This is a genomic window from Bradyrhizobium sp. Kon69 (genome assembly GCF_055807515.1).
Genome location: NZ_JBVVOS010000003.1, coordinates 56,565 through 111,059 on the forward strand (window position 1 = coordinate 56,565; position 54,495 = coordinate 111,059).

The window sequence follows — 54,495 nt, forward strand, 5'->3', positions numbered from 1 at the left end:
CGCGCATGCGCTGATCTGCGCGCTGCCGCAAGCCGCGCCCGTTGCGCCCGTCATCGCCGAGACCGTCGTCACCGAGACTATTGTCCCGGAGACCATTGTCCCCGAGACCTTCCCCACCGCGCCCGAGCCCGACGCCGGCGAGGCGGCGGCGGAAGATCTCGCCGCGATCCTCGACACCACGGCCGAGGGCATCGTCATGTTCGACGCCGAAGGCAACATCCACGCCTGCAACCGCAGCGCCGAGGCGCTGTTCGGCTATGACGGCGAGGCGCTGATGCAGCAGAATCTGGTGACGCTGTTCGCGCCGGAGAGCCAGCATGTGGTCATCGACTATCTCGAAAGCCTCAAGAGCCAGGACATCGCGAGCCTGCTCGACCACGGCCGCGAGGTGCTCGGTCGCGAGAAGAAGGGCGGCGTCATTCCGCTCGCGATGATCATGGGCCGCACCAGGCCCGACGGCCCGAACTTCTTCGCCGTGTTCCGCGACCTCTCGCACAGCAAGCAGGGCGAGAGCGAGCTGACGCAGGCGCGACGCCTGGTCGACGGCGCGGCGAACGCCAAGGCCGACATGCTGGCGCGGATCAGCCACGAGATCCGCACGCCGCTCAACGCCATCATCGGCTTCTCGGAGGTGATGATCTCGGAGCGCTTCGGCACGCTCGGCAATGAGCGCTACGGCGAGTACATGAAGGACATCCGCGCCTCCGGCGAGCGCGTCATCGCCATCATCGACGACCTGCTCGAGCTGTCGCGGATCGAGACCGGCAAGCTCGACCTCAACTTCGCCAACCTCAACCTCAACGACCTCGTCGAGGCCTGCGTGGTGGTGATGCAGCCGCAGGCCAATCGCGAGCGTATCATCATCCGCACCTCGCTCGGCCATGCGCTGCCGCAGGTGAGCGCGGATGCGCGCGCGATGCGCCAAATCACCATGAACCTGATCTCGAACTCGATCCGGCTCGCCAGCGCCGGCGGCCAGGTGATCGTCTCGACCGCGCTTACCGATCGCGGCGAGGTCGCACTTCGGATCCGCGACACCGGCCACGGCCTCAGCGAGCGCGAAGTCGCCGCCGCGATGGAGCCGTTCCGGACCCCGCCGCCCGGCGATGCCGAGGACAATTCCGCGCTGAGCCTGTCGCTGACCAAGGCCCTGGTCGAAGCCAACCGCGCCCGGTTCAACATCAAGAGCGCGGCGAACTCCGGCTCGCTGATCGAGGTGGTGTTCGCACCGGCCCTGGCGCAGGCGTAAATCGCGAACGCGATTTCCAGCCGGCGGTGCACGGTGGCGCCCGATGCAGGGCGCTACCTCATTGCAACTTATTCCCGAGCGGAACCGAAGCCCCTCGTTGCGGCTTGAAGCCTGGACCCGGCGTTTCTCCTGCTGACAGTTCGACACTGCAGCTCCCGCACCCAGTGACTTCAAATGGCCGAACGAGCGAAATCCGTGGCATCGAAGCAGCGTCCGCCCAGGCGGAGCGACGCAGTGCGGAGCGAGGGCGGCCCGAACACGACTGAGCGAAAGCCGCTGCCCACGGGCGCGGGCGCGCGCATGAACGCACGGGTCGTGCTTGCCCTCGCGCTCGTCGCACTGGCGTTGTGGACGGCGGCGGGATTTCTCCCCGCCTTGATCTGGGCCGCGATTCTCGCAACCAGCCTGTGGCCGCTCTACACCAAGTTTGCGGCACGCGTGAGCTCCGGCCGCTCCAGCCTGGCCCCGCTGGTCTTCACGCTCGTCGTCGCCCTCATCCTGTTTACGCCGATGTCGCTTGCCGTCTATCAGATCGCGCAACAAGGCGATCTGCTCGTGGGCTGGATGAAACAGGCCGGAGAGAGCGGGATCGAAGTGCCCGATTGGCTCGCCCGCCTTCCGATCGCCGCAGAGAGCATGCAGCAGTGGTGGCGCAGCAATCTTTCCGATCCCAAAGCCGCGACCGCCTGGCTGAAAAGCGTCAATGCAGACAACGCATCGGAACTGTTTCGAACGTTCGGCGGACAGCTGCTTCATCGCCTGTTTCTTCTGTTCTTTTCGCTAGTGGCCTTGTTCGTCCTGCTGCGCAACGGCCGGTCGATCTCGGGCCGCGTGCTGGAAACCTGCGATCGGCTTTTCGGTGAGGCGGGAGAGGGTCTCGCCGAGCAAATGGTCGATGCGATCCGCGGCACCGTGAACGGTACGGTGCTGGTCGCCGCGGGCGAGGGATTATTGATCGGCGTGGCCTATTTCGTCGCGGGCGTGCCGCATGCCATCGTATTCACGATATTGACCACGGCCTTCGCCATGCTTCCCTTCGGCGCCTGGCTGGCTTTCACCGCCGCGGCGGTGGTCCTGGTTTCCGGCGGAGGCAGCGGCTTCGCAGCCGCGGGCGTCTTCTTCTGGGGCGCGGTCGTCATGTTGGTCGGCGATCATTTCGTATGGCCGACCTTGGTCGGTGACTCGGCACGGCTGCCGTTTCTGTTCGCGTTCGTCGGAATCTTCGGCGGCCTGGCTGCCTTCGGCCTCTTGGGCTTGTTTTTGGGTCCCGTGATCATGTCGGCGTTGCTGGTGGTCTGGCGCGAGTGGGTGTTTCGACCTGTCGCGATCGAGAAGCACGGCTGAGTCGCCGCGTAAGCACGCACCGAATGCAAAAGGCACAGCGCTTGCGAAGGGGTAAGGCGGGATCAGGCTGGGACTGGACTGGCGCTGCCTTTACGTAGTGGCGCAACCCGCTCGGACATGTAGTATGGCCCTGCCGGAGCAGGGGTACCAAATTGGACGGAATCAATCTTCACGATCCCCTCTTCGCCACCTATGTCGTTGCCGCCAGCTTGATCATCCTCAAGGCCGTGGCGATGTCGTGGCTCACCGTAGTCCGGATGGTGAGGGCCCAAGGCGGCTACCGTTCGCCGGAGGACATCAAGAAGACACCACTGAATCCCGCACCCGATCCGGCGCAGCTTCTTCCCAACGAAGATGTGGAGCGGATCCGCCGGATCCAGATGAACGATCTCGAGAGCCTGCCGTATTTCCTGGTCGCGGGCTTTCTTTATGTTCTCACAAAGCCGTCGCTGCTTCTCGCGCAATGCCTGCTCTACGGCTACGTTGCCTCACGCCTGCTGCATTTTCTCGCCTATCTCACCGGGCAAATTCACGACATTCGCGCAATGCTGTGGACCGTAGGCTCGGTCATCCTGGTCTTCATGACCGTGCGCACGCTGCTCGTTGCACTCGGCGCTTGAGGCTCAGTCGGGCACGCCGGCTATCTGCTGGGCCGAAAGGTAGCGTTCAAGCGCCTCGTGCTGCTTGAAAAAACGCATGGCGCGCAGATCGCGGATCGTCGTTTTTTGTGCCGCATCGCGAACCCGGGTGACCTCGCGGGCTTCCTCCAGCCGGCCGACCCCGACCAGGTTTGCCGCGAGCATGCGATGCCCGGTGCCGTTACTCGGATTGTGCCGAACCGACTTGCGCGCCCAGGCAACGCCCTCCTCGTACTGCCCGAGGGCAAAGTAGGACGCGGTCAATCCCGTCATCCACATATGGAGCATGCTGTCCTCGGGGCTGAGGACGAGAGACCGATGCAGGCATGCGAGTGCGTTGGCATAATCGCCTCCCATGCTGTCGATCATTCCGAGTACACCCCATGCGAAGGCCGAACTCGGATTGAGCCTTGCGGCTTCGCTGGCGTGAATGCGCCCCTGATCGTTGTCGCCGGCGGGCCCAAACAGCGTGAAGCCATAGACAGCGTGGGCGAAAGCGTCCCCACTATCCTGCTCGACGGCGCGGCGCGCCAGAACGACGGCCTCGGACGCGGCATCCGCAGACATGTTGGCGCCGAGCGGCGGAGCCATCACGAGTCCCCAAGCCAGCGCCGCCAGCGTCGCCGTTCGCTCCTGATCGAGGCTCAGAGACCGCCGAAGCAGATCGATGGCCTTGACGATGCCTTCGCGGGTGCCGCCCCATAAGTGGTGAAGGCCGCGCAAATACAGATCATAGGCCGAAAGATCAGTTGGCGGCTTGCGGCGTGCGCGTTCGATCTCGGCGCTACGAACGGCGGGATCGACGACCGCGGCAACACTGCTGCTGACGTCGTCCTGCAGGTCGAAGATGTCGACCAGGGGGCGGTCGTAGCGATTGGACCAGACCTGGGCCTCGCTTCCGGTATGAGTGAGCTCGGCCGAGACGCGAATGCGGTTGCCCGCCTTGCGAATATGACCGCTCAGGACGTATTGCGCACCGAGTTGCTGCGCAATCTGCCGGCTGGTCATTCCCTTGTCCCGAAGGGCAAAGCTCGATCCAGCCGCGATCACCACCAGCTCACGAAAGCGCGATAGAGCGGTGATGATGTCTGCAGTGACGCCATCGGCGAAGTAGTCCTGTTCGGCGTCACCACCCATATTGCGGAACGGAAGCACCGCCACGGAGGGCCTGTCGTTGCCTATCACGTGCTCCGCCTGGTGCGAAAGGTCTGCCGTCGCCTCCGCTGCCGGCAGAACGATCTTCTGCTCCTGGACCTTGCGCAACTCCGCAGCCAGGGCGGTGGTCGCCGCATCGGGCACGGTGCCGAGCTCTTGCTTCAGCAAGGCAACGACGGCCTGATAATATTTGAGTGCCTCGGCGTTGCGGCCGGCCGCGGACAACGCGCGCATGATCAGGCGGTGCGCATCCTCGCGCATGCTGTTGAGTGCATTGGCACGCTGGCCGGCGAGCAGAGCATCGCCGGCACGTCCGTCGGACAGTTCCTGCTCGCCGAGCGCCACCATCGCGCCGACAGCCAGCTCCGATAACCGCTCGCGTTCGCCGGCCAGCCACTCGCTCCAGCCCTCAGCGTTGACCGCGATGTCATCGACGAGGCGCCCGCGATAGAGATCTGCCGCCGCGGTCAGCGCGTCACGGCTGCCCTTTCTGACAAGCCGCTCGAATTGCGGCACATCGCAGGTGATCACAACGGCATTCAACGAAATGAATTCGCCGTCACTCCTGAGAGCACTCTGACCAAGAACTTGACGTAGCTTGAACAGCGCCTGTCGCAGGTTTTGTTTCGCTTGCGCTTCGAAGTGCGATCCCCACAGCAAGGTCGAGAGTTTTTCGCGGTGCTGAGGCTGAGGTGCCGTGCAGGCCAGATAGGCCAGCAATCCCGCGAGCTTCTTGTTCGGCAAGCTGACGGCGCCGTCCGGTCCGATCAGTTCAAAACGTCCAAGAAGTGCGAGAGTAAAATTTGGGCTGGGCGCGGGTACAGTTTCGGTCATTCCGCCTCGAAAATAAGCAGATGCGCTCACGGATATACATCCTACACGAATTGCCGCCTTAGCGAACAATATTAACGCTGCAGTGACGGCCGAGTGACGCCGGCGACGACGACAGTGGGTTCAGATCGCATCGCGACGAGATGCCGGTTGGTTGATCGACGCGGAGCAATTTCATCCGGAAGTCAGCGTGCGCGCGCATCACCTCATCATGATCGTCGTTGGCTTGTTCGTGGTCCTCGCCGGATTCGACGCAGCGTTGACGACCTTTGCACACCCGACACTCAGGGCCGCTTCGCAGTCGGCGCCGCCCGTCGCACCGCTTCTTTTCGGAGGCGACTGATCGCACGCCGGCATCACAACAGCCATCAAACAGGAGGTCGCATTGACCGACATCGCACAGCAGGGAAAACAATCGCAGAGGTTTCTCGCGTCCGACCAAGAACAGCGATTGGTTTCGATGTGGAGACTTGGAGTGGTCGCCTTCTATGGCTCGCTCCTGGCGCTGGTGATTGCCTTCGCGGCAATGAGCAAGGCGCCCCGAGAGCGCCAAGCCAACCTCGCCTCCGACGATTTCGTTACCCTCTACATTTCGAACCCGCCGGCGCCGTAGGCGATCGGGACGAGCAACAGCAAAGCATATGAGGACAATCGTGAACAATCACAACCGTGCTGCGTCTCCAATTCGTGCCAGATCTCCAGCATCGCACGACAGAAAGCGAACAGGCGGCGAGACGCGCCTGATGATCCTCGTTCTGCTGGGATTCGGCCTCGTTCACGTGATCGGCGCGATCCTCATTCAGCGCGCGTCGACCGAGCGAGGTGATCCGCCCCTGATCCTCGCTTCGCACACCGACTGACGGCCGCCACATGCAGCCGGGTCATGGGATCTGAAAACCAGGAGGCAACATGCCAGCAATCATGCGCACGATTTCCCGCACGGTCCTCTCGGTCATCGGTGCCGAATTGGCGAAGCACGCCCTCTTGTTGTGCGCAGCATGCGCCTTTGTGTTCGCGCTCTCACGAACCTACGGCCTGGATTTGAGCGCCGGATTCTTCTGACGTTCGCAATGGCGGCCGACATGACTGAAATCTGAAGACGCATCGTCGTCGATGCGCAAGTCCTGAGGAGCTGATATGTACGTTGGCCGGATATTGTCCACGCTTGGCGGACAAGGACCCATGCTCCTGGTGATCTCGCTTTGCGCTGGGCTGGTGATCACTCCCTTCGCTCGTCTCGGCTACGATCTTTTGCCTTTTTCGGCATTTCTTCTGACGCTGGGCTCGTTTCTTACGGCGGGTCTTGCCCCCTCTGAAGCCAGCATTCGTCCGCTCCTGATGGGCGTGGTGCTTGCCTGGGTTGGCCTGGTGCTGCCATTCGCTGCTGCGATTCTGCTGTCCTTTGCTCCGCTTGATCCTGCGCTGCGGGCCGGCATTCTGCTTTCACTGCTGGCGCCGCCGGTCGGAAGCGCCGCTGCGATCGCCGGAATGCTCGGTTTGCGACCACGTCTCGCACTGCTCGTTTCCATCGCACTGACCTTGCTCACGCCGATCTCGATTCCGAGTTTTGCCACGGTGCTCGGACTTGGAATTGCATTCGACATGGGCGGGCTGGCGATCCGGCTCTTCAGCATTATCGGCGCTGCAGGCCTGGTGGCCTTCTTAGCCATGAGGTTTCGTCGTCATGTGATTCCCGTTCTGCCCGATCAAAGCGCCGCCACCGGGATCGCCCTTGTCGGGCTCATGATCGTGGGGCTTGCCACCTCGCAAGGCATACGGGCGCAATGGACCAGCAACGCCCTGCGTTTCGACGTGATGCTCGCCGCGGCGATCGTGTTCAATTTCGGTCTGTGCGTCCTCGCTGCCATGACGTTCGCGAGACTGGGGTGGCAAACCGCCGGTACCATCGGTCTCGTGAGCGGAAACCGCAACGTCACGCTCGTGTGGGCAGCGGCGAGCTTCGGTCTGCCGTCGCTGGCGGAAGGTTATGTCGCTGCGTGCGTCATCCCGGTCCTCGCGCTTCCCCTCATTATCAAGCTTTGTCTCAGACTACCTTCCTTCAGCCGCTTCATCCCACAAAACCGGTGACCCAAAGAGTGCACGCCTGACCTGCTGCTCAAACAAAAGGGCACGGCGCTTGCGGCGCCGTGCCCTTTGCAGTCCTGTCGTCTGTCTCAGCTATAAATTTCGAACAGTCCCGCGCCGCCCTGGCCGCCGCCGATGCACATCGTCACGACGCCCCATTTGGCTTTGCGGCGCTTGCCTTCCTGGAGGATGTGGCCGGTGAGACGCGCGCCGGTCATGCCGAAGGGATGGCCGATCGCGATCGAGCCGCCGTTGACGTTGTACTTGGCGGGATCGATGCCGAGCTTGTCGCGCGAATAGAGGCACTGGCTGGCGAAGGCTTCGTTGAGCTCCCAGAGATCGATGTCGTCGATCTTCAGGCCATGACGCTTCAACAACTTCGGCACGGCAAAGATCGGGCCGATGCCCATCTCGTCCGGCTCGCAGCCCGCCGCCGCCCAGGCGACGAAGCGGCCCATGGGATTGAGGCCGCGCTTCTCCGCGTCCTTGGCTTCCATCAGCACCACGGCCGCGGCACCGTCCGACAATTGGCTGGCATTGCCGGCGGTGACGAACTTGCCGGGGCCCCTGACGGGCTCGAGCTTGGCGAGACCTTCCAGCGTGGTCTCGGGCCGGTTGCACTCGTCGCGATCGACGACGTAGTCGACGATCGACTCGGCCTTGGTTGCCTTGTCGACCACTTTCATCTTGGTCTTCATCGGGACGATCTCGTCCTTGAACTTGCCCGCCTGCTGCGCGGAGGCCATGCGGCGCTGCGACTCCAGCGAATATTCGTCCTGATATTCACGGCTGAGATTGTAACGCTCGGCGACGATATCGGCGGTGTCGATCATCGCCATGAAGATCGCCGGCGCCGTCTTGAGCAGCTCGGGATCGATCGATTCCTTCGGCGTGGCGCCGCCCGGCATCGAGATGCTCTCGACGCCGCCTGCGACGATGCAGTCGGAACCGTCCGAGCGGATCGAGTTGGCGGCCATCGCAATGGTCTGGAGACCGGACGAGCAGAACCGGTTCACCGAGACGCCCCCGGTCGATTTCGGCATTCCTGCCAGCAGCGCGGCCTGGCGGCCGATGTTCGGCGCGCCATGGGCGCAATTGCCGAGATAGCAATCCTCGACATAGTCCTTCTCGACGCCGGCGCGCTCGACCGCGTGCTTGATGGCGTGGGCCGCGAGCGACATCGGCGGGGTGATGTTGAACCCGCCGCGGCCGGATTTCGCGAGGCCCGTGCGTGCATAGGAAACGATGACGGCTTCACGCATTGTTTTCTCCCTTTTCGAACGATTTTGAACGGAGCGTCGATCGACGACTTCTCGGCGCCATTGGTACACAATGTCCGGCGGTCGCGGGAGAAATAAAAAACGCCGCCCTCGCAAAAGGGCGGCGTTGTTCCGCGGGTCGGAATATGTCGGCGGATCAGAACGTCAGCGCCTTGACCTGCTTGACCTGCGGCAGGGCCTGCACCTTGGCGAGCAGATCGGCCGGCACCGCGCCGTCGACCTCGATCAGCGCGATGGCATCGGAGCCCGGCGCGACGCGGCCGAGATGGAAGGTCGCGATGTTGATCTTGGCATCGCCGAGCAGGCTCGCGAACTTGCCGATGAAACCCGGCTTGTCCTCGTTGGTCACGTAGATCATCGACTTGCCGAATTCGGCGTCGACGCGGATGCCCTTGATGTCAACGAGCCGCGGCTTGCCGTCGGCATAGACCGTGCCCGAGACCGACCGCTCCTGCCGCTCGGTGGTGACGGTGACGGTGATCAGGCTTTCATAGTCGCTCTGGGCGGCGCGGACGATCTCGTCCACCACCATGCCGCGCTCCTTGGCGACGACGGGCGCGGAGACGACGTTGACCTCGCCCAGCATCGGCCGCAGCAGGCCCGACAGCACGGCGGAGGTGATCGCCTTGATCTTCATCTCGGCGACGTGGCCTTCATAGGTGATCTCCACCTTGAGGATGCCGCTCTCGGTGAGCTGTCCCGCGAACGAGCCGAGCTTTTCGGCGAGCGCGATGAACGGCTTCAGCTTCGGCGCCTCTTCCGCCGTGATCGAGGGGAAGTTGACGGCATTCGAGATCGCGCCGGTGAGCAGGTAATCCGACATCTGCTCGGCGACCTGGAGCGCGACGTTCTCCTGCGCTTCGGTGGTGGACGCGCCGAGATGCGGCGTGCAGATCACGTTGGGATGACCGAACAGCACGTTCGCGGTGGCGGGCTCCTCGACGAAGACGTCGAATGCTGCGCCTGCGATGTGCTTGGAATTCAAGGCGTCGACCACGGCCTGCTCGTCGACGAGGCCGCCGCGGGCGCAGTTGATCAGGCGCACGCCCTTCTTCATCTTGGCGATCGCGGCCGCGTCGATGATGTTCTTGGTCTTCTCGGTCAGCGGGGTGTGCAGCGTGATGAAGTCGGCGCGCTTGAAGAGGTCGTCGAGCTCGACCTTCTCGACGCCGATGTCCCTGGCGCGCTCCGGCGACAGGAACGGATCGAACGCGATCACCTTCATGCGCAGGCCGAGCGCGCGGTCGGCGACGATCGAGCCGATGTTGCCGCAGCCGACGACGCCGAGCACCTTGCCGGTGATCTCGACGCCCATGAAGCGGTTCTTCTCCCATTTGCCGGCCTGGGTCGAAGCGTCCGCCTGCGGAATCTCGCGCGCCAGCGCCAGCATCAGGGTGATGGCGTGCTCGGCGGTCGTGATCGAATTGCCGAACGGCGTGTTCATCACGATGATGCCCTTGGCCGTGGCGGCGGGAATCTCGACATTGTCGACGCCGATGCCGGCGCGGCCGATCACCTTGAGATTGGTCGCCTTCTCGAGGATCTTCGCGGTCGCCTTGGTCGCCGAGCGGATCGCGAGGCCGTCGTAATTGCCGATGATCTCGGCGAGCTTGTCCTTGTCCTTGCCGAGGTTGGGCTGGAAGTCGACCTCGACGCCGCGGTCTTTGAATATCTGCACGGCGGCCGGAGAGAGCGCGTCGGAAATGAGAACTTTGGGTTTGGTCATGGGAATGTGTCCTCTGCCTTCCTCAAGGGAAGGGCCTTAGACCGGATTGGGTGAATGTCTCGGAGCACTTCTCCCTCTCCCCGTTCTTACGGGGAGAGGCGAAGAAAGAAACTTACGCCGCCTTGGCGAGCGTGGCCTTGGTCTCGGCGAAGGCCCAATCGATCCACTGGGTCAGCAGCGCGACATCGCTGGCCTCGACGGTGGCGCCGCACCAGATGCGCAGGCCGGCGGGCGCATCGCGGTAGTAGGCGAAGTCGTAGCCCGCGCCTTCCTTCTCAACCAGCGCCACCAGCTTCTTCGAGAAGTCGGCCTGCGCGTCCTCGGAGAGCGAGGTGATCGCGGGATCGGTGAACTTCAGGCACACCGAAGTGTTGGAGCGGATCGCGGCGTCCTTGGCGAGGAAGTCGATCCAGGGCGTCTTCGCCTTCCAGTCGGCGAGCACCTTGGTGTTGGCGTCGGCGCGCGCGATCAGCGCCTTCAGGCCGCCGATCGATTTGGCCCAGTTCAGCGCGTCGAGATAATCCTCGACGCAGAGCATCGACGGCGTGTTGATGGTCTCGCCGACGAAAATGCCTTCGTTGATCTTGCCGCCCTTGGTCATGCGGAAAATCTTCGGCAGCGGCCAGGCCGGCTTGTAGGTTTCGAGCCGCTCCACCGCGCGGGGCGACAGGATCAGCATGCCGTGCGCGGCTTCGCCGCCGAGCGCCTTCTGCCAGGAGAAGGTGACGACGTCGAGCTTGGCCCAGTCGAGCGGTTGCGCGAACGCGGCCGAGGTGGCGTCGCAGATGGTCAGGCCTTCGCGGGTCGCGCTGATCCAGTCGGCGTTCGGCACGCGCACGCCCGAGGTGGTGCCGTTCCAGGTGAAGACGACGTCGGACTTCGGATCGACCTTGGAGAGGTCGGGGATCTCACCGTAAGCCGCGTTGAGCTTGGTGACGTCCTTGAGCTTCAATTCCTTGAGGATGTCGCTGACCCAGCCCTCGCCGAAGGATTCCCAGGCGAGCGTGGTGACGGGCCGCGCCCCCAGCATCGACCACAGCGCCATCTCGACCGCGCCGGTATCGGAGGCCGGCACGATGCCGATGCGATAATCGGCGGGCACTTCGAGCACTTCGCGCGTCAAATCGATCGCGAGCTTGAGCTTGGTCTTGCCGACCTTCGCGCGATGCGAACGGCCGAGCGCTGCGTCCTTGAGATTTTGGGCATTCCATCCGGGGCGCTTGGCGCAGGGGCCGGAGGAAAAATGCGGCACGTTCGGCCGCGAAGCGGGCTTCGCTACAGTCATCGTCTACCCTTCCAGATAGTAAGCCTCCCGTTGGGGGGAGGTGTCCCGCCGCGGCTGATACGGGAATCGGGAAGACCAGTCAAGGAAGTTCCGGGGCCTCACGCGCGAGTGATGGCGCTTCCGGTGCGATTTTGGGGGATTCGACGGCGGCAAGCGCGTTCAACAAGTCCGTGGCTTCGCTGATCAATTGCGCCGCGCGGCGGCGGCTGCCGACTTTCAAAATGCATTTGTCATTGGCCTGCACAACGTAGTCGTTGCCGACCTTGATCATCGAATAGCTTGTCATCGAAATCCCCGAACCGATCGAGCCCGGTTTCGACGTCCCGTAGCACCGTTCGTTCCCTCACCAACGTGAACGCCGTGACGGTGGTTTATCAGCTCTTAATATGAACGTACGCGCGATCCGATTTCGCTGATCGCGCAAGGCTCATAGCGTGCTGCGTCAAAAGCGGACAGTCATGCCGACGTGACTCGCCGTGAACCCAAGCCGCTTGTAGAAGCGCTGCGCATCCGTTCGCGTCTGATGCGTCAGCAGTTCGACCAGATTGCAGCCGCGCGCTTTCGCTTCCGTCACCGCCCATTGCACCAATTGCTCGCCGATGCCGCGGCTGCGGCAATCGGAAGCAACGCGGACGTCTTCGAGCAAACCGCGCAGGCCGCCTTGCGAGCTGAGACCCGGCAGGATCGCGAGCTGCAGGCAGCCGACCACCCTGCCCTCGCTCTCGGCAACCACGAGCTGGAGATTTTGATCGCGCTCGACCCGCACGAATGCCTCGTAATAGGACGCAGGCAACGGGTCTTCCACGCGCTCGCGTGCGCTGCCGAGATGATCGTCGGCGAGCATCGCCACGATCGCAGCAACATCTTCGCGGCGCGCGGGACGAATGGAGACAGATTCGGCGTTCATTAAGTTACTCCTGCCTCAGCGCCCCTAACGCACCTTGGGAAGCCCGAGAGAGGTCTCGGCTTCGCCGATCCAGCGGCGGATGGCGGCATAACGACCGAGATCGAAGCCGCCTTCATGCGCGACGCGCGTATAGGCAAGCAGCGAGACGTCGGCAAGCGAAACGTCATCACCGGCGAAGAAGCGGTTTGCCGCCAGATGCTGCTCCATGCGATCGAGCGCCGCATAGCCGCGTTTGACCTTTTCAGGATCGAGCTCGGAGGCGTCCTTGCCGAGATAGACGAGCTGGAAGCGGCACACCGCGATGTAGGGCTCGTGGCTGTATTGTTCCCAGAACAGCCATTCGTCCATCTTGGCGGCGGTGAAGGCATCGCGCGGAATGAGCGCGCTGTCGCGCGCGAGATAGCGGATGATGGCATTGGATTGCGCCAGCGTGCGGCCGTCGTCGAAAGCGACGGTGGGCACCTGGCCGGCACCGTTCATCTCGAGGAATTGCGGCGTGCGGCTTTCGCCCTTGCGGGTGTCGATCTCGATCCACTGGTAGGGCAGCGCGAGCTTGTCGCAGAGCCACTTCACCTTCAGACAATTGCCGGAATTGCTATCGCCGTAGATCCGCATCGCTGCCCCCCGCTTCTGGAGACAGAGCAGCAGGACTGACCGGGCCTGTCAATTGCCCCGGCGCGCAGGATCAGAACTTGTAGCCGAGGCCAGCACGGACGGTGTTGATGCTGGTGTCAACTGCGGAAGAGAAGCGGATGTATTCGTACTCCGCACGCATGAACAAGCCACCGACCAGATTGACATCGACACCAAGGCCGGCGGTGTAGCCGTAGATTAGGTGATTATGCTGGGCGTTGGTCGAGCTCAACGGCTGTAGCGCCGTGTAAGTCCCCAGCTGGGTCGTGCTCACGCGATCCTGCACATGGGCCGTCTGCACGATGTCGGCATTGCCGAGCGCGGCACCCGCGAACATGTACGGCAGGAAACATCCCCAGGCGTAACCAGCGCGACCGCGAAACGTCCCCATGTCGCTGATGCTGATCGACGATGTGGAGGTCGCCGTGACGTCATGGAAGTTGCCGTCAGACAGCGCAACGGGGCTGACGCGTCGCTCGCTAGCCGACGCCATTCCGCCGAACTTGCCGTGCAACCAACTCACTTCGAGACCCATCACGACGTCGTCCCACTGCGCGTTGTACCCGACGAAGGCACCGTAGCCGGTCGTGCGCTGCGAAGCCTTGCCGAGCCCGAGATTCCACTGCGAGACGCCCATTTCCGCCTCGATCAACGTGTCGGCCAGCAATGAAGCCATCATGTTTTTGGTCGAGCCGTTGAAGTTCTCGTCGGACGAACCATAGCCGGCCTGGGCGCCGATATAGCTGCCTTGCCAGTTGACGTTGGACTTGCTCAGACCGTCGGTGAAGCTGCCGCGCAGGATGGGAAGATCGGAGAGATCAGCCGCGTGCGCGGCAGACACCGTCCCTAACATCGCCGCCGCCAACATCAGCCTACGCATTGCAACGCTCCATCGAACTCGAACTTTCACTGATGATCATGGCTCGTTAACCTTAACCAATGGTTGCGCCGGAGGCTTTCATCGCCGCGCGGCATGAAAAATACGCAAAACAAAACGGCGCGGGATGATCCCGCGCCGTTAAGATGTCTTAAGCGATGAGGCTTGCGATCAGCCCTTGGTGACGAGCGGCGGCATGTAGGCCGGCGTCGGGCTGTTCAGCTCCCAGCGCACGCCGAGCTTGACGTCGTGCGAGGTGATCTCCTTGACCTTGATCGAGGTCGGGCCGGAGGCGCTGTTGTCGAACAAGCGGTAGTTGCCGGGCGCGCCGTCGCCGAGGTTCATGTAGCTGTAGGCCAGTTCGACGGTGAAGCCGGGATTGACCTTGTAAGCGAGACCCGCATGTGCGGCGTACGCCAAGTTCCACTTTCCGTTGTCGGCGAAGTAGGCGACGCTGTTGGACAGCACGCCGCCGCTGTACGACACGCCGTCATCGCGGAAGCCGCTGATCTTGTTGTAGGAGCCGCCGACACCGGCACCGATGAACGGCGTGATGCACCACCAGGTGCCGAGATCGACATAGGCGTTGGCCATCACGACCCACTCGGACTTGCTGCCGGTGTAGTTGTTGACGCCGACGAAGCCGGGTCCAACGACGTTGTCGCTGCCGTGCAGATTGGCTTTGCCTCGGTACTGGCCGATCACATCCGTGCGGAACCAGTTATTGAAGCGGTAGCCAACGCCGAGATCGAACAGCGGCGAGGAGTCGAAGCCGAGCCCCTCCGTCGTCTTCGAATACCCAGCCGGCAGGGCGCCGTCGATGCGCTTGGCGCTCTGGTTGGTCATGCCGACGTCGCCGCGGAGATACCAGCCGCCGAAGTCGGCGGGCGGAGCCGGGGGCGCGTACATCGGAGGGGGCGCCGCGATCGGCATGTCGGCGGCGAACGCCATCGAGGAGATCAGGGTTGCCGCACCCGCGGCAAGGAGAGACTTAACGCTACGCATTGGCTTCGTCCTTTTGGCCGGTGAGGCAATACGGCGCCTCACGTTCTGGAAACTCACGGCCCGGACGATGCCAGCAAATGTTTAAGCGCCACTTAACCCTAATTTTTAAGGTTGATTTTTTCTAACCGCGCACGCGCATGCGGCGCGAGCGTTGCAAAAATGCAGCGCAAATGCGACGCCGTCGCCGCATGTCCTAACGATGTATGAAGCCGCGCTGCAGCAAGACAGGATATGTTAACGCGCGTGCCGCGGCAGCTTGGGCAGGAACACCGCAAGCAGGCCGATCGCCGGGAGGTAAGCGCAGACCTGGTAGACGAATTCGATCGAGGTGTGGTCGGCGAGCTTGCCGAGCACGGCGGCGCCAAGGCCGCCGATGCCGAACGCGACACCGAAGAACACGCCGGAGATCATGCCGAAGCGATGCGGCACCAGCTCCTGCGCGAACACGATGATCGACGACGTCGTCGAGGAGATGATCAGGCCGATGATCACGGACAGCACCGCGCTCGCATAGAGCCCGGCATAGGGCAGCGCCAGCGTGAACGGCAGCGCCCCCAGGATCGAGATCCAGATCACGATCTTGCGGCCGAAGCGATCGCCCAGGGGACCGCCGAGAAAAGCCCCGACCGCGTTCGCCGCGAGGAAAATAAAGAGATACATCTGCGCGGCTTGCGTCGACACGCCGAACCGGTCGATCAGATAGAAGATGTAGTAGCTCGACAGGCTCGAGACGTAGAGCTGTTTCGAGAACAGCAGCGCGACCAGCACGAGGAGCGCAACGACGACGCGACGCGAGCTCGGCGCGTCGGGATGGGCTTGAGCCACCGCGGTCTTCTTCGCCTTGATCTGCGGTTCGTACCAGCGGCCGATGCGCCAGAGGATGAGGATCGCGAGGAAGGCGATCGAGGAGAACCAGGCGATGCTGCCCTGCCCGAACGGCACGACGATGAGCGCGGCGAGCACCGGTCCCATCGAGGTGCCAAAACTGCCGCCGAGCTGGAACACCGATTGCGCAAAACCGTAGCGGCCGCCGGAGGCGAGCCGCGCGATGCGCGCCGATTCCGGGTGAAACACCGCCGAGCCGAGACCGACCAGCGCGGCGGCGACGAGGATGACGAGATATTGGTGGGCGGCACTGAGCAGCAACAGACCGAAGAAGGTCGAGGCCATGCCGATCGACAGCGAATAGGGCTGCGCCTTCTTGTCGGTGTAGTGGCCGACCACCGGCTGGAGCAGCGAGGCCGTGAACTGGAAGGCCAGCGTGATCATGCCGATCTGCGCGAAGTCGAGCGCATAGGTGTCCTTCAGGATCGGATACACCGAGGCGATCAGCGACTGCATGGTGTCGTTGAGGAAGTGCGAGAAGCTGATGCCGGCAAGCACGACATAGGCCGGCCCTGCGGCCTTGGCTGTTTGTGCCACGTCGCTGACGATGACGGGCTCGGTCAGCGCTTCCTCTGAGACGACGACTGGCTTGTTCAATGGATCGATCCAGACGCGGCACATTGCCGCGACAAGCTAGTTACGCTGCGCGCGGCGACCGATCCACCGCCAATCGTCGATGGCTGGGATGCGCTTCGCTCCATCCCTTGCGGGAGTTCGTAGCGTAGCGCCTCAGGCCGCGGCCTGCCCGAGCGCCGAGACGATGGTATCGACGACGTCCTCGACCAGGATGCGATCCTCGCCCTCGCCCATGACGCGGATCACCGGCTCGGTGCCGGAGGAGCGGATCAGCAGGCGGCCGTGGCCGTTGAGCCGCTGCTCGCCGTCGGAGATCGCCGATTTGACGTCGGAATTGTCGAGCGGCTTGCCGCCCTTGTGACGGACGTTCTTCAGGATCTGCGGCAGCGGATCGAAACGGTGGCAGACTTCCGACACCGGCCGGCGCAGCTTCTGCACCACGGCAAGCACCTGCAATGCGGCAACGAAGCCGTCGCCGGTGGTGGCGTAGTCGGACAGGATGATGTGGCCGGACTGCTCGCCGCCGAGATTGTAGCCGCCGTTCAGCATCTGCTCGAGCACGTAGCGATCGCCGACCGGCGTGCGCACGAGATCGAGGCCCTGCGCATTGAGGAAGCGCTCGAGCCCGAGGTTCGACATCACGGTGGCGACGATGCCCGATCGCGACAGCCGGCCGTCTTCCTTCCAGCTCTGCGCGATCACCGCGAGCAGCTGGTCGCCGTCAACGATGTGGCCGCGCTCGTCGACCAGGATGACGCGATCGGCGTCGCCGTCGAGCGCAATGCCGATGTCGGCGCGCATCTCGCGGACCTTCTTCGACAGCGCTTCCGGCGAGGTGGAGCCGCATTCCTTGTTGATGTTGAAGCCGTCGGGCTCGACCCCGATCGGAATCACGTCGGCGCCCAGCTCCCACAGCGCTTCCGGCACCACCTTGTAGGCGGCGCCATTGGCGCAATCGACCACGACACGCAGGCCGTCGAGCGACAGATCGCGCGGCAGCGTGCGCTTGGCGAATTCGATGTAGCGGTCATGCACGCCGTCGATGCGGCGGGCGCGGCCGAGACTGGCGCTCTGGGCGAGACGCTTGTCGATGGGCTCGTCGAGCAGCTGCTCGATCTGCTTCTCAACGTCGTCGGAGAGCTTGAAGCCTTGCGGGCCGAACAGCTTGATGCCGTTGTCCTCGAACAGATTGTGCGAAGCGGAGATCATCACGCCGAGATCGGCGCGCATCGACTTGGTCAGCATCGCGACCGCCGGCGTCGGCATCGGGCCGACCAGCAGCACGTCCATCCCAACCGAGGTGAAGCCCGCGACCATCGCGTATTCGATCATGTAGCCGGACAGGCGGGTGTCCTTGCCGATCACGACCCTGTGGCGGTGGTCACCGCGCTGAAACGCCAGGCCTGCGGCCTGGCCGACCTTGAGCGCGAGCTCCGGCGTGATCAGTCCGTTGGCGCGGCCCCGGATCCCGTCCGTCCCGAAATATTTGCGGCTCATCTCGTCCCCCACGCGACAACCAGGGACCACCAATACAACCTGCGGGTGCCTTGGCGGGACCCGCATCCCTGATTTGCTGAGGTCTTATAAAGCCATCGCGGCTAACTTGGCTTCAAAAAATATGATGAATCATTACGGAACCGGGCAGGCCCCGGCGCTGATAACGTCTTGTTAACATTATATTTCCAGCGAGGACGCCGGAACAGGGTGGAACCCGCGCCTAGCCCGAGCGCTTCACATGGCCGTCCCCGCGGCTCGGCGCCGGCTGGGTGACATTGACGGGATCGGAGCCCGGAAAGGTCTCTTCCAGACCTTCTTCCAGCGCTTCCTCGAGATCATGCTTCTCCTTGATCTCCTCCGGCGTCGATCCGGTGTGCGGCCTGGTCATGGCGCCCTCCTCTCCACAAAGGATTTGCAAACGATTTGGCTGTGCATCCAACCATGCTAGATGACCCCTCGATCTTCCGATGCAAGACTCATCCGCTACTTCGATGCAGACTCTTCCGATACAAGACGGGCCGGGGAAACGTTCATGAAGCACATCACCTGTATCGACGATCTTCGCACACTGCATCAGCGCCGCGTGCCGAAGGCGTTTTTCGATTATTGCGACCGCGGCTCTTACGCCGAGGAAACGCTGCGCGCCAACCGCGAAGACATGCAGGCGATCAAGTTCCGCCAGCGCATTCTGGTCGACGTCTCCAAGCGCGACACCGCGACCACGATCCTCGGCGAGCCCTCGACCATGCCGCTGATGCTCGCGCCTGTGGGCCTGCTCGGCATGCAGCATGGCGACGGCGAGATCCATGCCTGCCGCGCCGCGCAAGCCGCCGGTATCCCGTTCACGCAGTCGACGATGTCGATCTGCTCGATCGAGGACATCGCGGCCAGTGTCGAGAAGCCGTTCTGGTTCCAGCTTTACGTGATGAAGGACCGCGGCTTCATCAAGGAATTGATCCAGCGCGCGATCGCCGCGAAATGTTCCGCGCTGGTGCTGACCGTCGATCTTCAGGTCATCGGACAACGCCACGCCGACATCAAGAACGGCATGACGGTGCCGCCGGAATGGTCGCTCTCGAAGCTGTTGGATTTCGCCAGCAAGCCCACCTGGGTCTCCGGCGTGCTGCAAGGCAAGCGCCGTACCTTCGGTAACATCGCCGGCCATGTGAAGAACACCGGGGACCTTAATCGCCTCGCGGAGTGGACGGCGTCGCAGTTCGATACGTCCCTGAATTGGAAAGACGTCGAGTGGGTCCGTAGCATCTGGCCGGGCAAGCTGATCATCAAGGGCATTCTGGACGTCGAGGACGCCGAGGAAGCCGCCAAGACCGGCGCGCAGGCGCTCGTCGTATCGAACCATGGCGGCCGTCAGCTCGACGGCGCGCCGTCATCGATCGAGGTGCTGCCCGAGATCGCCGAGGCGGTCGGTGACAGGATGGAAATCATGTTCGACGGCGGCATTCGCTCCGGCCAGGACGTCATGCGCGCGCTCGCGCTCGGCGCAAAGTCCTGCATGATCGGCCGCGCCTACGCCTATGGCCTCGGCGCCGGCGGCCAGGCCGGCGTCGCCAAGGCGATCGACATCATTCAGAAGGAGCTGCTCACCACCATGGGCCTGTGCGGCGTCAATAGGGTCGACGAGATCGACGAGCATATTATCGCGATGTGAGCCGCAGCGGCAGTGCCGTAGGGTGGGCAAAGCGAAGCGTGCCCACCAATTCGCAAAATCGCAGGAAAGTGGTGGGCACGGCGCTTCGCGCCTTTGCCCACCCTACGATTTCAGCGTTCGCCCTCACATCGGCGGCGTCACCCCGTCGCGGCCGACATTGACGCGGTTGGCTTCCAGCGAACCATCGTCCTTCTTCACCGCACCGAAAATGATCAGCTTGGCGCCGGGCTTGAGCTCGGATTTGTCGCTGGCCACGAAGGTGACGATCGGCGTGTCCGGGGGCACCACGACTTTCTTCTCACCGTCCTTGTACTTGACCGTGATGTTCTGGCCGTCGGTGCCCTTCACCGTCTGCGCAACGGTGGCGTTGGTCATGGTCGAGTTGGCGCGCGCGTCCCAGGGACGAAAACCTTCGGCCGCGCCGCGCTGGTTTTCGGGGAAGATATGCACCGCGATCGCCTTCTGGGTGCCGTCGGGCTCCGGCAGGCCGGTGACGCCGATATAGGAGCCGTCCTTGATCTCCGACAGCGACGTCTTCACCACCGCAAAGACGGCGACGTTGTCGGTCATGCGTACCTTCACGTCGCTGCCTTCGCGGGTCTTGATGCCGAGCGTGTTGCCGTCGACGCTCTCGATGGTGCCGCGGATACGCACCGTCGGCGTCTGCTGCGCCAGGGCAGATGACGTGACGATGCAGGCGGCGAATGCGGCGACGCCGAGGCGTGATATCCAGCTTCTCTTCGACATTTGTTATTCTCCATTTACATCGGCGGCGTCAGGCCGTCGCGGCCGACGCTGACGCGGTTGGTTTCGAACGAGCCGTCCGGCAGCTGCTTCATGAAGGCGATCACCTTGGCGCCGGCCTTCAGATCGGATTTGTCGCCGGGCACGAAGGTCACCACCGGCGTATTGTCGGCGACGAACACCTTCTTCTCGCCGTCCTTGTACTTGACCAGCAGCGTGTGGCCGTCACTGCCGACGACGCTCTCCGACACGGTCGCATTGGTCATGCTGGAGTTGGGCTTGAGGTCATAGGGGCGCGAGCCCTCGCCGGTGCCGCGCATGCTCTCCGGAAACACGTGGACCTCAACCGCGTTCGCGCCGCCGTCCGGTCCCGGCACGGTGGTGGCGCCGACGAAGGAGCCGGGCTTGATGTCGGCAAGTGAAATCCTGGTAATGCCCGCCACGTTCACGTCGGAGGCGATGTGCAGCTTGACGTCCTCGCCGCTGCGCGCCTTGACCTGCATCGTGTCACCATTGACGCTTTCGATCGTGCCGCGCACGCGCGTCGGCACCGGCGCCCTTTGCGCAAGTGCCGAGAGGGTCGAGACGGCCACCATCGCGACGGCGATGAGCGGACGTGTGAAAGTTGCACGTTGAACAGACATGATGGTCTCCGATTGTCCTTATCGCCCTTACGGACATAGAACTCCGGAGGTTACGCGCTATTCTCTCAAGTCTTTGTGAGATCGGCCTCGACCAGCGCGCGCAGCTCGGCCGTGACCTGCGGCCGCTGGCCGAACCACAGCTCGAAGCCGCGGACTGCCTGATGTAGCAGCATGCCGAGGCCGTCGGCGGTCTTCAGCCCGCGCGCCTGTGCGGCCGCGAGCAGCGGCGTCACCAGCGGGACATAGACGAGATCGGCGACCACGGCGCCATCCGGCAGGCGCGCCACGTCAAGGTCGAGTGAAGGCTGGCCGTGCATGCCGAGCGAGGTCGTGTTCACGAGAAGGTTTGCACGCGGCAGAATGTCGTGGATGCTGTCCCACGCAACAGGATGCACGTTCGGCCCGAACTGCCGTGCAAGCATCTCGGCCCGGGCGATGGTGCGATTGGCGAGATGGACGCAGCTGATGCCGCGTTCGAGCAACCCGAACACGATGGCGCGCGCCGAGCCGCCGGCGCCCAGCACCAGCGCCTCGCTGGCTGCGTCCCAGCCGGGCGCGCTGGCATCGAGATTGTTGATAAAGCCCTCGACGTCGGTGTTGGTCGAGCGCAGCTCGCCGTCCGCAAACCACAGCGTGTTGGCCGCACCGACCGCCTGCGCGCGGGCATCGGGCGTCGAGAGCTCAAGCACGCCCTCCTTGTGCGGGATGGTGACGTTGGCGCCGACGAAGCCGCGCAGCGACAGCCGCAGCACGAAGTCGCGCAAATTGTCGGGTGGAACCGCCTCGATGACATAGCCGCCCTCGATCCCGAGCGTGCGCAGCCAGTAACGATGGATCAGCGGCGAGCGCGAATGCGCGGCCGGCCATCCGATCAGACAGGCTGCGGGAGCCTTGGTCACGGTCGTCCTCCCCTGGGGTCGTTTCGGAGGCGATCCATTTCGCGTCCCGCAGGCCCTGTCAAGCGCGCGGGCCGTCTCGGGAAAGGCTCGACGTCAGGTCGTGCCCGCGTCGTCGCCCGCGGGCTGGGCCGCGCCGCCCTTGATGTCGGCGACCGCACGCGCGATGGTCTCGCGATAGCGGGCGCGCGGCGGCGTGACCCCATGGGTGAGCAGCGCGCGACGCACCGTTGGCGACGCCCCCGTGATGAACAACCGGATGCCCTGGCGGTGCGCCTTGGCGGCGACGCGGCCGAGCACGTTGGCCGCAGTCGAATCCAGGAACGGCACCGCGGCGAAATCGACCACGAATCCCTTGCGCTTGTCGGCGATGCCGTCGAGCACGCTGCCGATCGCAGAGGCCGCGCCGAAGAAGAACGCGCCGGTGATGCGATAGACCAGCACATCACGATCGACCGCGAGCGCGGGGTCGTAAGGCACCCGCTCGCCATTTTCGTCGTCGGGACGATCGGCGGCCACCATCGGCGAACGTTCCTCGATGCCGGTCATTTCCGCCATGCGATGGATGAACAGCACCGCGCCGAGCGCGAAGCCGACCAGAATGCCTTCGGTCAGATCGCGGAAGATGGTGAGCAGGAAGGTTGCGAGCAGCACGACGGCATCGCCCCATGACGAGCGCAGGAGCGTCGCGAATTCGTGCTTCTCCGCCATGGTCCAGGCCACCACGACGAGCACGGCGGCAAGCGCGGCCAGCGGGATGTAGCTTGCGAGCGGCGCTGCGATCAGCATGAACAGCAGCAGGAAGACCGAATGCAGCATGCCCGCGAGCGGCCCCCGCGCGCCGGCGCGGATGTTGGTCGCGGTGCGCGCGATCAGCCCGGTGACGCAGATGCCGCCGAACAGCGCCGCGCCGACATTGGCGGCGCCTTGCGCCACCAGCTCGCAATTGGAGCGGTGACGGCGTCCGGTCATGCCGTCGGCCACCACCGCCGACAGCAGCGATTCGATGGCGGCGAGCAGCGCGAAGGAGATCGCATCGGGCAGCACGGCGGTCGCCTTCGCGAGCGAGAATGCAGGCAAGGCCGGCGAGGGCAGTTCGCGCGGAATGCCACCGAAGCGCGAGCCGACGCTCTCGACCGGCAGCGACAGCACGGCACATGCGACCGCCGCGAGCACGACCGCAATCAGGATGCCCGGCCAGGACGGCAGCCAACGTCGCAGGCCGGCGATGATGGCAATGCTGACGATCGCGACCGCGACGGCCGACGGATTGACGGTATGCAAGCCCCCGGCAAGCGCGACGAGTTTCGGAACGAATTCGCTCGGCTCCTTCGCGAGGAGCGTGATCCCGCCGAGATCGCGCAGCTGGCTCGCGAAGATGATGACGGCGATGCCGGCCGTGAAGCCGACCGTCACCGGATACGGAATGAACTTGATATAGGTGCCGATCCGCAGGAAGCCCGCAGCGATCAGGAACAGGCCCGCCATCAGCGTGGCCAGGATCACGCCGTCGACCCCGTGACGGTCGGCGGTCGCCGCAACCAGCACGATGAAGGCGCCGGCAGGACCGCCGATCTGGAACCGGCTGCCGCCGAGCAGTGAGGCAATGAAGCCGCCGACAACAGCGGTGTAGAGTCCGCGGTCCGGCGTCACGCCCGAGGCGATCGCGATCGCCATCGACAGCGGCAACGCGACGATCGCGACCGTGAGGCCCGCGAACACATCGGCGCGGAAATCCGATAGGCCATAGCCCTCGCGCCATACGGTGACGAGCTTTGGCAGATAGAGTTCGGTAAAGGTCGGCCGACGAAGCTGGTGCAGCTTGCCTGCGTGTTCGCCTGTGATGCTCATTTCAGCAAAATGCTCCGCTGCCCACGACGCTCCGATGCATCGTGCGGCCGCGTATCGGGGCGCGACGGTGCGTTAGTTAAGACTGCTCCCGAGCATGATCATTGCGGGATCATGCTCCCACCCGACGCGGCGGCCCCGGCTCCCTCAGCCGAACGCCACGTCCGCCGCCTTCGCTGCGCGCCTGTTCGCCGATCAGCTCGACGCCGGCCCGATCAAAGGCTTCGACCACCTTCATCAAGGTCTCGACCACGCCGCGAACGTTGCCGGTGCTCGCCTCCATCCGCTGAATGGTTGGCAGCGATACGCCTGCAAGCTCCGCCAAGGCCCTCTGGTCAATGCCGAGCAGCGCGCGCGCGGCCCGCATCTGGAACGACGTGATCACCTTGGCCTCACGTATGAAGGATTATAAATGATGTCTGACGCATGCACAATCATGTAAAATACATCATTGCCCGCCGAATGCAAGCCCGGGTGAGGGGCAGGCCACGGTGGCGCTACCGGCGAATGTCCATCCGACTGGTCAGGTCTACGATTTAGATCGCACTCGCGGAGGCAGCCCCTCACCCCACCCTCTCCCCGTAAAGAACGGGGAGAGGGTGCGAGAGAGCGGTTGCGTCCCTTACTTCGGCAGACCGATCACGCCGCGTGCTGATGCGCTGCGATGATCTGGTCGGCGGCGCGGCCCGTGACTTCGGCCATGTGGTCGAACTGGCGGGTGAAGCTGCCGGCGCCTGCCGTGGCCGAACGCAATTCGACGATCAACTCGCCGATCTCGGCTTCCGGCATCATGGCGCGGACGCAGTCCCATCCGCTCCAACCGTCGCGGGTGTCGAAGCCGAGGATCTGGCCGCGCCGTGCCGACAGGATCGCGTTGATCTTGGCGGTGGCGTCGGTCGGGCAGACGATCTCGACCACGTGGATCGGCTCCAGCAGCACCGACTGGCATTGCGGCAGGCCTTCGTTGAGCCCGACCCGCGCCGCCGTGCGAAAGGCGAGATCGGAGGAATCGACGCTGTGATAGGAGCCATCGGTCAGCGTCACCTGCAAATCGGTGACCGGGAAACCGAGCGGGCCACGCGCAAGCCCGTCGACGACGCCCTCTTCCACCGCGCCGATATAGTTGCGGGGCACCGCACCGCCGACCACCTTCTCGGCGAATTTGAAGCCCTCGCCGCGCGGCAGCGGCCTGATGTCGAGCACGACGTCGCCGAACTGGCCATGGCCGCCGGACTGCTTCTTGTGGCGGCCGCGCTGGACGATCGGCTTGCGGATGGTTTCCTGATAGCCGATCGCGGGTGGATGCGAGGCGACCTTGACGCCAAAACGGTCGCGCAGCCGCTCGCTCGCGACGCGCAGATGCATCTCGCCCTGTCCCCACAGCACAGTGTCGTGGGTCTGCGCATTCATCACGAAGACGAGCGATGGATCCTCCTCGTGCAGCCGCATCAGCGCCTGGCCGAGCTTGACGTCGTCCTTGCGGTCGGTGGCCGCAACCGAGATCGCGAGCACCGGCGGAGTGGGCTCGCTGGCGGCGAGCGCTGCCGGCTGGGTCTTGCCGTTCGAGACCGTGTCGCCGGTCTTGATCGGGTCGAGCTTGGCGAGCGCCACCGTGTCGCCGGCCTCCGCCGCGGCACGCTTGGTGTCGTAGGCTCCGGTGACGGCGAGGATGCCGGAGATGCGGCTGGCCCCGCCGGAGGAGGATTGCAGCGTGGCACCGTCGTCGAGATGGCCGGCGAGCATCCGCGTCAGCGACAGCTTTCCGCCGTGCTGCGAATGCAGCGTCTTGAAGACGAAGCCGAGGGCGTCCCTGGTCTCGGGAACGCCGAGACGCTTTGCGGTCTCCGCGATACCGGGCGCCTCGTGGCGCAACGCTTTCATCAAGCGCAGCACGCCGTTTTCGCGTGCGGCGGCGCCGAGCAGCACGGGGCAGATCAGCCCGTCGCGCAATTCGCGGGCGAGATCGTCGAACACGGCATCGCGCGGCGGCTGGATGTCCTCGAGCAGCTGCTCCATCAGCGCATCGTCGTGATCGGCGAGCTTCTCCAGCATCGAGAAGCGGGCCTCCTTCTCGCGATCGAGATCGCCGCCTTGGAGCGCGACGACTTCGGAGGCCTTGTGCTCGCGGTAAATGAACGCACGCTCCAGCGCGAGATCGACGAAGCCCTCGATCAGCTCGTCCTTCCAGATCGGGATCTGGCGCAGCACCAGCGGCACGCGCGAGGCGGGCTGGAGCATCTCGAGCGTCTCGCGGATGCGCTTGTTGGCGCGGTCGATCTTGTTGAGGAACAGGAAACGCGGGATCTTCAGCTCCTCCAGCTCGCGCAGGATGATCTGAAGCTGCGGCAGCTTCTTCTCGTCGGCTTCGCAGACCACGATTGCGGCATCGACCGCGGGCAGCGCGGCGCGCATGTCGTGGGCAAATTCGACGGAACCGGGACAATCGAGGAAGGTGTAGCTGTCGCCCATGAAACTCGTGGTGACGGCAGTCAGCCCGACGGTCATCTTGTGATGACGGGCCTCTGGCGTGGCGTCGCCGACGGAGGTACCGGCGTCGACGCTGCCGGCGCGCGGGATTGCGCCGGTTCGTGCCATGATGGCTTCGAGAAGTGTGGTTTTACCGCTTTGGAAAGGGCCCACCAGCGCGATGCACCGTGGACCTCGGGGACTTCTGACGTCTTGTCCCATTCGCCGCCTCCTTGGTGTGGAGCTCGGCCCATGATTGGGTCGGCAAACGCCGATGCTCTGCCCGTCCCCGAGATTTGGCAAGCATCAAACGTCGCTGCGGTGCGTCGTTGCCGGAATCGCGTCGGAGCGACGGGATTCGCACACGGGAGTTGTTAACGGCCCGGGCGGAGTTCCAGGCTCTCGAGGCCGGCGGCGACGTTGAGGCCGACCTGGCCCTGCACGCTGAGCGGCTGGAGCGCGATCGAATTGTTGGAGCCGCCGACCAGCACGTTGCCGCCGAGGCCGACACCGACCGAGGCGCTGCCCTGCGCACCGGCATAGGTGCCGGCGAGGTCGCCCGGTCCGAGCCGGTTCACCGGCGCGAACACGCCCCACGCCAAAGCCGTCTCCTGAGTAATGCCGATATCCAGGCCCACCTTGCGGATGGTCGCGACGTAACGGTCGTCCGGCAAACCATCGACTCGCAGCACGCAGCCGAGATGGGTCACCGATCCCACGATGAAGCCCACGCTGGCGCCGCCGCGGCATTCGAGCACGCCCACCTGCACCATCCGAGACTGCGCGCTGGCGCCCGCAACGGAGGCAACGAGGCTCGCAGCGGCAAGCCCAGCGAGGAGGAGTGAACGGCGCATGAATGTCTCCGGCGATGAATGTGATGCGAGCAGAGAGAGCACGGCACACGCCGCGCGGTGGTCTATGCCACAACAGTTCTGTGCGTGCCAGAACGAACGCAGAGAATTGGTACGCTGTCTTCCCTTCTCCCCTTGTGGGAGAAGGTGGCGCGAAGCGCCGGATGAGGGTTATCTCCGCGAATGTTGTCGCGAGAGGATCACGTGCGGAGAGAACCCCTCACCCGTCTCGCCGCTTCGCGGCGATCCACCCTCTCCCACAAGGGGAGAGGGGAACACCGCGTGTCACGAGTGCCTTACCGAAGATTGCCGCAGAAGCGCTGGATGCGCTTGCAGGCGTCTTCTAGGTCCGAGGTCTTGGTCGCGTAGGAGATGCGGAACGCGGGCCCGAGGCCGAAGGCCGAACCCTGCACCACGGCGACGCCTTCGGTCTCCAAGAGCTCCGTGACGAACGTCTCGTCATTGTCGATCACCTTGCCCGACGGCGCGGTCTTGCCGATGGTGCCGGCGCAGGACGGATAGACGTAGAAGGCACCCTCGGGACGCGGGCACTCGATGCCCTTGGCCTGGTTAAGCATGGAGACGACGAGGTCGCGGCGCTCCTTGAAGACCTTGTTGTTGGCGGGAATGAAATCCTGCGGACCGTTCAGCGCCTCAACCGCAGCCCATTGCGCAATCGACGACGGGTTCGAGGTCGACTGCGACTGGATCGTCGACATCGCCTTGATCAGCTGCGCCGGGCCGCCGGCATAGCCGATGCGCCAGCCGGTCATGCAATAGGCCTTCGACACGCCGTTCACGGTGAGCGTGCGGTCGTAGAGTTTCGGCTCGACCTGCGCGACCGTGGTGAACTGGAAGTCGTCATAGACGAGATGCTCGTACATATCGTCGGTCATGACCCAGACGTGGGGATGCTTGACCAGCACGTCGGTGAGCGCCTTGAGCTCGGTCCTGGTGTAGGCAGCTCCCGTCGGATTCGACGGCGAGCACAGGATCACCCATTTGGTCTTCGGCGTGATCGCGCGCTCCAGCGCCTCGGCCTGGAGCTTGAAGCCGGTCGCGGCGGTGCAGACCACCGGCACCGGCTCGCCGCCGGCGAGCGCCACCATCTCGGGATAGCTGACCCAGTACGGCGCGGGGATGATCACCTCGTCGCCCGGATTGATGGTTGCCATCAGCGCGTTGTAGAGCACCTGCTTGCCGCCGGTGCCGACGATGATCTGGTTCGCCTTGTAGACGACGCCGTTCTCGCGCTGAAACTTGGCGATGATGGCTTCCTTCAACTCGGGAATGCCGTCGACCGCGGTGTACTTGGTCTTGCCGGCTTCGATGGCGTGGATCGCGGCCAGCTTGATGTTGGCGGGCGTGTCGAAGTCGGGCTCGCCGGCGCCAAGACCGATGACGTTGCGGCCCGCCGCTTTCAGCGCACGTGCTTTATCCGTGACCGCGATGGTCGCGGACGGCTTCACACGGTCGAGCGCAGCGGCAAGGAAGGACATCGTCATCTCCTGACAAGCGTCGTGAACCCTTTGGCTTCACGACTCCGATTGTGGGAATGAGCCACCCTAAAACGAGTGCCGTTGCACCGCAAGAAACTTCGGTTCGATCCCTCAAAAGTTTACGTGTCTGGCGCGCATCAAGTCGTGATTTTCCGCAATTTTCCGCAACTTTGCCAGGCAAATCCCACATATCCGACAAGCCGTGTCCTCGGAGCAATTTTGCGCCCTTCAAGGCGCCCATGAAGCTGACGGCAGTTCGGCGCTCGAGAGACCAGCGGTCGAGGCGATCACGACCGTTCGACCTTCTCACACAAATGCTCCGAGCGATGCGGCCGCGTTGACGCAAGCGTGAACTGAGTTGGATGGTCGCACGGAAATGATCTTCCGCCGCATTGCAATGCGGTAGGGTTTTCGAGTTTTTCTATTGGCCGGGTCTTGCGGCGGATTCGCATCGGCATCATTGTTTAGCCGCGTTGCGAGGCAACAAGCGCCGCGCCCTCCCGTGTTCGGAATCATCCCCAGAATGTACAAGCTCTATTCGATGCAGCGCTCGGGCAACAGCTACAAGGTCCGCCTTGCGCTGGCGCTGCTGAACTTGCCTTACGAAGCGGTCGAGGTGGACATTCTGCGCGGCGAAAGCCGCACCCCGGACTTCCTGGCCAAGAACCCGTCAGGCCAGGTGCCGCTGCTCGAGGTCGGAGACGATCGCTATCTCGCTGAGTCCAACGCCATTCTCTGGTATGTCGCCGTCGGCACGCCGCTCGCGCCGGAGAATCGCATCGATCGCGCCGACGCGCTGCAATGGATGTTCTTCGAGCAGCACGCGCTGGAGCCGAACATCGGCGCGGCCTATTTCTGGCTGTCGCTGGTGAGGGGCGGCCGCGACCTCCAGACGCATTCGCTGGAGGACTGGATGGAGCGCGGCTATGGCGCGCTCCAGGTGATGGAGAATCACCTCAAGACCAACGCCTATTTCGCGGCCCGCCAGCTCACGGTCGCCGACATCGCGCTGTACGGCTATACCCACCTCGCCGACCGCTGCGACTTCGACCTCTCGACCTTCCCGGCGATCCGGGACTGGCTCAAGCGCGTGGAAGCGGCCCCCGGCTTCGTCGCAATGGACTGGCGACCAGCCGACATCGAGGACCCCGCCAGCATCGCCGCTGGCGCCTGAGGGGCGATCGCACTCTGGCGAATAGCGGGCATAAGGGTCACCATTGCCGCAATCTCGCCATTTTCGCTTGATCGGCCGCCGCAATATTGCCGATTGCAACAGTGAAATTGTTCGATGTCGCGGGTGATTCGCTCGCGCGTTGAAGGATTTAGACCATGATTCGGGCGTCCGGCACGGCAGGCTTTCAGGGCCCACCTGCTACCGTTTCGTCTTCCCGGCTGACCAACGCGGTCGCGGCCTCGCTCGCCGTCGCGGCGTTCTCGCTGTGCCTGATCGTCACCCTGACGGTGCTGTCGACCAAGGCGACCATGGCGATGGGCCTGCCGGTCTGATTCCCGCTTCATCCTGGACCCGCCTTCAAGGCGCCGCGTGGCCCGCACCGACCGGCATCGCGACAGGATTTCGATGAAATCACCCGTGGTCATCGTTGCAATCACCCTGACCGCGGCCATCCTGGTCGCGGCATCACTGTTGATCTTCGTCGGCACACGCAAGGGCCAAGGGACGTCGACGCTGAATGCGCCCGCGCTGCAACAAACTCTCAAGCACGCGCACTTGGTCTAAAATCATCCGAAAGCTTTGCGCATGAGCCAAAGCGCACCTTAAGGACACCGCGCGAAACTGCATCGCAATGGCGCAATGTTCGGTCAGTGTTGCCGCCTTACCTCGTCCAGGGAGGAGCGAGACAGGCCCATGCGGTTGGGATGGCGTGCAATCTCCGGTCCGGCGCTGACGGCAGCGACTTTGCTGCTGGCGATGTTTTTCGATCGCTTCGTTCCCACTCTCTCGCCCGCGCCGCTGCTCGTCTGCCTCGTGGCGCTCGCCGGCGCGCTGTCGGGTCCCGCTTCCGCCGTCGCCAGCGCAGCCATCGCCGTCATCGGCGCGGCACTGCTGCTCCTCAACCGGCACGGCGTTTCAGGCCTGACCACGGCGGATATGATCCGGTTCGGCGTCCTGGCCGCGACGGCCGCGGGCACCGCAGGCATCACCGGCCTGATGCGCCAGCGGCTGCTCGGCACGTTTGCCGCCGAACGTCGGAGCCACGCCATCGCCGCGCGGCTGTCGGCCGCGCTCGACCAGGTCGATATCGGCATCGTACTGCTCGACGCCGAGACGCGCGCCGAATTCATCAACCGGGCGTTCCGCGATTATTTTGCGGTGTCGGACGACATCGCCGACGGCAAGCCGCCGTTCATCGCCCTGATGTATCACGGTCGCGACACCGGCGCGTTCGAATTGCCCGAGGACGAGCTCGGCACCTTCATCGCACAGCGCATGGAGATGGTGCGGATCGGCGATACCACGCCGATCAACATCGCCTTGCGCAATGGCGAAGTGTTGCGCTTCGTCTGTGCCACGCTGCCCGATGGCGGGCGCATGCTGAGCTACACGCCCGTGACCGACCTCGTGCGCCACACCGATGCGCCGTCCCGCGCCGACTACTACCGCTCACTGCGCGATCCCGCGGGCCGCAAGCTGATCCGGTATCTGCGCGTGGCGGAGTGATGCGCGATTGATCGGCACGCCCCTCATCACGTATGAAGGACGCCTCATCGCTCGCGGGAATTTCATATGTCGCTCACCATTCGCTCCGTCACCAGGCAGGACTACGAACAATGGCTGCCGCTGTGGGACGGCTACAACGCCTTCTACGGCCGCTCCGGCCCGACCGCGCTCTCGCCCGACATCACGCGCGTGACATGGCAGCGCTTTTTTGATGCCTATGAGCCGGTGCACGGATTGGTCGCCGAGAGCGACGGCCGCCTGCTCGGGATGACGAATTACCTGTTTCACCGCAGCACCACCGCGATGGAGCCGTCCTGCTATCTGCAGGACCTGTTCACGACCGAGGCCGCACGCGGCAAGGGTGTCGGCTCGGCGCTGATCCACGGCGTCTACGAGCGTGCAAAGCTCGCCGGCTCCCCGCGCGTGTACTGGCAGACGCATGAGACCAACGTCACGGCGCAGCGCCTGTACGACAAGGTCGCCGAGCGTTCCGGGTTCATCGTCTATCGCAAGATCTTCTGATCCTCGCGATCGCGACGCCTGTGGATAACTTTGCCTGTCACCCGCGCGTAACATAGCGGGACTAGGCTGCAGCTGCGTCTGGTCAGCCCCCCGTCACCGATCAAGCGCCCCAAAGCGGTCCCCGTCAGTCGCCGCGTCTGACAGGGGCCGCATTTTTTTGTCGGCAGCTCCTGTCGGCATGGCAGCAACGCGGCGCGCGGCTTGCTGCGGCGGCGCGCCGCAGTCACAATACGCGCCTGCCATCTCCGACAGGGATCTCCCATGGAAATTCGTAATCTCGGCGCCTCCGGCCTGCGCGTGTCTGCGGTCGGCCTCGGCTGCAACAATTTCGGCCAGCGCACGGATTTGGAGACCTCGCGCAAGGTGATCCATCGCGCGCTCGATCTCGGCATCACGCTGTTCGACACCGCCGACATCTATGCCGGCATGGGCGGTTCGGAAACAGTGCTCGGCACCGTGCTCGGCGACCGACGCAAGGACATCGTGCTCGCCACCAAATTTTCCAAGCCGATGGCGACCGACGGAACCAAGCAGGGCGCTTCGCGCCGCTACATCATGAACGCAGTCGAGGCGAGCCTGACGCGGCTCAAGACCGACTACATCGATCTTTATCAGCAGCACGATTACGACCCGCTGACGCCGATGGAGGAGACGCTGCGCGCGCTCGACGATCTCATCCGTCAGGGCAAGGTGCGCTACATCGGCAATTCCAACTTTCCGGCCTGGCGCCTGGCGGAAGCCGAGTTCACCGCGCGCGCGATGAATGTCAGCCGCTTCGTCTCCTGCCAGGATGAATACAGCCTGCTGGTGCGCGACATCGAAAAGGACCTGCTGCCGGCCGCACAGGAGTACAAGCTGGGCCTCCTGCCGTTCTTCCCGCTCGCAAGCGGGCTCCTCACCGGCAAGTACCAGCGCGGCGCGGCCGCCCCGACCGATACGCGCTTCGGCAAGGTACCGGCGTTGCGCGACCGCTACGTCACGCCGCGCAACGAGGACATCGTCGAGAAGCTCACGGCATTCGCGAAAGCGCGCGGCCACAGCATGCTCGAGCTCGCCTTCTCCTGGCTCGCCACGCGCCCGCAAGTGTCGAGCGTGATTGCCGGCGCCACCCGCGTCGCGCAGGTCGAGGAGAACGTGAAGGCGATTGCGTGGAAGCTCAGTGCGGAGGAGATGGCGGAGATCGACAAGATCACGCTGGGCTGATCTTTGCGGCGTCGCGCTCTACTTGGCGCCGCGCCCCACCGTCTGCATCACCTCGAAGCCCTCGAACTGGGGATGGCCGAGATAGGTCGGCTTGGTGTCGCCGGCCCGCGCATGCGCGGCACGAAAAGCATCCGATTTGGTCCAGGCCTCGAACGCCGCATGGTTCGCCCAAACCGTGTGCGAGGCGTACAGCGTGTGGTCCTCAAGGTCGGGGCCGCGCAGCAGATGAAACTCGACGAAACCCGGCACCTTGTCCAAATGAGTATCGCGCGAAAGCCAGACCTGCTCGAAGGCGGACTCCGAGCCCTTGGCGACGCGGAAGCGATTCATGGCGATGTACATGGGTGATGGTCTCCTGATGTTCGGCTGATCATGTCGTCATTCCGGAACGCGCCGCAAGGCGCGGACCCGGAATCGCAGTTAAGCAACCAGCCCCTTCATCGGACGTGCGCTTGCGCTATCCGGAAACACCGTTTCGGCCAGCACGCGATCGGACAGGCCGAACTGGCCCTGCAGCACGCCTTTAATCACGGAGCGCAGATCGGTGGTGGGTTTGAGATCGCGGGCCTCGAAGAGGTTGGCGGGCTTGAGGCCGGGCCAGTCGGCGATGACGCGGCCGCCCTTCACCGCGCCGCCGGCGAGCAGCGCGATCGTTCCCGTGCCGTGATCGGTGCCGTCGGTGCCGTTGATGCGCGCGGTGCGGCCGAATTCGGTGGCGACCACGACGACGGTGTCGCGCCAGCGCTCGCCTAGGTCGCCTTCGAATTCGGCGAGCGCACCGTCGAGCCCGCCGAGCAGGAAGGCGAGACGACCGACTGGCCCGCCTTCATTGGCGTGCGTGTCCCAGCCGTCGAACGCGAGCGCCGCGATGCGCGGGCCGTCGTCGGACGCCATCAGTTTTGCGGCGCCGCGCGCGACCTGCCGCATCTGCGCGACCGCATTGCCCGGCTTCGGCTTCATGTCGTCGCCGCTCGCGGCCTTTTCTAGCGCAAGGCCTTGCGACAGCACGGCCGCCAGCGCGGGATCGCGGTGACGATAGAGCTCGACCAGACGCATCGCGGTGTCGTCATCGGCTTGCGGCAGCGCCACCGGCGCCCAGCCGACGGTCGGCGCATTGCCGCGCAGCACCAGCGGCGTGGTCGGGCCGACGGCAAGAGCACTCGACACCCGCTCGCCGCGCGGCAGCGCCTCCAGCGCGCGGTTGAGCCAGCCGGATTGCACGCGCCCCGGGCCGGCGTAGCCGCTTTCGAGCACGTCCTGGCCGTCGAAATGCGAGCGGTCGCGATAGGGCGTCGCCACCGCGTGGATCACCGCGGCGTGCCTATCGCGATACATGCGTGCGAACTCAGGCATCGCCGGATGCAGCGCAAAGAAATTATCAAGCATGGTCGCGGGATGGGCACCGTCCGCCGTGAGCGCGATCGCGCCGTGCAGGCCGGCATAATCGGGATCGCCGATCGGCGCGACGGTCGAAAGGCCGTCAAGCGCGCCGCGCAGGATCACCACGATCAGCCGGGGATCGCGGCCGTCCGCCGCGCGGGCGAATTTCGGCAGATAGGCCCACGCCGCGAAGGAGGCGCCGCCGAGCAGGAGGGCGCGGCGCGAGGTGAGGAGCCGGTTCTCGACGCAGTCGATCATCATCATCTCCTCTGCATTTCCGGCGACATCAACAGCAGCGCCAGCGCCTGCTGCCGCGACTCCGCCCGCTCGATGGTGCGCCGCGTTTCGATCGAGGCCGCATCTGCGGCGGCAAATTCCAACAGATCGAGCGGATCGATGTTGGGCCCGAGCCGCGCGCCCATTTGCGCGGCGATGTCGAGCCGGAGCTTGATGCCTTCGGGCGCAGCCCAGGCGGCGCTGGTATCGGGAAAACCATTCGGGCCGGCCGGCGACCACAGCGGCTGGCCCAGCAGATTGAGGTTGTTGAGATAGGCGCCGGGATCCTCCGGCACGCGCGCGAGCAGCCGGCCGCTCGCGACCAGGAAATCATAGGGGCTCCGCATCTTGGTCAGCGGCGCCTTCCACGGCTCGTCGGAATCGACCAGTGCGGTTGCGAGCGCCTTGAGATCCCCGTCGGTCTTGATGAAGACATCGCGCAATCGCGCCACCAGCGCCGGCGGCGGATCGTCGGCGACAAAATGTCGGACGAATTTGGTGGGGATGAAATTCGCGGTCGAGGGATGGCGTGCGATGTCGGCGAGCGCAGCCTCGCCTTGCGCAAGCCCGGTCGGCTCGTAGGCCTTGCCGAGCAGCATTTGCGGCCCGGGCTGGTGCGCATTGACGTTGAATACGAACGAACCAGGCGCTCCCAGCTGTCCCTGCCGGCCGGCAAAGGTCCAGCCGGTGATGATGCGCGCGAGCGAGGTGACGTCGTCCTGCGTGTAGCCGCCGCCGACGCCAAGCGTATGCAGCTCCATGATCTCGCGCGCGAGATTTTCGTTCAGGCCGCGCTTGCGATTCTGGCCCGCGCGCGAGTCCGGTCCGAGCGATTGCTGGTTGTCGAGGAAGAACAGCATCGCCGGATGCTGCTCCACCGCTTTCAGCATGTCGGAAAAGCGCCCGAGCACGTGCGGCCTGATCGCCTCGCGCTCGAACGCGCCAGCCCATATCCGCGCCAGCTCGCCCTTGGTCGCGGAGATGCAGAAATGGTTGGACCAGAACACGACCAGACGTTCGGTGAAGCCGCACTCGACCAAGGTCGCGCGCTGCAACCGCGCCAACGCCTCGGCGCGAAAGGTCTTTTGGATGACGTTGAGCGGCTGCGGGGCGGGTTTTGCGGCAGCCGGCGCGGCCGCGTTGGGCTGCATGCTGTCCGGCTTGGCCATATTGTCCGCCGGCTTGTTGTCAGCAGGCTTCTTGTCAGTAGGTTTCGCCTCGACCATCTGGCCGGCGATCTCGGTTGCCACGGCGTTCAGCGAGAGATTGCGGCGCGGTCCGGGCTTCTGATCGGCCGGCACTTGCGACGGCGTCTCGATCGGCGCGCCGGCTTTGGCGGCGGCCTCGCGCGCCTGCTTGACCTGATCCTGATAGGCGAACACGGCCTGCCCGAGCTGCGGCGTGGATTGCAGGCCTGGCGCCTCCAGCAGCACAGCGTCGGGACGGGCGAGTTCCGCCTTCACAAAACCGCGAGGATCGGAGGCCGCGTTGATGAGATCGCCGGATGCGCCGCCGCGGGCGCCGAAGCCGAAACGGTTGAGCGCGACGAGCGCGGCTTGGGAATCGCGGGCCATCGATGTGTCCTTCGCGCGTTGCCAACCGCTTTCCTGATACGTGCGCGAGGCGTAATATACCGCAGCGGGAGATGAACCCGGCATGAAAATGACAGCACAGCTTTTGCGCAAATCATGACAAATCCGCAAGAACTTCCGGTGCAGGAACCGCGCCGCCTCGCCTGCTCCCGTTGCGGCGCCGAGTTCGGCTGCGACCTCTCAGGCACGTGCTGGTGCGCGGAAGAAACGGCGCGGCTACCGATGCCGGTCAAGGGCGAGGATTGCCTGTGCCGGGCGTGTTTGCGCGAAGCGGCGGCGGTGCGTAGCCCGGATGGAGCGCAAGCGTAATCCGGGTTCGTACCACGCATTGCGACCTTCCCGGATTGCGCTGCGCTCCATCCGGGCTACCAGGCTCAGACAGCATGCCCCGGCGATTTCCGCGCCATGCCGTCGAAGGCATCCAGCAGCTTTTCGCGCCAGGTGTAGACCGGGTCGTCCGCCTCGAGCAGCTTGAACGGGCTCGTCACGCGCGCCCACTGAAAACCGCCGAACACGATGTAATCGGCATAGTTCGGTGCAGCGCCGCCGATGAAGGGCTGCTTCTTCAGGGTCTGCCGCATCACCTCGATCGATTTGCGGAAGGCGACCACGCCGGCATCGCGGCTCGACATCACCTCTTCCAGACTCTTGCCGAAACGCGCCTCGCGCGACTGGCGGAAATAGGCGGCGTCGACCTCGGCCAGATTCTTCGGGATGTCGGCGATGATCAGCGGAAAGATGCCGCCGACGATGGCGATGTCACCCCAGGCATTGAGCATGCGCGCCATGGCGCGGCCGCCCTCGCCGCCGAACAGCGACGGACGGTCCGGAAACTTGTCTTCGAGATAGGTCGCGATCGTCCAGGAATCGACCACCGGCTGGTCGTGATGCAGCAGCACCGGAACCTTCTCCGAGCCGTGCGGCGCGATCGCGCTCTTCTCGGTGAAGCGCCAGGGCAGCGTCTCCGCCGAAAGGCCCTTGTGCGCCAGCGCCATCCGCGTGCGCCAGCAGAACGGGCTGAACGGTCGCGAGGGATCGGTGCCGACGAGTTCGAACAGTTTGAGCGACATGAAAGGGGTCTCCCCGTATTCTATCATTGCGAGCGAAGCGACGCAGGACTGCCGCCGCGGAAACATTCTGGATTGCTTCGCTTGCGCTCGCAATGACGATGTGGAGAGAGCTGTCCGCATCAACCTCCATTGTCATGCCCCGCGAAGGCGGGGCATCCAGTACGCCGCGGCAGTCGTGTGACAAACCACCGCTGGTGATTACTGGATCATCCGCCTTCGCGGATGATGACAGCGAGAGCACGGGGGTGCGGCGAAGCGCGTCAGCGCCCGTTGGTGCGCAGCAGCTTCTCGCCGTCCTCCGTCACCGCGATGATCAGCCCCATTCCGGGGAGCGTCTCGCGCGCGACATAGCCGCGGTCGGCGGCGTCTTCCCAGATGGTGAGACGCGGGCACGAGGTCTTCCAGGTCGCGATCACCTCGGCATAGGCGCGCGGCTCGCGCGCAACCCATTCGACGAAGTCCAGCACCAGCGGGTCGGCAGTCTCGCTCATTGCAAACCTCCCTTGTCGAACGCAGCCAGCACGGGCGTGCGGACCAGCAGCCAGCTGCCATAGGCAATGTAGTAGCAGGCGATGGTGGTGATCAGCTTCATCGACCATGCCACGAATTGCTGGTCGGTCATGGCTTCCAGGATGCGCCGCGCCAGCGTGGTGCCGAGCATCGACGCTGCGATCGCGACGGCCGCGAGCACGGGATCGAGCGTCGCCGCCTGGTCGATCACGCCGCCGAAATAGATCAGCTTGATGAAATGGCTGACGAGCTGGCACATCGCCTTGGTCGCCACCTTCTCGCGCCGGCCGAAATCGCCGCCGAGGAAAAAGGTGTCGAGCAGCGGTCCCGACACGCCGGTCATCAGCATGAGGCCCATGCAGATCGTGCCATAGACGGTGCCTTGCCAGAGTCGATCGGGATCCGGCTTGATGTTGGCGGGCAGCAGCCGCGCCATGAACGGCGTGATGCCGAGCAGCAGCAGCGCGACCGGCTTGTCCGGCACGTAGCGGGTGAGCGACCACGCCGCGAGCGCGACGGCCGCGCCGACCATATAGTTCGCGACCGGCCGCCAGCGGATATGCGCGCGCCAGAGAAACGCGCGCCAGCCGTTGGAGGCCATCTGCGTGATCGCATGCAACACCATCGCAGTCGGCAGCGGCATCAGGGCCAACAGCACGCCGATCAGGATCAGCCCGCCCGCCATGCCGAACAGCCCCGACAGGAACGCGGTGCCAACCATCAGCAATCCAAGGGCAGCGATCATGATGGGCGTCACGTGACGTTCTCCGGTGGTGGCGTGTAAGGGACGCAACGGCGCTTCACTCCCTCGCCCCGCTTGCGGGGAGAGGGTGGGGTGAGGGGTGTCTCCGCAAGGGAACCAGCAGTGGGACTCGCGGAGAGTCCCCCTCACCCGGAATCCAAGCTGTGCTTGGATTCCGACCTCTCCCCGCAAGCGGGGAGAGGCGAAGGGCACCGCCTCCGCTTCAGCAAATCAGCCTGGATTACGCCGATATTTCTGCCCCGCTTGCCCCGCCTACGCAAACTGAGTTATCTTGGCCTGGCGTCAGCTTTCCTGAGGGTCGGTCATTTGCGGCGCTTGCTGTTTCTCAACGGCATCAAGGCATTCGAGGCCGCGGCGCGGGCCGGCAGCTTTGCCGCGGCCGGACTCGAGCTGAGCGTGTCGGCGGCGGCGGTCAGCCGCATGGTGCACATCCTGGAGGAACGGCTCGGCGTCGCGCTGTTCGAGCGCAAGGCCAACAAGCTGCTGCTTACGCAGGCGGGCCGCGCCTATCAGAGCGGGCTGACCCCGATCTTCGATGCGCTCGCAAGCCTCACCGCCCAGGTGACGGCGCCCTCGAGCGTCCGCGTGCTCACCATCGGCATCGGCCACACCTTCGCGATGCGCTGGCTGATCCCGCGCCTGTCGGAGTTTCGCAACGAGGAGCCCGACATCGAGGTGCGCTTCACCACCGGCGGCGCGTCGGTGCCGTTCGGCGAGGACTGGAGCTGCGGCATCCAGCTCGGCACCGGCGACTGGCCCGGGCTGGTGGCCGAGCCGCTGTTCGCCGGCGATCTCACACCGGTCTGCGTGCCCCGCCTCGCGTCCTCGCTAAAGCGCCCGGCCGATCTCAGGGGACCGAGCCTGATCCGCGTCGCGCATTCGCCCGAGGACTGGCCGATTTGGCTCAAGGCCGCGAACCTCGCGCGCATCAACGCGCGGGGGCCGGAGTTCCAGTTCTACGGCCAGGCGCTTCAGGCTGCCGCCGACGGGCTCGGCATCGCCATGGGAATCCGGCCCTATATCGACGACGATCTCGCCGCCGGCCGGCTTGTGGCGCCATTCGATCTCTCGGTGCCCAAGGGCATGCGCTGGTACCTGCTCTATCGCAGCTTCCAGACCGAGCAGCGCGACTTTGCCGCGTTCCGCCGCTGGATCATGCGCGCGGCGTCGGAACCTGCCGCCCGTCCCGTCCGGCGGACCGGCCGCACCAGCGCGCGGACCTGACGTTGCAATCGGCCTTTGGACAAAAAAGGCCGCCGCTTGTGAACGGCTTCACATTCTGAAAGCCGCAAACGTGGTCCCCTGACCCTCCAACAAGGCGCTCGAACAAAAATTTGGGGACTGCAATGACGACCCTCTACGACGGCTTTGACATCGAATCCTTCGAAGCTGGCAAGGGGCTTTGGCACGCCCGTATCAGGCGTGCCGATTTCAGCCCGGTTGCCATCGACGGCGTGCTGTTTCCGGCCATGGAAGTCGGCTTCGCCTGGCCCGATCCCGATGCCGCGATTGCCCATGCCAAGCATCACATCGATCGCTTCCGCCGGCGGGCCGACGACAGCGACGACGAATAGGCGAGCGGGACTGCAGGCGACCAAGGAACGGCGCAGGGTCAAAGGGGAAACCGGTCATGTCAGTCATCGAATTCGAAGACACGTCGCGGCCGAAGATTTACACCCGCAACGTGCTGTCCAGCTGCCCGGAATGCGACGGCGATCTCGCCGTGCTCCGCGTGATCGGCGGCCGTGCCGGATGCGAGTATTGGGCCATGCGCTGCACCGATTGCGGCGGCATCCATCTCGACATCCTCGAGCCGCATCAGGCGGCCGGGGACGACGAGGGGCCGTCGCCGGCGGCGTAAGGGTCGCGCTATCCGACGTTGTTACGCCAAGTCGAAGTTCATGAACCTGGCCAACGACGCAAATTCGGTCGCCATCGCGAACCGGCTGCTCTGCGGATCGTCGGCCACGACGCCGCTGTGGATGCCCACGCACAGATTCTGCCCGCCGGTTTGCGTCAGCCAGAGCTTGCCGGAATCGCCGGGTAGGCCGGGCGTGTTGCCGTCCGAGCTCTTCACGGTGAAGTTGGCCACCCTCTGCATGCCCGTCGACGATTGCTGGTAGACATAATAGACGTGAGAGATCGTCCCCGTCCGCAGCCCCGATTTCCAGGAGAACGACGAGACCTCGAGGCCCATCAGAGAGTTGACGTACGCCTTCGTGCTCGACATCGCCGGCTGGAACATTCCCGTGGGGACGCCGAGGTTGGGAATATCCGGACTGAAGCGATCCTGGATCGCCTGCGGAATGTCGACGAGGGCGCAGTCGACATCGATGTAGGATTGCGGCTCGTTGAACACGGGAAGGAAGGTTTCGTCGGCAACGAAGCCGACGCTCTTCGAGGTCGTTCCCGCAACCGCATCGCCAGTCTGGAAATCGGGAATGGCGAGTACCGTTCCGGGATCCAGCGCAATGTGCCGGTTGGTCAGCAGCGAGAGACCTGATCCGTCCCGCCGTCGCACCAGGCAGCCGATGGTCCCGGTGAGCTGGAGGTTCGAGACCCTGCCCCCGGCGCGATTCACCTGCACCTCCGGAGCTGGATCGCCGACATCTCCTTCCGAATGGCCACCGACGACCACGACGTCGGTGGCTACCTTGTCACCCTGGAATTCGATCAGCTTCGGCAGGCGCATGCGCCCGTCGGCCAGGGTTCGGCGCGCACCTTTGCGTGCGAGCTTCTTCTTGACGAAGAAGCTCACGGACAAGGGATTATTGAGTGTTTTTCCTGCCACTTCCTTCGGCCCGAACGCCACCCCAACGATTCCCGACGTCGCCTTGAATCGCTCGAACGTCCTGACAAGCGCAGCCGGTGTCATCGGTCAAGCACAGCCCTTGGCGCGGCTCGAAAGACGATCCTGCGTGATCCGCATGGTCACGGGGTCGTAGATAACCATGTAGGTCTCCTGCCCGATCAGCGTCTTGGAAACGCCGCCTCCGGTTGCGTCTCCCTGCTTCTCGAGGAATTTGTCTAGGGTGTCGAGCGCGCGGCCAAGGGTCTTGTCGTCCACATCCGACGTCAGCTCGCTCGGATATTGGCCGTTCATCTTCATCGTCGTCTTGGCGGTGCCATAGGCCGGCCGCTTGATATCAAGATTGACAAGCTTGCTTTCCCCGAGAGGGATTGGAGTCTTGTCCACGCTGAACTCGGTGGAATCCGTTGCGACGATAACGGGCTTGTTGTCGACCATCCTCGACGTCTCGACCCGATAGCAACTCTTCGTCGCCATGAAGCCGAGCTTTTGCGGCACGGTAATGACGATCGGCACACCCGCAATTGTTTTCGTCGTGAGGTGCCCGGCTTCATCCGTGCCCATATACGTGGTCTCGTAACTTGAGCACGCGATCACGGACAAACAAATCGCAATGACCAATAAAATACGCATTTGACTACCCCCAAAAAACGCAACATGCCGGCCGTCTCGCGCGGCCGACAGGGGGTTCAATTCACGAAAAGTCTTTTTGCGGCAAAATCACCGATCAGAAGTGTAGAAGTCCCAAAGTCGCCCCCGGAACTAAGCCTAGGTTTTGCAGTTCCATTTGGCAATCTAAAATTGAAGCAACCGGACCATAACCGAACGTCGCATGTGCACGCCCAAGGCGTTCTGCGGATCGCGCCTCCGCTGCCAGCGCGGGACCGTTCGGCTGCTGCCAACCTGCTGTCAGCAGTCTGATCCGGGAAGGGCATTCGCTCTTTATTGAGAGCCGGACTCGCCCCATATTCGACGCATGGCGAAGAAACCTGCATCCTCCGAAAAATCCGGCAAATCCCCCAAGACCAAGGCTCCGAGCGCGAAAGCGCCGAATTCCAAGGCGTCGCGCCCCGACGTGCAGCCGATCGGGCCGGCGCTGGCCGAGTTGCTCAATCCCGCGATCAATCGCGGCGATGCCGGGCTCGGATCCGGCACCGGCCTGCAGCCGCCGCCGGACAATTCGCGCGACCGCCGCTCCGGAGGCGAGGCCGCGGCGCATCGCGCGCGCGCTTCGACGCCGAAGGAGTTTCCGCAGGACAATACGAGGCCGATGCCGCTGCGGCCCAATCCGCAGCCGCCCGGCGCCCGCGACGCGGGCTTTGGCGAGGCACCGCAGGCCAATTACGGAACCGCGGCCACGATCCCGACGCTCGATCCGGAGCTGGCGCGGCAGCTCGGCCTTCCCACGGAAGAGGACGATGCCGAAGCCCTGGCGCGCCCGCCGCGCAGCAAGATGGAGGCGCTCGGCGTCAAGGCGACCGCCGACGCGCTGGAATCGCTGATCCGCGAGGGACGGCCGGAGTTCCGCAAGGACGACGGCTCCACCAGGGTGTGGACCCCGCATCGGCCGCCGCGTCCCGAAAAGTCCGAAGGCGGCGTGCGCTTCGAGATCAAATCGCATTACGAGCCGCGTGGCGACCAGCCGACCGCGATCGCCGAGCTGGTCGAGGGCATCAATCGCAACGACCGCTCGCAGGTGCTGCTCGGCGTCACCGGCTCCGGCAAGACCTACACGATGGCCAAGGTGATCGAGGCCACGCAGCGCCCCGCCATCATCCTGGCGCCGAACAAGACGCTCGCCGCCCAGCTCTATGGCGAGTTCAAGAGCTTCTTCCCGGACAACGCGGTCGAATATTTCGTCAGCTATTACGATTACTACCAGCCGGAAGCGTATGTCCCTCGCACCGACACCTACATAGAAAAGGACTCCTCGATCAACGAGCAGATCGACCGCATGCGCCACTCGGCGACGCGCGCGCTGCTCGAACGCGACGACGTCATCATCGTCGCCTCGGTGTCCTGCATCTACGGTATCGGCTCGGTCGAAACCTACACCGCGATGACCTTTGCCCTGAAGAAGGGCGAGCGCATCGACCAGCGCCAGCTGATCGCCGACCTCGTCGCGCTGCAGTACAAGCGCACCCAGGCCGATTTTACCCGCGGCACATTTCGCGTGCGCGGCGATGTCATCGACATCTTCCCGGCGCACTATGAAGACCGCGCCTGGCGCGTGAACCTGTTCGGCGACACCGTCGAGACCATCGAGGAGTTCGACCCGCTCACCGGCCACAAGCAGGACGAGCTCGAATTCATCAAGATCTACGCCAACTCGCACTACGTGACGCCGCGCCCGACGCTGGTGCAGGCCATCAAGTCGATCAAAGCCGAACTGAAGATGCGGCTCGACCAGCTCCACGATCAGGGGCGCCTGCTGGAAGCACAGCGGCTGGAGCAGCGCACCACCTTCGACCTCGAGATGATGGAGGCGACCGGAAGCTGCGCCGGCATCGAAAACTATTCGCGCTATCTCACCGGGCGCCTGCCCGGCGAGCCGCCGCCGACGCTGTTCGAATACGTGCCCGACAACGCGCTGGTGTTCGCCGACGAGAGCCACGTCACGGTGCCCCAGATCGGCGGCATGTTCCGCGGCGACTTCCGCCGCAAGGCGACGCTCGCCGAATATGGTTTCCGGCTGCCCTCCTGCATGGACAACCGCCCGCTGCGCTTCGAGGAATGGGACATGATGCGGCCGCAGACGGTCGCGGTCTCCGCGACGCCCAGCGCCTGGGAGATCAACGAGAGCGGCGGCGTGTTCGTCGAGCAGGTGATCCGCCCCACCGGCCTGATTGATCCTCCCGTGAACATCCGCCCAGCCCGCACCCAGGTCGACGATCTCGTCGGCGAGGTCCGCGCCACGGCCCAAGCCGGCTATCGCTCGCTGATCACGGTGCTGACCAAGCGCATGGCGGAGGATCTCACCGAATATCTGCATGAGCAGGGCATTCGCGTCCGCTACATGCACAGCGATATCGACACCATCGAACGCATCGAGATCATCCGGGATCTGCGCCTCGGCGCCTTCGACGCGCTGGTCGGCATCAATTTGCTGCGCGAAGGCCTCGACATTCCCGAATGCGCGCTGGTCGCGATCCTCGACGCCGACAAGGAAGGCTTCTTGCGCAGCGAGACCTCGCTGATCCAGACCATCGGGCGCGCGGCGCGCAACGTCGACGGCAAGGTGATCCTCTATGCCGACCAGATGACGGGCTCGATGGAGCGCGCGATCGCCGAAACCGACCGCCGCCGCGAGAAGCAGGTCGAGTACAACACGGCGCATGGCATCACGCCGGAGAGCATCAAGAAGTCGATCGGCGACATCATGAACAGCGTCTACGAGCGCGATCATGTGCTGGTCGAGATCGGCGGCCATGATATGACCGACGACGTCATCTCGATCGGCCACAATTTCGAAGCCGTCCTCGGCGATCTCGAAACGAGAATGCGTGAGGCCGCCGCCGATCTGAACTTCGAGGAAGCCGCGCGCCTGCGCGACGAGGTCAAGCGCCTGCGCGCCACCGAGCTCGCGGTGGTCGACGATCCCACCGTCAAGCAGCGCACGGTGCAGGGCAAGGCGGGCGCCTATGCGGGTGCGAAGAAATACGGCGACGCCGCTAATTTGCCGGTCAGCGCGATGAAGAAGAAGACGGTGAGCTCCGCGCTGAAGGCGAGCGGCGGCGGCAGCGGCTCGAAGGTGCACAAGCCGCATCTCGACGAGATGCACGGCCCGGAGTCGCTGCCGTATCGGGGGGACCGCGCGTTGCCGTCAAAACCATTCGGCGGCGAAAGCCGCATCATCCAGCCGACGGATTCCAGGCAGTCGGGCCCGGAGTTCGGCCCATCGCCGCGGTCGAGCGGAGGCGCGCCGGGGCATAGAGGTGGGTGGAAGAAGAGGTAGGGGGCGCAGAGCGCCGGCGCCGCCCATGGTTGTTCATCGCGGCAATAATGATGAGAACGCGAGCTCACCCCACGCTTGCCGCCAGCAGCGACAGCAGCAGCACTGAGGCCACCAATTGCGTCGACGTCGCGGGCTTGGCGCGCCAGCGGGCGATCTTTTCGGAGAAGGGCAGGCTGGCGTCGAAGAACAGCGGTTCGTAGGCGTTCTTTGCAAATCTCGGGAATGTCGATCCCGCCCAGATGGAGAGAAAGCTGTAGAAGATCGTCGCCATCGTGATGGTGAGCATGGGATTGCCGCCGTGATGGTTGCCCAGGAGCTTCACCATCAGCGACGCCGCGGCGAAGATCGGAAATCCCTGCAGGATCGCGGTGAGCGCAAAGCCTTCGAGCCAGTTGAACGGGCCGGATTTCGACGCGGTCATGAAGGGCATGATGCGATCACCCCACGCTCGCCGTCACCACGGCCATCACCGACAGCAGCAGCACGATCGTCATCAGTTGCAGCGAGGCGACCGGCTGGGTGCGCCATGCCGTGATTTTTTCGGCGAGCGACAGATGGGCCTCGAAGAATTTTGGTTCGTACACGGTCTTGAAGAATGCCGGGAAGCTCGGCCCGAAGGTCACCGCGAGCAGCGCATGGGCGAGCGAGGCGATGGCGACGAAGATGGCGACGCCGGGATCGCCGACCAGGTCGTGATTGCCGACGAGCTTGAGCAGGAAGGCCGCGGCGGCGAAGGTCGGGAAGCTCTGCAGCGTCGCGGTCAGCGCGAGGCCTTCGAGCGCGTTGTGCAGGCTGGACTTTCTGACTCTGGCGATGGCGGCCATGGCACGTCTCCCTGATGACATGGGCAGGACGATAGCCACAGGGGCAGGCGCGTGATGTGAGCTGGCTCACGCCCGGCCGAGAGCCCGGGACGTGAGGCAGCCGGGCCGGCTCAAAGCTGCCGAAAGAAAACGAGATAGATGGCGAGGCCGATCGTCGAGAACGACAGCAAGACGCCGACCCAATTGTACTTGACGCCCGCAGAACGGGAAGCCTTCCCCAGGAAAGCGACGAGGAAATACAGGAACAGGATTGCGAGGACTAAACCCCACAAGGACTTCCCGACGTCCATCGTTCCCTCGCCTGGTTCAACCCCAGCGTTCGCGAATGGAATTTACCATCGAAGCATGCCGGATAGAAGACGGCGGGAGCACAGTTTTCGTGCCGTTACAGCTTGCCCTGCCCGTTCATCTGGCTCTGCTGTTGCCGCTGCCTCTCCTGCTCTTGCTGCTCCTTGGCATGGTGGCGGCCGTAGAGGCAGCCCGCGGCGGCGCCGAGGACGCCGTGATGGCCGGCATAGTGGCCGGCGACACCGCCGACGACGGCGCCCTTGATGCAGCCTTTGGCGTTGGCGGCGGAAGTCGCGCCACAGATGAGAAGTACGGCGGCGATGGCGGCGAGGGATTTCATGGATCGATGTCTCCGGATGCGGTGTCGTACCCTCAACGGGTACGGGCCCGTCCCGGTTCCGCGTCCGCTGCCGCGCTCGCGCGCTCCGAGTCCATGCAGCCGAACGCCATGCGAATTCGTGCAGTCGCACGGTCACTCAACCCTCAATTGCAGCCATGAACCTGGCATTGCGCTTGCGCGTCATATGATCTGCAATATCCCCTGTGGTTTTGCGGATTGCCGGTATCCGAGGCCGCGCGTTAGCTTTGCGCAAGCTCCACACGGCCAATGAGGACGGGCGGAATGACGGTCGAGAAGCTCAATCGCCAGCGCGTGCTGCATCTGCTCGACGCGATCTCGCGCAGCGATCTGGAGGCGGCGCTGTCGTGCTGCACCGACGACGTAGACTTCCTCACCCACGCGCCGATCGACGTGCTGCCCCACATGGGCCCCTGCCACGGCAAGAAGGAGCTCGGCGAATTCTGGCGCACCGTGCAGGAGCGATACGCCGAGATCCGCTACGAGGTGCCGCAGATCGTCGCCGAAGGCGACACGGTCGCGGCCTATCTGCGCGTGTTCTTCCGGAAGCGCAGCAACGACCGCATCATTCAGGTCGACATGGCCATATTCTACACTTTCCGCAACGGCCAGGTGGCGCAGATCCGCGAGATCATCGATTCCTACGACTTGGTGCAGCAGGTGCTGGAACGTGAGATCGGCCCGCTGATCGTGGGCGAGCGGGCGGACGGCGGCTAGCTCTTTCCGAATCCGCTCGGACCGGGAAAATACGGGGTTCTATTGTAAATCTCACACGCCGGGATCAATTGTGCATTGCGAAAACGTGAATTGCGTTTTGGCCGAATTGGCGTATTTTGTTCGTATACAAATGAGTTGAGCGACCCCGCGGCACCTATCCTGTGCGCTTGGGGTTGTTTTTCGTTTTTTCGCAAGCCAGCTTCAGGACTGCCCAAGATGACAGAGCACAGCCTCTGGCGTTTCTCGCGCGCATTGCACCGTGCGATCAACGACCGGCATTTCGAGGACATCGAGGCCCTGATCGACGAGGACGTCGAGTGGGCGCTCTACGGGCCGATCGACATGTTTCCGTTCCTCGGCGCGCGCCAGGGCAAGGACGCCGTGCTCGACGTCATCCGCCAGTTCGCCGACAATTTTCAGGTCCGCCGCTTCGACCGCGAGAGCATCATGCTCGGCGTCGATTCCGCCGCCTCGATGCTGCGCTATTCGCTGACCGCGCTGGATTCCAGCAAGCCGATCAGCTTGCGGGTGGCACAGTTCGCGCAATTCAAGGCGGGCAAGCTCACCAGCATGCGCGTGCTGATCGATACGTTCGATCTGGTCGAGCAGGCACTCGGTCGCGCCATTCATCTGCCGAAGATGACCGGCGTCGGCTGAACGGAACACCAACGGGCCCCGCAGTTCGGGACCGATGGCTGATGCTCCCCGCGACGCGCGCCTGGCCTCCAGCCCCGCCGGATGCAATCGTGGAGAAGCTCGCCATCGGGCGCGCGCCTTTCGCGCGGCCCGTTGGTTCGCGTTCGATGGAACCGCCACAATTTCGCAACGATGGTTCCGCATCCTCGGCGGGAACTGGGCTGACGGGCAGGACGATGGAATTCGCGACAGGGTTTGGCTGGACCAGGCTGCCGATGCTGGCGGCCGCTTTCATCTTGGGCTCGGTGCTGACGGTGTCGGCGCAGATCATTCCGCCCTTCTCCCCCGGCCCGGCCGCAGCGCCCGACGACGAGGCCGAGACGGCGGAAGCCCCCGACGTCAACGACCCCGACGTGCTGAGCGGCATCGACGTCGACAAGCTCGACTGGGGCCAGCTCGCGATCGACGCCGGCACGCTCAACGACATCATCGCCGCCAAGAAGCGCGCGCAGGCCGCCGCCAAGGACGGGCTGAACTGGGCGACGAACGCCAATGCCAACGGTTCCTCGGCGGTGACTGTGAAGCAGTCGGTATCCTCATTCTGGGACGCCCGCATCGGCGCCGACATGACGGTGACGAGCGAGCCGCGGACGATGTCGGAGCTGCTGGCGCAGAAAGCCACCAATGGCGGCAGCGTACCTCAGTCGTCCGGCAGCGCCTGGGCGGCCGCGACCGCGCCGGGCGCAGGTGCGATCTGGGACAAGACCGCGGTCGAGGCCCGCGTCGATCCCGGCGCCGAGCAGAGCAAGCTCGGGGCGTCGCTGATCAAGTCGGTGCCGCTGTCGGGCGACACGTCGCTGACGCTGCAGAACGGCTACAGCGTCAACCAGCAGGGCACCACGGCGCTTCCCGGCGTCGGCGGTCACATCACGCGCAATTACGAGACCGACCAATCGGCCAAGGTCACCCTCACCGATACCGGCACCAGCATCACCGCGGGCCAGTCGCTGTCGACCACCGACGACAAATGGCTGCGTAAGGTCGGCGCCGAGCAAAAGCTCTTCGACAACGTCACCGTCTCCGGCTCGGTCGGCGAAACCTCGCAAGGGGCCATCAACAAGAGCCTGACGGCGGGTTTCAAGAAGAGCTGGTAGCTGGGCGCTGATCTTTCTCCTCACCATGAGGAGATAGGTTCTTCTCCGCGGGCGCATTCAGACTTCCGTAACCATACGCCACGGCAAAGCCCCCGAATGGACCGCCCTTGCCGCACCTCGGCCAAGTTGCGGCCAAAATCCGACGCCCTAGTCCCAGACTGACGTCGTCGTGCGGGGGACACTCGCGCTGCGCTCAACGCGAACAGGGGAACAACGATGAACGCCATGCGTCCGGAAAAGACCGAAGGCACCGAGACCGAGACCATCGACACCAACCTCGCCGCAGTGACGGAAGTCGAAGCCGGCATCCGTGACTTCGTCCGCAACGACATCGCCTATCTGCGCCGACCGGCAGCGACCGCCACGGACGCGCCGCCGCTTGATCCGAGCGCGGAGGCCACCGTCACCAACGTCAACTCGCTGATCCAGCGCGTCGCCGGCACCTCCCTCGCCGAGATCGAGAACTTGATCTCCGAGCTCGAGAGCCTGCGCGACCTGCTCCACGCCGAAGGCCAGCGCGTCCAGCGCGAGATCTCCGGCTACGCCCAGCTCAGCCAGGCCGCGATGAAGTCGACCCGCATGATCGCCGACAACGTCTCGCAGTGGAAGCGCGCTGCCGACGGCCTGCGCAACAGCTGATCGCTGACATCACGCATCACCAACCGCCGCGTTCCGAAAGGGGCGCGGCGGTTTTGATTCTGTGGGATGTGTGCTCTCCCTCGCCCCGTTCTTACGGGGAGAGGGTTGGGGTGAGGGGCTGCTTCAGAAAATTCGGTGACAGATGGACTCGCGGAGAGTCCCCCTCACCCGGATCGCTGTGCGATCCGACCTCTCCCCGCAAGCGGGGCGAGGTGAAGGCCCTCGCCTTTGAACCCTCGACCCACGCCCGCCGACTAACGCCAAGCGCTCTTGCCATCGCGGCCGGGCCTGGGGACATGTCATGGAAAGCATTCGGCCCGACACCACCGACCCGATACCGCTGCGGCCCGCGCCGAACCAGTTCGGCACGATCATGTTGCGTTTTGTCGGATTGCTGGCGGTTGCGATCGCGATCTTGGCGTTCGTCTATAGCCGCTGAGGGCGGAGGCCGCGTTGCGGCCCCGCGGAGTTAACGAAATCTTACCGGGCGGCTTCCACGGTCGAGGCTTCCAGGGTGTAGGCCCCATCGGCATAGCCCTTCACCACCATGCCGGCGACCAGCATCACGGCCAGCGTCGCGGTAGCAAAGATGAATCCGACCAGCTTGAGTGCGCCGCGGTCTGCCATGGTCCTCGTCCCCTGTACTCTGCCCAGTTCGTTCAAATAGACAGCGACAGGTTCATAATTGGTTAGCAACTCGATGGTTCCGCGAACTGCTTCGCGGGAAAACCATGTTGCGCAGGCTTATGGCAGCCACCCGGAATCGCGTCCATAGCGCGGGGGCAACACTCGCGCGCTGTTTTTGCCGTTCATCCTGGAACGAATCTAACCGCCGTTCGCACGCATCGGCACGAAAGCACTGGCGGTGATGGCGTAGACGTCCTCGCCCCGCTGGTTGGTGCCGGTGGTGCGCGCGGTCAGGATGCCCCAGCCGGGTCGCGAGGCGGAGCTGCGCTTGTCGATGACGACGTTGACGTAGGTGACGATGTCGCCGGCGAGCACCGGCCTGATCCAGCGCAAATCGCGAAAGCCCGGCGACGGACCCCACACCGCGACCTCCTCGCCGCGCGAGGCGGCTTCCCGCGCCAGACGCTGGCCGTCGGCGACAAGCAGGCTCATGCAGGCTGAGCCGACATGCCAGCCCGAGGCCGCGAGCCCGCCAAACAGCGAGTTCTTGCCCTCCTCCTCGTCGAGGTGAAAACGCTGCGGATCGAACTTTGCGGCGAATGTCTTGATCGACTCCGCCGTGAACGTATAGGCGCCGATCTCGCGGCGATGCCCGATCTCGATCTCCTCGAAAAATGGCATCAGACCGCCCCCTCGCGCCGCTTGATCAGGATCGGCGACGTCATCTCGCACAGCGCCTGCCCCGCCGCGTTACGCACGGTGCATTTGAACTTGACGATGCCGAGCTCCGGCCGGCTCTTCGAGGTGCGGGCCTCCACGACGTCGACGTCGAGCATGAGGTCGTCGCCGGGTCTGAGCGGCGACAGCCAGCGCACTTCATCGACGCCGGGAGACCCCAGCGAAGCGGCGCGGGTAATGAAACCGTCGGCCATCATCCGCATCATCAGCGAACAGAGATGCCAGCCCGAGCCGGACAGGCCGCGCAGCATGCTTTTGCCGGCGGCCTCCTCGTCGAGGTGCATCGGCTGCGGATCGAACTCGGCGGCAAAGGCCACGATCTCGTCGCGCGTGACATGGCGCGGGCCGAATGTTCCGAACCGGCCGGGCGGGAAATCTTCGAAGGTCAGGGTCATCTTGGGAAAGGTTTGAGGGAATGACAGATTGTGGCCGCACTTTGCGGCAATCTCAACCCGCCGGCCCGCATGGCTCGTGCTACATTCGGCGCACCGGCGTCGGTCTTGAGTCGGATCGATCAGGGGCCACGATCCATTTGCAAGGTCCGACAACATCCGAATTGCCCTGGGGAGAGCAATGTTTTCATTCAGCGACCTGTTTCAATGGGACCGCTTCATCACGCCGACGATCATCAAGACCTTCTACTGGCTGGTGATTGCGCTGATCTGCCTGTTCGGCCTCTCCGGCATCTTCTCCGGCCTCGCGATGATGGCGATCAGCCCGTTCGGCGGCTTCCTGATGCTGCTGTCGTCGATCGCGAGCGTCGTCGTCGGGATCGTGTTCTCGCGCATCATCGCGGAGCTGATCCTGATCATCTTCCGCATCAACGAGCATCTCGGCGCGATCAGGGATCAGGGCGGCGGGGTACGGTGAGGCAAGCACCGGCGGCGTAGGGTGGGCAAAGCGAAGCGTGCCCACCTCTTCATCGCGACACTGGATAGATGGTGGGCACGGCGCGATGCGCCTTTGCCCACCCTACGAGAGCGCAGCCAGAATCTTACGTGTTGAACCTGAAATGCATCACGTCGCCGTCGGCGACGACGTATTCCTTGCCTTCGAGGCGGAGCTTGCCGGCATCGCGGGCGCCGGCTTCGCCGCCCAGCGTGACGTAGTCTTCATACGCAATGGTCTCGGCGCGGATAAAACCCTTTTCGAAGTCGGTGTGGATCACACCGGCAGCGCCCGGCGCCTTGGTGCCGCGATAGATGGTCCAGGCGCGCGCTTCCTTCGGGCCCACCGTGAAATAGGTGATGAGGTCGAGCAGCGTGTAGCCGGCGCGGATCAGGCGATCGAGGCCGGCCTCTTCGAGACCCAGCGTCTCCAGGAAGTCGGCGCGTTCGTCACGCGAAATGGTGGCGATCTCGGATTCGATTTTTGCCGAGATGACGACGGCAATGGCGCCTTCCTTGGCAGCCTGGTCCTGCACCGCCTTCGAGAACGAATTGCCAGTCGCGGCCGAGCCTTCCTCGACGTTGCAGACGTAGAGCACGGGCTTGGACGACAGCAGGCCGAGCATCCCGAAGGCACGCTCCTCCTCCGCCTTGCGCTCGACGAGGCGCGCTGGCTTGCCCTCGCGCAGCAGCACCAGGGTACGATTGACGAGGTCGAGCTGCTCCTTGGCGTCCTTGTCGTTGCCCTTGGCCTTCTTGGACAGATTGTCGACGCGCTTTTCGAGGCTGTCGAGATCGGCGAGCATCAGCTCGGTCTCGATGGTCTCGATGTCGGCGAGCGGGGCGATCTTGCCCTCGACATGGGTGATGTCGGAATCCTCGAAGCAGCGCACGACATGCGCGATGGCGTCGACCTCGCGGATGTTGGCGAGGAACTGGTTGCCGAGGCCTTCACCCTTGGACGCGCCGCGCACGAGGCCGGCGATGTCCACGAAGGTCAGCCGGGTCGGGATGATCTGGCCCGACTTGGCGATCGCTGCGAGCTTGTCGAGCCGCGGATCCGGCACCGCGACCTCGCCGACATTCGGCTCGATCGTGCAGAACGGATAGTTCGCCGCCTGCGCCGCGGCCGTCTCGGTCAGCGCGTTGAACAAGGTCGATTTGCCGACATTGGGCAATCCGACGATCCCGCATTTAAATCCCACGAGCGTTATTCCTTGCCGTTGTCGTCCTTGGTCAAAAATCCCTTCGCCTGCATGGCGAGGTGCACCCTGTTGGCGAAGGTCGCGTCGGTGCCTTTGGCAACCAATGCCGCGTGCTCGGCCACCGCGTCGCAGAGCGTCGCCACCCAGTCGTTGTCGGCTTTGGCGAAGTCCGACAGCACATGGCCGTGCACCAATTCCTTGACGCCGGGATGACCGATGCCGAGCCGCACCCGGCGGTACTCGTTGCCGATATGGGCGGAGATCGAGCGCAGGCCATTGTGGCCGGCGATGCCGCCGCCGATCTTCACCCGCACCTTGCCCGGCGGCAGTTCGAGTTCGTCATGGAATACAGTGACGTCGCCCGGTGCGATCTTGAAGAAGCTTGCCGCTTCCTGAACGCTGCGGCCGGACTCGTTCATGTAGGTCATCGGCTTGAGCAGGATCACGCGCTCGGTGCCGAGCGTGCCTTCCGAGGTCTCGCCCTGAAACCTGCGGCGCCAAGGCGCGAAACCATGACGCCGTGCGATCTCATCGACGGCCATGAAGCCGACATTGTGCCGGTTACGTGCGAATTTCGGGCCGGGATTGCCGAGCCCAACAAACAGTCGCATGACGCGGCGCGCCCCTCGCTCGGCGCGCGGTCAGGGACCGCGCGCCAGCTTTGAGAGATTACTTCTTCTTGTCGCCGCCGGCGGGAGCCTTGGCAGCGGGGGCCTTGGCAGCCGCTGCCGGAGCAGCAGCACCCGCAGCCGGAGCGGCACCAGCCGCCGGAGCAGCAGCACCCGCAGCCGGAGCAGCAGCCGCGGCCTTCTGCTCTTCGGCGTAGCCGGACGGCGGCACGATGGTGACGAGGGTCGCGTCCTCGGCGGTCAGCGCCTTCACGCCGGCCGGCAGCTTGATGTCGGAGAGATGCAGCGAGTGGCCGATTTCGAGCGAACCGACGTCGGCCTCGATGAACTGCGGGATGTTCTCCACGCCGCACTCGAGCTCGATCGCATGCGCAACGATGTTCACGGCGCCGCCGCGCTTCACGCCGGGCGAACCTTCAGCCTTCACCACGTGCAAGGGAACG

The 54,495-nt window shown here is 64.4% G+C and carries 63 protein-coding genes (2 of these 63 running past the window's edge); 25 read left to right on the forward strand and 38 right to left on the reverse strand.

The genetic code is table 11. The features are described from left to right. The 3 genes from AC0L3U_RS04620 to AC0L3U_RS04630 all read left to right on the forward strand — a co-directional run. Positions 1-1,249: the end of a PAS domain-containing sensor histidine kinase gene (locus AC0L3U_RS04620; protein ID WP_473360864.1), read on the forward strand. The gene continues 2,132 nt to the left of window position 1, outside the view; 1,249 of the gene's 3,381 nt are visible here — the last part of the coding sequence; its start codon lies beyond the left edge, outside the window; its stop codon occupies positions 1,247-1,249. A gap of 300 nt (positions 1,250-1,549) precedes the next feature. Further along, entirely contained in the window at positions 1,550-2,593 is a 1,044-nt protein-coding gene (locus AC0L3U_RS04625; RefSeq protein WP_473360865.1) for an AI-2E family transporter, read from the forward strand. Positions 2,594-2,745: 152 nt separating this feature from the next. After that, the gene (locus AC0L3U_RS04630) at positions 2,746-3,213 is read left to right on the forward strand and encodes an MAPEG family protein (protein WP_026232558.1); all 468 of its coding nucleotides are present in this window, start codon (positions 2,746-2,748) and stop codon (positions 3,211-3,213) included. Between the two features lie 3 nt (positions 3,214-3,216). Here the strand turns inward: AC0L3U_RS04630 and AC0L3U_RS04635 are convergent, their stop codons facing one another. Then, positions 3,217-5,220 carry a BTAD domain-containing putative transcriptional regulator gene (locus AC0L3U_RS04635; RefSeq protein WP_473360866.1) on the reverse strand — a complete coding sequence of 668 codons (2,004 nt, stop codon included), beginning with the start codon at positions 5,218-5,220 and terminating at the stop codon, positions 3,217-3,219. Between the two features lie 151 nt (positions 5,221-5,371). On the opposite strand from AC0L3U_RS04635, the gene AC0L3U_RS04640 reads away from it, so the two are divergent. The 4 genes from AC0L3U_RS04640 (at position 5,372) to AC0L3U_RS04655 (ending at position 7,305) form a co-directional block, all read left to right on the forward strand. Beyond that, a complete protein-coding gene (locus tag AC0L3U_RS04640; protein WP_018453567.1) occupies positions 5,372-5,560 on the forward strand; it encodes a hypothetical protein in 189 nt (62 codons plus the stop codon). 42 nt (positions 5,561-5,602) lie between these two features. Continuing rightward, on the forward strand, positions 5,603-5,830 hold the full coding sequence (locus tag AC0L3U_RS04645; RefSeq protein ID WP_473360867.1) for a hypothetical protein: 228 nt from the start codon (positions 5,603-5,605) through the stop codon (positions 5,828-5,830). A 296-nt stretch (positions 5,831-6,126) separates the two neighbouring features. Next, positions 6,127-6,279: a hypothetical protein gene (locus AC0L3U_RS04650; RefSeq protein ID WP_473360868.1), complete on the forward strand. Its 153-nt coding sequence runs from the start codon at positions 6,127-6,129 to the stop codon at positions 6,277-6,279. Between the two features lie 120 nt (positions 6,280-6,399). Continuing rightward, positions 6,400-7,305, forward strand: coding sequence for a hypothetical protein (locus tag AC0L3U_RS04655; protein WP_473360869.1), 906 nt, complete (start codon positions 6,400-6,402; stop codon positions 7,303-7,305). Between the two features lie 86 nt (positions 7,306-7,391). Here the strand turns inward: AC0L3U_RS04655 and AC0L3U_RS04660 are convergent, their stop codons facing one another. The 11 genes from AC0L3U_RS04660 to AC0L3U_RS04710 form a co-directional block, all read right to left on the reverse strand. Further along, positions 7,392-8,564 carry a thiolase family protein gene (locus AC0L3U_RS04660; RefSeq protein WP_473360870.1) on the reverse strand — a complete coding sequence of 391 codons (1,173 nt, stop codon included), beginning with the start codon at positions 8,562-8,564 and terminating at the stop codon, positions 7,392-7,394. 154 nt (positions 8,565-8,718) lie between these two features. Next, positions 8,719-10,308, reverse strand: a complete 1,590-nt coding sequence (gene serA / locus AC0L3U_RS04665) for a phosphoglycerate dehydrogenase (protein WP_027565337.1) — start codon at positions 10,306-10,308, stop codon at positions 8,719-8,721. Between the two features lie 112 nt (positions 10,309-10,420). Then, on the reverse strand, positions 10,421-11,593 hold the full coding sequence (locus AC0L3U_RS04670; RefSeq protein ID WP_473360871.1) for a phosphoserine transaminase: 1,173 nt from the start codon (positions 11,591-11,593) through the stop codon (positions 10,421-10,423). A gap of 79 nt (positions 11,594-11,672) precedes the next feature. Then, positions 11,673-11,879, reverse strand: a complete 207-nt coding sequence (locus AC0L3U_RS04675; protein ID WP_007614735.1) for a hypothetical protein — start codon at positions 11,877-11,879, stop codon at positions 11,673-11,675. 156 nt (positions 11,880-12,035) lie between these two features. Further along, on the reverse strand, positions 12,036-12,500 hold the full coding sequence (locus AC0L3U_RS04680; RefSeq protein ID WP_473360872.1) for a GNAT family N-acetyltransferase: 465 nt from the start codon (positions 12,498-12,500) through the stop codon (positions 12,036-12,038). 24 nt (positions 12,501-12,524) lie between these two features. Beyond that, the gene (locus tag AC0L3U_RS04685; RefSeq protein WP_473360873.1) at positions 12,525-13,115 is read right to left on the reverse strand and encodes a glutathione S-transferase family protein; all 591 of its coding nucleotides are present in this window, start codon (positions 13,113-13,115) and stop codon (positions 12,525-12,527) included. A gap of 70 nt (positions 13,116-13,185) precedes the next feature. Continuing rightward, entirely contained in the window at positions 13,186-14,013 is an 828-nt protein-coding gene (locus tag AC0L3U_RS04690; RefSeq protein WP_456767792.1) for an outer membrane protein, read from the reverse strand. Between the two features lie 168 nt (positions 14,014-14,181). Then, positions 14,182-15,015 (reverse strand): outer membrane protein, encoded by an 834-nt coding sequence (locus AC0L3U_RS04695; RefSeq protein ID WP_456767791.1) that lies wholly within the window; start codon positions 15,013-15,015, stop codon positions 14,182-14,184. Positions 15,016-15,249: 234 nt separating this feature from the next. Then, positions 15,250-16,497, reverse strand: coding sequence for an MFS transporter (locus AC0L3U_RS04700; RefSeq protein WP_473360874.1), 1,248 nt, complete (start codon positions 16,495-16,497; stop codon positions 15,250-15,252). Between the two features lie 132 nt (positions 16,498-16,629). Beyond that, positions 16,630-17,973 (reverse strand): phosphoglucosamine mutase, encoded by a 1,344-nt coding sequence (gene glmM / locus AC0L3U_RS04705; protein ID WP_027565344.1) that lies wholly within the window; start codon positions 17,971-17,973, stop codon positions 16,630-16,632. 220 nt (positions 17,974-18,193) lie between these two features. Then, a complete protein-coding gene (locus AC0L3U_RS04710; RefSeq protein ID WP_473360875.1) occupies positions 18,194-18,361 on the reverse strand; it encodes a hypothetical protein in 168 nt (55 codons plus the stop codon). A gap of 144 nt (positions 18,362-18,505) precedes the next feature. Between AC0L3U_RS04710 and AC0L3U_RS04715 the strand changes: the two genes are divergently transcribed. Continuing rightward, the gene (locus tag AC0L3U_RS04715; protein WP_473360876.1) at positions 18,506-19,642 is read left to right on the forward strand and encodes an alpha-hydroxy acid oxidase; all 1,137 of its coding nucleotides are present in this window, start codon (positions 18,506-18,508) and stop codon (positions 19,640-19,642) included. Positions 19,643-19,765: 123 nt separating this feature from the next. On the opposite strand, the gene AC0L3U_RS04720 is transcribed toward AC0L3U_RS04715, so the two are convergent. From AC0L3U_RS04720 to AC0L3U_RS04755, 8 genes are all read right to left on the reverse strand, one after another. After that, entirely contained in the window at positions 19,766-20,389 is a 624-nt protein-coding gene (locus AC0L3U_RS04720) for a single stranded DNA-binding domain-containing protein (protein ID WP_473360877.1), read from the reverse strand. A 14-nt stretch (positions 20,390-20,403) separates the two neighbouring features. Then, positions 20,404-21,030, reverse strand: a complete 627-nt coding sequence (locus AC0L3U_RS04725) for a hypothetical protein (protein WP_473360878.1) — start codon at positions 21,028-21,030, stop codon at positions 20,404-20,406. Between the two features lie 65 nt (positions 21,031-21,095). After that, positions 21,096-21,929, reverse strand: coding sequence for a shikimate dehydrogenase (locus tag AC0L3U_RS04730; RefSeq protein ID WP_473360879.1), 834 nt, complete (start codon positions 21,927-21,929; stop codon positions 21,096-21,098). A 93-nt stretch (positions 21,930-22,022) separates the two neighbouring features. After that, positions 22,023-23,777: a SulP family inorganic anion transporter gene (locus AC0L3U_RS04735; RefSeq protein ID WP_473360880.1), complete on the reverse strand. Its 1,755-nt coding sequence runs from the start codon at positions 23,775-23,777 to the stop codon at positions 22,023-22,025. Between the two features lie 109 nt (positions 23,778-23,886). Then, positions 23,887-24,159: a helix-turn-helix domain-containing protein gene (locus tag AC0L3U_RS04740; protein WP_027520336.1), complete on the reverse strand. Its 273-nt coding sequence runs from the start codon at positions 24,157-24,159 to the stop codon at positions 23,887-23,889. Positions 24,160-24,413: 254 nt separating this feature from the next. Then, on the reverse strand, positions 24,414-26,462 hold the full coding sequence (locus AC0L3U_RS04745) for an elongation factor G (protein WP_456767784.1): 2,049 nt from the start codon (positions 26,460-26,462) through the stop codon (positions 24,414-24,416). A 152-nt stretch (positions 26,463-26,614) separates the two neighbouring features. Then, positions 26,615-27,094 (reverse strand): DUF992 domain-containing protein, encoded by a 480-nt coding sequence (locus AC0L3U_RS04750; protein WP_473360881.1) that lies wholly within the window; start codon positions 27,092-27,094, stop codon positions 26,615-26,617. 293 nt (positions 27,095-27,387) lie between these two features. Continuing rightward, the gene (locus AC0L3U_RS04755) at positions 27,388-28,590 is read right to left on the reverse strand and encodes a pyridoxal phosphate-dependent aminotransferase (protein ID WP_007596745.1); all 1,203 of its coding nucleotides are present in this window, start codon (positions 28,588-28,590) and stop codon (positions 27,388-27,390) included. A 523-nt stretch (positions 28,591-29,113) separates the two neighbouring features. Between AC0L3U_RS04755 and AC0L3U_RS04760 the strand changes: the two genes are divergently transcribed. The 6 genes from AC0L3U_RS04760 to AC0L3U_RS04785 all read left to right on the forward strand — a co-directional run bounded on the left by AC0L3U_RS04760 (position 29,114) and on the right by AC0L3U_RS04785 (position 32,995). Further along, positions 29,114-29,764, forward strand: coding sequence for a glutathione S-transferase family protein (locus AC0L3U_RS04760; RefSeq protein WP_007596746.1), 651 nt, complete (start codon positions 29,114-29,116; stop codon positions 29,762-29,764). A 155-nt stretch (positions 29,765-29,919) separates the two neighbouring features. Next, entirely contained in the window at positions 29,920-30,096 is a 177-nt protein-coding gene (locus AC0L3U_RS04765) for a hypothetical protein (RefSeq protein ID WP_473360882.1), read from the forward strand. Positions 30,097-30,133: 37 nt separating this feature from the next. Continuing rightward, positions 30,134-30,328 carry a hypothetical protein gene (locus AC0L3U_RS04770; RefSeq protein WP_473361112.1) on the forward strand — a complete coding sequence of 65 codons (195 nt, stop codon included), beginning with the start codon at positions 30,134-30,136 and terminating at the stop codon, positions 30,326-30,328. A 129-nt stretch (positions 30,329-30,457) separates the two neighbouring features. After that, entirely contained in the window at positions 30,458-31,270 is an 813-nt protein-coding gene (locus tag AC0L3U_RS04775) for a PAS-domain containing protein (protein WP_473360883.1), read from the forward strand. Positions 31,271-31,336: 66 nt separating this feature from the next. Then, complete coding sequence (locus tag AC0L3U_RS04780; RefSeq protein ID WP_473360884.1) at positions 31,337-31,792, forward strand: GNAT family N-acetyltransferase; 456 nt, start codon at positions 31,337-31,339, stop codon at positions 31,790-31,792. Between the two features lie 261 nt (positions 31,793-32,053). Beyond that, positions 32,054-32,995, forward strand: a complete 942-nt coding sequence (locus AC0L3U_RS04785) for an aldo/keto reductase (RefSeq protein WP_473360885.1) — start codon at positions 32,054-32,056, stop codon at positions 32,993-32,995. A gap of 18 nt (positions 32,996-33,013) precedes the next feature. On the opposite strand, the gene hmuQ is transcribed toward AC0L3U_RS04785, so the two are convergent. From hmuQ to AC0L3U_RS04800, 3 genes are all read right to left on the reverse strand, one after another. Continuing rightward, positions 33,014-33,337, reverse strand: coding sequence for a heme-degrading protein HmuQ (gene hmuQ / locus AC0L3U_RS04790; protein ID WP_473360886.1), 324 nt, complete (start codon positions 33,335-33,337; stop codon positions 33,014-33,016). Between the two features lie 78 nt (positions 33,338-33,415). Continuing rightward, positions 33,416-34,633: a DUF1501 domain-containing protein gene (locus AC0L3U_RS04795; RefSeq protein ID WP_473361102.1), complete on the reverse strand. Its 1,218-nt coding sequence runs from the start codon at positions 34,631-34,633 to the stop codon at positions 33,416-33,418. A 2-nt stretch (positions 34,634-34,635) separates the two neighbouring features. Beyond that, positions 34,636-36,225 carry a DUF1800 domain-containing protein gene (locus AC0L3U_RS04800; RefSeq protein ID WP_473360887.1) on the reverse strand — a complete coding sequence of 530 codons (1,590 nt, stop codon included), beginning with the start codon at positions 36,223-36,225 and terminating at the stop codon, positions 34,636-34,638. A 114-nt stretch (positions 36,226-36,339) separates the two neighbouring features. On the opposite strand from AC0L3U_RS04800, the gene AC0L3U_RS04805 reads away from it, so the two are divergent. Continuing rightward, positions 36,340-36,552 carry a cysteine-rich CWC family protein gene (locus AC0L3U_RS04805; RefSeq protein WP_473360888.1) on the forward strand — a complete coding sequence of 71 codons (213 nt, stop codon included), beginning with the start codon at positions 36,340-36,342 and terminating at the stop codon, positions 36,550-36,552. Positions 36,553-36,617: 65 nt separating this feature from the next. On the opposite strand, the gene AC0L3U_RS04810 is transcribed toward AC0L3U_RS04805, so the two are convergent. The 3 genes from AC0L3U_RS04810 to AC0L3U_RS04820 form a co-directional block, all read right to left on the reverse strand. Beyond that, a complete protein-coding gene (locus AC0L3U_RS04810) occupies positions 36,618-37,313 on the reverse strand; it encodes a glutathione S-transferase family protein (protein WP_473360889.1) in 696 nt (231 codons plus the stop codon). Positions 37,314-37,573: 260 nt separating this feature from the next. Beyond that, complete coding sequence (locus AC0L3U_RS04815) at positions 37,574-37,804, reverse strand: hypothetical protein (RefSeq protein ID WP_027565358.1); 231 nt, start codon at positions 37,802-37,804, stop codon at positions 37,574-37,576. Next, positions 37,801-38,580 (reverse strand): TSUP family transporter, encoded by a 780-nt coding sequence (locus AC0L3U_RS04820; RefSeq protein WP_473262614.1) that lies wholly within the window; start codon positions 38,578-38,580, stop codon positions 37,801-37,803. Before AC0L3U_RS04820 ends, AC0L3U_RS04815 begins: the two co-directional genes overlap by 4 nt. Positions 38,581-38,892: 312 nt before the next feature. Between AC0L3U_RS04820 and AC0L3U_RS04825 the strand changes: the two genes are divergently transcribed. From AC0L3U_RS04825 to AC0L3U_RS04835, 3 genes are all read left to right on the forward strand, one after another. Further along, positions 38,893-39,810, forward strand: a complete 918-nt coding sequence (locus AC0L3U_RS04825) for a LysR substrate-binding domain-containing protein (RefSeq protein WP_473360890.1) — start codon at positions 38,893-38,895, stop codon at positions 39,808-39,810. Positions 39,811-39,932: 122 nt separating this feature from the next. Continuing rightward, on the forward strand, positions 39,933-40,160 hold the full coding sequence (locus AC0L3U_RS04830; protein ID WP_007614796.1) for a hypothetical protein: 228 nt from the start codon (positions 39,933-39,935) through the stop codon (positions 40,158-40,160). Between the two features lie 56 nt (positions 40,161-40,216). Beyond that, a complete protein-coding gene (locus AC0L3U_RS04835; RefSeq protein ID WP_473360891.1) occupies positions 40,217-40,447 on the forward strand; it encodes a hypothetical protein in 231 nt (76 codons plus the stop codon). A 21-nt stretch (positions 40,448-40,468) separates the two neighbouring features. Here AC0L3U_RS04835 and AC0L3U_RS04840 read toward each other — a convergent pair whose 3' ends face one another. Both AC0L3U_RS04840 and AC0L3U_RS04845 read right to left on the reverse strand, forming a co-directional pair. Then, a complete protein-coding gene (locus tag AC0L3U_RS04840) occupies positions 40,469-41,398 on the reverse strand; it encodes a Nal1-like putative serine protease (protein WP_473360892.1) in 930 nt (309 codons plus the stop codon). Positions 41,399-41,464: 66 nt separating this feature from the next. Further along, a complete protein-coding gene (locus AC0L3U_RS04845) occupies positions 41,465-42,088 on the reverse strand; it encodes a hypothetical protein (RefSeq protein ID WP_473360893.1) in 624 nt (207 codons plus the stop codon). A gap of 283 nt (positions 42,089-42,371) precedes the next feature. On the opposite strand from AC0L3U_RS04845, the gene uvrB reads away from it, so the two are divergent. Further along, the gene (uvrB, locus tag AC0L3U_RS04850; RefSeq protein WP_473360894.1) at positions 42,372-45,350 is read left to right on the forward strand and encodes an excinuclease ABC subunit UvrB; all 2,979 of its coding nucleotides are present in this window, start codon (positions 42,372-42,374) and stop codon (positions 45,348-45,350) included. Positions 45,351-45,414: 64 nt separating this feature from the next. Here uvrB and AC0L3U_RS04855 read toward each other — a convergent pair whose 3' ends face one another. The 4 genes from AC0L3U_RS04855 to AC0L3U_RS04870 form a co-directional block, all read right to left on the reverse strand. After that, on the reverse strand, positions 45,415-45,780 hold the full coding sequence (locus AC0L3U_RS04855) for a hypothetical protein (protein WP_473360895.1): 366 nt from the start codon (positions 45,778-45,780) through the stop codon (positions 45,415-45,417). Between the two features lie 7 nt (positions 45,781-45,787). Further along, complete coding sequence (locus tag AC0L3U_RS04860) at positions 45,788-46,174, reverse strand: hypothetical protein (protein ID WP_473360896.1); 387 nt, start codon at positions 46,172-46,174, stop codon at positions 45,788-45,790. Between the two features lie 110 nt (positions 46,175-46,284). Continuing rightward, on the reverse strand, positions 46,285-46,464 hold the full coding sequence (locus AC0L3U_RS04865) for a hypothetical protein (protein ID WP_473360897.1): 180 nt from the start codon (positions 46,462-46,464) through the stop codon (positions 46,285-46,287). A 95-nt stretch (positions 46,465-46,559) separates the two neighbouring features. After that, a complete protein-coding gene (locus AC0L3U_RS04870; RefSeq protein ID WP_473360898.1) occupies positions 46,560-46,802 on the reverse strand; it encodes a hypothetical protein in 243 nt (80 codons plus the stop codon). Between the two features lie 282 nt (positions 46,803-47,084). On the opposite strand from AC0L3U_RS04870, the gene AC0L3U_RS04875 reads away from it, so the two are divergent. From AC0L3U_RS04875 to AC0L3U_RS04895, 5 genes are all read left to right on the forward strand, one after another. Continuing rightward, positions 47,085-47,537: a nuclear transport factor 2 family protein gene (locus AC0L3U_RS04875; RefSeq protein ID WP_473360899.1), complete on the forward strand. Its 453-nt coding sequence runs from the start codon at positions 47,085-47,087 to the stop codon at positions 47,535-47,537. A 216-nt stretch (positions 47,538-47,753) separates the two neighbouring features. Continuing rightward, on the forward strand, positions 47,754-48,194 hold the full coding sequence (locus AC0L3U_RS04880; RefSeq protein WP_473360900.1) for a nuclear transport factor 2 family protein: 441 nt from the start codon (positions 47,754-47,756) through the stop codon (positions 48,192-48,194). A gap of 215 nt (positions 48,195-48,409) precedes the next feature. Beyond that, positions 48,410-49,327, forward strand: a complete 918-nt coding sequence (locus tag AC0L3U_RS04885; RefSeq protein WP_473360901.1) for a hypothetical protein — start codon at positions 48,410-48,412, stop codon at positions 49,325-49,327. Positions 49,328-49,543: 216 nt separating this feature from the next. Continuing rightward, positions 49,544-49,966, forward strand: a complete 423-nt coding sequence (locus AC0L3U_RS04890; protein ID WP_007614810.1) for a hypothetical protein — start codon at positions 49,544-49,546, stop codon at positions 49,964-49,966. 301 nt (positions 49,967-50,267) lie between these two features. Further along, a complete protein-coding gene (locus tag AC0L3U_RS04895; RefSeq protein ID WP_007614812.1) occupies positions 50,268-50,405 on the forward strand; it encodes a hypothetical protein in 138 nt (45 codons plus the stop codon). 41 nt (positions 50,406-50,446) lie between these two features. Here AC0L3U_RS04895 and AC0L3U_RS04900 read toward each other — a convergent pair whose 3' ends face one another. The 3 genes from AC0L3U_RS04900 to AC0L3U_RS04910 all read right to left on the reverse strand — a co-directional run bounded on the left by AC0L3U_RS04900 (position 50,447) and on the right by AC0L3U_RS04910 (position 51,726). Beyond that, entirely contained in the window at positions 50,447-50,593 is a 147-nt protein-coding gene (locus AC0L3U_RS04900) for a hypothetical protein (RefSeq protein WP_007596790.1), read from the reverse strand. Between the two features lie 198 nt (positions 50,594-50,791). Next, positions 50,792-51,274 (reverse strand): MaoC family dehydratase, encoded by a 483-nt coding sequence (locus AC0L3U_RS04905; RefSeq protein ID WP_027520354.1) that lies wholly within the window; start codon positions 51,272-51,274, stop codon positions 50,792-50,794. Next, on the reverse strand, positions 51,274-51,726 hold the full coding sequence (locus tag AC0L3U_RS04910) for a MaoC family dehydratase (RefSeq protein WP_354208208.1): 453 nt from the start codon (positions 51,724-51,726) through the stop codon (positions 51,274-51,276). The genes AC0L3U_RS04905 and AC0L3U_RS04910 overlap by 1 nt, the downstream gene beginning before the upstream one ends. 178 nt (positions 51,727-51,904) lie before the next feature. On the opposite strand from AC0L3U_RS04910, the gene AC0L3U_RS04915 reads away from it, so the two are divergent. Beyond that, a complete protein-coding gene (locus tag AC0L3U_RS04915; RefSeq protein ID WP_007596805.1) occupies positions 51,905-52,201 on the forward strand; it encodes a DUF4282 domain-containing protein in 297 nt (98 codons plus the stop codon). A gap of 124 nt (positions 52,202-52,325) precedes the next feature. Here the strand turns inward: AC0L3U_RS04915 and ychF are convergent, their stop codons facing one another. The 3 genes in view from ychF to AC0L3U_RS04930 are tightly spaced (at most 58 nt apart) and all read right to left on the reverse strand, a layout consistent with a single transcriptional unit that may run on beyond the window. Continuing rightward, on the reverse strand, positions 52,326-53,423 hold the full coding sequence (gene ychF, locus AC0L3U_RS04920; RefSeq protein WP_473360902.1) for a redox-regulated ATPase YchF: 1,098 nt from the start codon (positions 53,421-53,423) through the stop codon (positions 52,326-52,328). A gap of 5 nt (positions 53,424-53,428) precedes the next feature. Continuing rightward, on the reverse strand, positions 53,429-54,034 hold the full coding sequence (pth, locus tag AC0L3U_RS04925) for an aminoacyl-tRNA hydrolase (protein ID WP_007614831.1): 606 nt from the start codon (positions 54,032-54,034) through the stop codon (positions 53,429-53,431). 58 nt (positions 54,035-54,092) lie between these two features. After that, a protein-coding gene (locus tag AC0L3U_RS04930; RefSeq protein ID WP_027565369.1) for a 50S ribosomal protein L25/general stress protein Ctc crosses the window boundary here: on the reverse strand, positions 54,093-54,495 show its 3' portion. The gene runs 317 nt beyond the window's last position; only the last 403 of its 720 coding nucleotides appear in the window; the start codon falls outside the window, past its right edge — the gene reads right to left on this strand; its stop codon occupies positions 54,093-54,095.

Bases quoted from the DNA above. Each gene is read 5' to 3' on its own strand.
- AC0L3U_RS04695 (WP_456767791.1), bottom strand. From the start codon at position 15,015: ATGCGTAGCGTTAAGTCTCTCCTTGCCGCGGGTGCGGCAACCCTGATC.
- AC0L3U_RS04680 (WP_473360872.1), bottom strand. From the start codon at position 12,500: ATGAACGCCGAATCTGTCTCCATTCGTCCCGCGCGCCGCGAAGATGTT.
- AC0L3U_RS04810 (WP_473360889.1), bottom strand. From the start codon at position 37,313: ATGTCGCTCAAACTGTTCGAACTCGTCGGCACCGATCCCTCGCGACCG.
- AC0L3U_RS04675 (WP_007614735.1), bottom strand. From the start codon at position 11,879: ATGACAAGCTATTCGATGATCAAGGTCGGCAACGACTACGTTGTGCAG.
- AC0L3U_RS04760 (WP_007596746.1), top strand. From the start codon at position 29,114: ATGTACAAGCTCTATTCGATGCAGCGCTCGGGCAACAGCTACAAGGTC.
- AC0L3U_RS04780 (WP_473360884.1), top strand. From the start codon at position 31,337: ATGTCGCTCACCATTCGCTCCGTCACCAGGCAGGACTACGAACAATGG.
- AC0L3U_RS04835 (WP_473360891.1), top strand. From the start codon at position 40,217: ATGTCAGTCATCGAATTCGAAGACACGTCGCGGCCGAAGATTTACACC.
- AC0L3U_RS04875 (WP_473360899.1), top strand. From the start codon at position 47,085: ATGACGGTCGAGAAGCTCAATCGCCAGCGCGTGCTGCATCTGCTCGAC.
- AC0L3U_RS04720 (WP_473360877.1), bottom strand. From the start codon at position 20,389: ATGTCGAAGAGAAGCTGGATATCACGCCTCGGCGTCGCCGCATTCGCC.
- AC0L3U_RS04715 (WP_473360876.1), top strand. From the start codon at position 18,506: ATGAAGCACATCACCTGTATCGACGATCTTCGCACACTGCATCAGCGC.
- serA (WP_027565337.1), bottom strand. From the start codon at position 10,308: ATGACCAAACCCAAAGTTCTCATTTCCGACGCGCTCTCTCCGGCCGCC.
- AC0L3U_RS04895 (WP_007614812.1), top strand. From the start codon at position 50,268: ATGGAAAGCATTCGGCCCGACACCACCGACCCGATACCGCTGCGGCCC.
- AC0L3U_RS04880 (WP_473360900.1), top strand. From the start codon at position 47,754: ATGACAGAGCACAGCCTCTGGCGTTTCTCGCGCGCATTGCACCGTGCG.
- AC0L3U_RS04785 (WP_473360885.1), top strand. From the start codon at position 32,054: ATGGAAATTCGTAATCTCGGCGCCTCCGGCCTGCGCGTGTCTGCGGTC.
- uvrB (WP_473360894.1), top strand. From the start codon at position 42,372: ATGGCGAAGAAACCTGCATCCTCCGAAAAATCCGGCAAATCCCCCAAG.
- AC0L3U_RS04800 (WP_473360887.1), bottom strand. From the start codon at position 36,225: ATGGCCCGCGATTCCCAAGCCGCGCTCGTCGCGCTCAACCGTTTCGGC.
- AC0L3U_RS04885 (WP_473360901.1), top strand. From the start codon at position 48,410: ATGGAATTCGCGACAGGGTTTGGCTGGACCAGGCTGCCGATGCTGGCG.
- AC0L3U_RS04765 (WP_473360882.1), top strand. From the start codon at position 29,920: ATGATTCGGGCGTCCGGCACGGCAGGCTTTCAGGGCCCACCTGCTACC.
- AC0L3U_RS04725 (WP_473360878.1), bottom strand. From the start codon at position 21,030: ATGTCTGTTCAACGTGCAACTTTCACACGTCCGCTCATCGCCGTCGCG.
- AC0L3U_RS04685 (WP_473360873.1), bottom strand. From the start codon at position 13,115: ATGCGGATCTACGGCGATAGCAATTCCGGCAATTGTCTGAAGGTGAAG.
- AC0L3U_RS04625 (WP_473360865.1), top strand. From the start codon at position 1,550: ATGAACGCACGGGTCGTGCTTGCCCTCGCGCTCGTCGCACTGGCGTTG.
- AC0L3U_RS04890 (WP_007614810.1), top strand. From the start codon at position 49,544: ATGAACGCCATGCGTCCGGAAAAGACCGAAGGCACCGAGACCGAGACC.
- AC0L3U_RS04650 (WP_473360868.1), top strand. From the start codon at position 6,127: ATGCCAGCAATCATGCGCACGATTTCCCGCACGGTCCTCTCGGTCATC.
- AC0L3U_RS04750 (WP_473360881.1), bottom strand. From the start codon at position 27,094: ATGCGCCGTTCACTCCTCCTCGCTGGGCTTGCCGCTGCGAGCCTCGTT.
- AC0L3U_RS04690 (WP_456767792.1), bottom strand. From the start codon at position 14,013: ATGCGTAGGCTGATGTTGGCGGCGGCGATGTTAGGGACGGTGTCTGCC.
- AC0L3U_RS04755 (WP_007596745.1), bottom strand. From the start codon at position 28,590: ATGTCCTTCCTTGCCGCTGCGCTCGACCGTGTGAAGCCGTCCGCGACC.
- AC0L3U_RS04815 (WP_027565358.1), bottom strand. From the start codon at position 37,804: ATGAGCGAGACTGCCGACCCGCTGGTGCTGGACTTCGTCGAATGGGTT.
- hmuQ (WP_473360886.1), bottom strand. From the start codon at position 33,337: ATGTACATCGCCATGAATCGCTTCCGCGTCGCCAAGGGCTCGGAGTCC.
- AC0L3U_RS04915 (WP_007596805.1), top strand. From the start codon at position 51,905: ATGTTTTCATTCAGCGACCTGTTTCAATGGGACCGCTTCATCACGCCG.
- AC0L3U_RS04910 (WP_354208208.1), bottom strand. From the start codon at position 51,726: ATGACCCTGACCTTCGAAGATTTCCCGCCCGGCCGGTTCGGAACATTC.
- AC0L3U_RS04795 (WP_473361102.1), bottom strand. From the start codon at position 34,633: ATGATCGACTGCGTCGAGAACCGGCTCCTCACCTCGCGCCGCGCCCTC.
- AC0L3U_RS04870 (WP_473360898.1), bottom strand. From the start codon at position 46,802: ATGAAATCCCTCGCCGCCATCGCCGCCGTACTTCTCATCTGTGGCGCG.
- AC0L3U_RS04775 (WP_473360883.1), top strand. From the start codon at position 30,458: ATGCGGTTGGGATGGCGTGCAATCTCCGGTCCGGCGCTGACGGCAGCG.
- AC0L3U_RS04745 (WP_456767784.1), bottom strand. From the start codon at position 26,462: ATGGGACAAGACGTCAGAAGTCCCCGAGGTCCACGGTGCATCGCGCTG.
- AC0L3U_RS04900 (WP_007596790.1), bottom strand. From the start codon at position 50,593: ATGGCAGACCGCGGCGCACTCAAGCTGGTCGGATTCATCTTTGCTACC.
- AC0L3U_RS04855 (WP_473360895.1), bottom strand. From the start codon at position 45,780: ATGCCCTTCATGACCGCGTCGAAATCCGGCCCGTTCAACTGGCTCGAA.
- glmM (WP_027565344.1), bottom strand. From the start codon at position 17,973: ATGAGCCGCAAATATTTCGGGACGGACGGGATCCGGGGCCGCGCCAAC.
- AC0L3U_RS04670 (WP_473360871.1), bottom strand. From the start codon at position 11,593: ATGACTGTAGCGAAGCCCGCTTCGCGGCCGAACGTGCCGCATTTTTCC.
- AC0L3U_RS04735 (WP_473360880.1), bottom strand. From the start codon at position 23,777: ATGAGCATCACAGGCGAACACGCAGGCAAGCTGCACCAGCTTCGTCGG.
- AC0L3U_RS04710 (WP_473360875.1), bottom strand. From the start codon at position 18,361: ATGACCAGGCCGCACACCGGATCGACGCCGGAGGAGATCAAGGAGAAG.
- AC0L3U_RS04905 (WP_027520354.1), bottom strand. From the start codon at position 51,274: ATGCCATTTTTCGAGGAGATCGAGATCGGGCATCGCCGCGAGATCGGC.
- AC0L3U_RS04860 (WP_473360896.1), bottom strand. From the start codon at position 46,174: ATGGCCGCCATCGCCAGAGTCAGAAAGTCCAGCCTGCACAACGCGCTC.
- AC0L3U_RS04660 (WP_473360870.1), bottom strand. From the start codon at position 8,564: ATGCGTGAAGCCGTCATCGTTTCCTATGCACGCACGGGCCTCGCGAAA.
- AC0L3U_RS04655 (WP_473360869.1), top strand. From the start codon at position 6,400: ATGCTCCTGGTGATCTCGCTTTGCGCTGGGCTGGTGATCACTCCCTTC.
- AC0L3U_RS04830 (WP_007614796.1), top strand. From the start codon at position 39,933: ATGACGACCCTCTACGACGGCTTTGACATCGAATCCTTCGAAGCTGGC.
- pth (WP_007614831.1), bottom strand. From the start codon at position 54,034: ATGCGACTGTTTGTTGGGCTCGGCAATCCCGGCCCGAAATTCGCACGT.
- AC0L3U_RS04805 (WP_473360888.1), top strand. From the start codon at position 36,340: ATGACAAATCCGCAAGAACTTCCGGTGCAGGAACCGCGCCGCCTCGCC.
- AC0L3U_RS04865 (WP_473360897.1), bottom strand. From the start codon at position 46,464: ATGGACGTCGGGAAGTCCTTGTGGGGTTTAGTCCTCGCAATCCTGTTC.
- AC0L3U_RS04635 (WP_473360866.1), bottom strand. From the start codon at position 5,220: ATGACCGAAACTGTACCCGCGCCCAGCCCAAATTTTACTCTCGCACTT.